Annotated in this window: 58 protein-coding genes, 2 pseudogenes and 4 riboswitches (2 of these 64 only partly in view); of the genes and pseudogenes, 21 read left to right on the top strand and 39 right to left on the bottom strand. The window is 43.8% G+C overall.

Annotated elements, in window-relative coordinates; all coding sequences use genetic code 11:
- Window positions 1–309, bottom strand: partial view of a cytochrome ubiquinol oxidase subunit I gene (gene cydA / locus M1D94_RS01225; RefSeq protein ID WP_003243795.1) — the 5' end (the start) only. Its footprint begins 1,098 nt before the window's first position; 309 of the gene's 1,407 nt are visible here — the first part of the coding sequence; the start codon lies at window positions 307–309; the stop codon falls past the left edge of the window.
- A gap of 553 nt (window positions 310–862) precedes the next feature.
- Between cydA and cimH the strand changes: the two genes are divergently transcribed.
- From cimH to M1D94_RS01210, 3 genes are all read left to right on the top strand, one after another.
- Window positions 863–2,215 (top strand): citrate/malate transporter CimH, encoded by a 1,353-nt coding sequence (cimH, locus tag M1D94_RS01220; protein WP_015714950.1) that lies wholly within the window; start codon window positions 863–865, stop codon window positions 2,213–2,215.
- Between the two features lie 121 nt (window positions 2,216–2,336).
- Complete coding sequence (locus M1D94_RS01215; RefSeq protein WP_163138424.1) at window positions 2,337–4,025, top strand: M56 family metallopeptidase; 1,689 nt, start codon at window positions 2,337–2,339, stop codon at window positions 4,023–4,025.
- Between the two features lie 57 nt (window positions 4,026–4,082).
- Window positions 4,083–4,283, top strand: a complete 201-nt coding sequence (locus tag M1D94_RS01210; RefSeq protein WP_072175337.1) for a hypothetical protein — start codon at window positions 4,083–4,085, stop codon at window positions 4,281–4,283.
- A gap of 13 nt (window positions 4,284–4,296) precedes the next feature.
- Here the strand turns inward: M1D94_RS01210 and M1D94_RS01205 are convergent, their stop codons facing one another.
- From M1D94_RS01205 to M1D94_RS01195, 3 genes are all read right to left on the bottom strand, one after another.
- Window positions 4,297–5,136: a polysaccharide deacetylase family protein gene (locus M1D94_RS01205; RefSeq protein ID WP_041850354.1), complete on the bottom strand. Its 840-nt coding sequence runs from the start codon at window positions 5,134–5,136 to the stop codon at window positions 4,297–4,299.
- A gap of 107 nt (window positions 5,137–5,243) precedes the next feature.
- Window positions 5,244–6,341, bottom strand: coding sequence for a maltodextrin ABC transporter ATP-binding protein MsmX (gene msmX / locus M1D94_RS01200; protein ID WP_003242648.1), 1,098 nt, complete (start codon window positions 6,339–6,341; stop codon window positions 5,244–5,246).
- Between the two features lie 120 nt (window positions 6,342–6,461).
- A complete protein-coding gene (locus M1D94_RS01195) occupies window positions 6,462–7,355 on the bottom strand; it encodes a PucR family transcriptional regulator (protein ID WP_046161010.1) in 894 nt (297 codons plus the stop codon).
- A 183-nt stretch (window positions 7,356–7,538) separates the two neighbouring features.
- On the opposite strand from M1D94_RS01195, the gene M1D94_RS01190 reads away from it, so the two are divergent.
- Complete coding sequence (locus M1D94_RS01190; RefSeq protein WP_021480972.1) at window positions 7,539–8,996, top strand: aldehyde dehydrogenase family protein; 1,458 nt, start codon at window positions 7,539–7,541, stop codon at window positions 8,994–8,996.
- Between the two features lie 41 nt (window positions 8,997–9,037).
- Here M1D94_RS01190 and M1D94_RS01185 read toward each other — a convergent pair whose 3' ends face one another.
- Window positions 9,038–9,874 (bottom strand): YitT family protein, encoded by an 837-nt coding sequence (locus M1D94_RS01185; RefSeq protein ID WP_003242615.1) that lies wholly within the window; start codon window positions 9,872–9,874, stop codon window positions 9,038–9,040.
- A gap of 76 nt (window positions 9,875–9,950) precedes the next feature.
- Window positions 9,951–10,053: riboswitch (guanidine-I (ykkC/yxkD leader) on the bottom strand.
- A 388-nt stretch (window positions 10,054–10,441) separates the two neighbouring features.
- On the opposite strand from M1D94_RS01185, the gene M1D94_RS01180 reads away from it, so the two are divergent.
- Window positions 10,442–10,984 (top strand): DUF4352 domain-containing protein, encoded by a 543-nt coding sequence (locus tag M1D94_RS01180; protein WP_120028571.1) that lies wholly within the window; start codon window positions 10,442–10,444, stop codon window positions 10,982–10,984.
- Between the two features lie 74 nt (window positions 10,985–11,058).
- Here M1D94_RS01180 and galE read toward each other — a convergent pair whose 3' ends face one another.
- Window positions 11,059–12,078, bottom strand: coding sequence for a UDP-glucose 4-epimerase GalE (galE, locus tag M1D94_RS01175; RefSeq protein ID WP_003244356.1), 1,020 nt, complete (start codon window positions 12,076–12,078; stop codon window positions 11,059–11,061).
- Between the two features lie 228 nt (window positions 12,079–12,306).
- Here galE and M1D94_RS01170 point away from each other — a divergent pair, with 228 nt between their 5' ends.
- The 9 genes from M1D94_RS01170 to M1D94_RS01130 all read left to right on the top strand — a co-directional run bounded on the left by M1D94_RS01170 (window position 12,307) and on the right by M1D94_RS01130 (window position 20,125).
- Window positions 12,307–12,780: a CcdC protein domain-containing protein gene (locus tag M1D94_RS01170; RefSeq protein WP_072173225.1), complete on the top strand. Its 474-nt coding sequence runs from the start codon at window positions 12,307–12,309 to the stop codon at window positions 12,778–12,780.
- Between the two features lie 17 nt (window positions 12,781–12,797).
- Window positions 12,798–14,021: a sensor histidine kinase gene (locus M1D94_RS01165; protein ID WP_120027630.1), complete on the top strand. Its 1,224-nt coding sequence runs from the start codon at window positions 12,798–12,800 to the stop codon at window positions 14,019–14,021.
- Window positions 14,008–14,664 (top strand): two-component system response regulator YxJL, encoded by a 657-nt coding sequence (gene yxjL / locus M1D94_RS01160; RefSeq protein ID WP_277709151.1) that lies wholly within the window; start codon window positions 14,008–14,010, stop codon window positions 14,662–14,664. The genes M1D94_RS01165 and yxjL overlap by 14 nt, the downstream gene beginning before the upstream one ends.
- Before the next feature lie 49 nt (window positions 14,665–14,713).
- Window positions 14,714–15,946: a peptidase T gene (pepT, locus tag M1D94_RS01155; RefSeq protein WP_024571478.1), complete on the top strand. Its 1,233-nt coding sequence runs from the start codon at window positions 14,714–14,716 to the stop codon at window positions 15,944–15,946.
- Between the two features lie 104 nt (window positions 15,947–16,050).
- Window positions 16,051–16,179 carry a hypothetical protein gene (locus M1D94_RS01150; RefSeq protein WP_003227241.1) on the top strand — a complete coding sequence of 43 codons (129 nt, stop codon included), beginning with the start codon at window positions 16,051–16,053 and terminating at the stop codon, window positions 16,177–16,179.
- 289 nt (window positions 16,180–16,468) lie between these two features.
- Window positions 16,469–16,732: a hypothetical protein gene (locus M1D94_RS01145; protein ID WP_072173222.1), complete on the top strand. Its 264-nt coding sequence runs from the start codon at window positions 16,469–16,471 to the stop codon at window positions 16,730–16,732.
- Between the two features lie 128 nt (window positions 16,733–16,860).
- Complete coding sequence (locus M1D94_RS01140; protein WP_232567290.1) at window positions 16,861–17,349, top strand: LURP-one-related/scramblase family protein; 489 nt, start codon at window positions 16,861–16,863, stop codon at window positions 17,347–17,349.
- 65 nt (window positions 17,350–17,414) lie between these two features.
- A riboswitch (SAM riboswitch) is annotated at window positions 17,415–17,521 on the top strand.
- A gap of 81 nt (window positions 17,522–17,602) precedes the next feature.
- The gene (locus tag M1D94_RS01135; protein WP_424934872.1) at window positions 17,603–18,736 is read left to right on the top strand and encodes a 5-methyltetrahydropteroyltriglutamate--homocysteine S-methyltransferase; all 1,134 of its coding nucleotides are present in this window, start codon (window positions 17,603–17,605) and stop codon (window positions 18,734–18,736) included.
- A 68-nt stretch (window positions 18,737–18,804) separates the two neighbouring features.
- A riboswitch (SAM riboswitch) is annotated at window positions 18,805–18,911 on the top strand.
- A 77-nt stretch (window positions 18,912–18,988) separates the two neighbouring features.
- A complete protein-coding gene (locus M1D94_RS01130; RefSeq protein WP_032725091.1) occupies window positions 18,989–20,125 on the top strand; it encodes a 5-methyltetrahydropteroyltriglutamate--homocysteine S-methyltransferase in 1,137 nt (378 codons plus the stop codon).
- A gap of 51 nt (window positions 20,126–20,176) precedes the next feature.
- Here the strand turns inward: M1D94_RS01130 and M1D94_RS01125 are convergent, their stop codons facing one another.
- The 5 genes from M1D94_RS01125 to M1D94_RS01105 form a co-directional block, all read right to left on the bottom strand.
- A complete protein-coding gene (locus M1D94_RS01125; protein WP_014481333.1) occupies window positions 20,177–20,950 on the bottom strand; it encodes a 3-hydroxybutyrate dehydrogenase in 774 nt (257 codons plus the stop codon).
- 16 nt (window positions 20,951–20,966) lie between these two features.
- Window positions 20,967–21,617: a succinyl-CoA--3-ketoacid CoA transferase subunit B gene (locus M1D94_RS01120; protein WP_003243049.1), complete on the bottom strand. Its 651-nt coding sequence runs from the start codon at window positions 21,615–21,617 to the stop codon at window positions 20,967–20,969.
- Complete coding sequence (locus tag M1D94_RS01115) at window positions 21,614–22,330, bottom strand: CoA transferase subunit A (RefSeq protein WP_041850343.1); 717 nt, start codon at window positions 22,328–22,330, stop codon at window positions 21,614–21,616. The genes M1D94_RS01120 and M1D94_RS01115 overlap by 4 nt, the downstream gene beginning before the upstream one ends.
- A gap of 23 nt (window positions 22,331–22,353) precedes the next feature.
- Window positions 22,354–23,772, bottom strand: coding sequence for a GntP family permease (locus tag M1D94_RS01110; protein WP_003243205.1), 1,419 nt, complete (start codon window positions 23,770–23,772; stop codon window positions 22,354–22,356).
- Window positions 23,773–23,925: 153 nt separating this feature from the next.
- Complete coding sequence (locus tag M1D94_RS01105; protein ID WP_120027635.1) at window positions 23,926–24,774, bottom strand: methyltransferase domain-containing protein; 849 nt, start codon at window positions 24,772–24,774, stop codon at window positions 23,926–23,928.
- Window positions 24,775–25,160: 386 nt separating this feature from the next.
- A riboswitch (purine riboswitch) is annotated at window positions 25,161–25,262 on the top strand.
- A gap of 127 nt (window positions 25,263–25,389) precedes the next feature.
- Between M1D94_RS01105 and M1D94_RS01100 the strand changes: the two genes are divergently transcribed.
- Entirely contained in the window at window positions 25,390–26,583 is a 1,194-nt protein-coding gene (locus M1D94_RS01100) for a NupC/NupG family nucleoside CNT transporter (RefSeq protein ID WP_003227216.1), read from the top strand.
- Between the two features lie 40 nt (window positions 26,584–26,623).
- On the opposite strand, the gene M1D94_RS01095 is transcribed toward M1D94_RS01100, so the two are convergent.
- The 3 genes from M1D94_RS01095 to M1D94_RS01085 form a co-directional block, all read right to left on the bottom strand.
- Window positions 26,624–27,295 carry a DUF3298 and DUF4163 domain-containing protein gene (locus M1D94_RS01095; RefSeq protein ID WP_137201115.1) on the bottom strand — a complete coding sequence of 224 codons (672 nt, stop codon included), beginning with the start codon at window positions 27,293–27,295 and terminating at the stop codon, window positions 26,624–26,626.
- A gap of 144 nt (window positions 27,296–27,439) precedes the next feature.
- The gene (locus M1D94_RS01090) at window positions 27,440–27,730 is read right to left on the bottom strand and encodes a hypothetical protein (protein WP_014478421.1); all 291 of its coding nucleotides are present in this window, start codon (window positions 27,728–27,730) and stop codon (window positions 27,440–27,442) included.
- A gap of 49 nt (window positions 27,731–27,779) precedes the next feature.
- Entirely contained in the window at window positions 27,780–29,840 is a 2,061-nt protein-coding gene (locus M1D94_RS01085) for a catalase (protein WP_167568426.1), read from the bottom strand.
- A 200-nt stretch (window positions 29,841–30,040) separates the two neighbouring features.
- Here M1D94_RS01085 and citH point away from each other — a divergent pair, with 200 nt between their 5' ends.
- Window positions 30,041–31,321, top strand: coding sequence for a citrate transporter CitH (gene citH / locus M1D94_RS01080; protein WP_167568425.1), 1,281 nt, complete (start codon window positions 30,041–30,043; stop codon window positions 31,319–31,321).
- A gap of 157 nt (window positions 31,322–31,478) precedes the next feature.
- On the opposite strand, the gene bglS is transcribed toward citH, so the two are convergent.
- The 3 genes from bglS to M1D94_RS01065 all read right to left on the bottom strand — a co-directional run bounded on the left by bglS (window position 31,479) and on the right by M1D94_RS01065 (window position 34,112).
- Window positions 31,479–32,207, bottom strand: coding sequence for a beta-glucanase (gene bglS, locus M1D94_RS01075; RefSeq protein WP_021480986.1), 729 nt, complete (start codon window positions 32,205–32,207; stop codon window positions 31,479–31,481).
- Between the two features lie 295 nt (window positions 32,208–32,502).
- Window positions 32,503–33,336, bottom strand: coding sequence for a transcriptional antiterminator LicT (gene licT / locus M1D94_RS01070; protein ID WP_003242598.1), 834 nt, complete (start codon window positions 33,334–33,336; stop codon window positions 32,503–32,505).
- 95 nt (window positions 33,337–33,431) lie between these two features.
- On the bottom strand, window positions 33,432–34,112 hold the full coding sequence (locus tag M1D94_RS01065) for a hypothetical protein (protein WP_010886641.1): 681 nt from the start codon (window positions 34,110–34,112) through the stop codon (window positions 33,432–33,434).
- Between the two features lie 206 nt (window positions 34,113–34,318).
- Between M1D94_RS01065 and M1D94_RS01060 the strand changes: the two genes are divergently transcribed.
- Window positions 34,319–35,605, top strand: a complete 1,287-nt coding sequence (locus M1D94_RS01060; RefSeq protein WP_080286161.1) for an MFS transporter — start codon at window positions 34,319–34,321, stop codon at window positions 35,603–35,605.
- An 18-nt stretch (window positions 35,606–35,623) separates the two neighbouring features.
- Here the strand turns inward: M1D94_RS01060 and dbpA are convergent, their stop codons facing one another.
- A complete protein-coding gene (gene dbpA, locus M1D94_RS01055; protein WP_032725080.1) occupies window positions 35,624–37,063 on the bottom strand; it encodes an ATP-dependent RNA helicase DbpA in 1,440 nt (479 codons plus the stop codon).
- A gap of 82 nt (window positions 37,064–37,145) precedes the next feature.
- Window positions 37,146–38,294: a rhamnogalacturonan acetylesterase gene (locus tag M1D94_RS01050; RefSeq protein ID WP_282627180.1), complete on the bottom strand. Its 1,149-nt coding sequence runs from the start codon at window positions 38,292–38,294 to the stop codon at window positions 37,146–37,148.
- A gap of 164 nt (window positions 38,295–38,458) precedes the next feature.
- On the opposite strand from M1D94_RS01050, the gene M1D94_RS01045 reads away from it, so the two are divergent.
- Window positions 38,459–38,794 carry a helix-turn-helix transcriptional regulator gene (locus M1D94_RS01045; RefSeq protein ID WP_014478431.1) on the top strand — a complete coding sequence of 112 codons (336 nt, stop codon included), beginning with the start codon at window positions 38,459–38,461 and terminating at the stop codon, window positions 38,792–38,794.
- Window positions 38,795–38,796: 2 nt separating this feature from the next.
- Window positions 38,797–39,318: a DUF2812 domain-containing protein gene (locus M1D94_RS01040; RefSeq protein ID WP_133954180.1), complete on the top strand. Its 522-nt coding sequence runs from the start codon at window positions 38,797–38,799 to the stop codon at window positions 39,316–39,318.
- On the opposite strand, the gene M1D94_RS01035 is transcribed toward M1D94_RS01040, so the two are convergent.
- The 11 genes and pseudogenes from M1D94_RS01035 to M1D94_RS00985 all read right to left on the bottom strand — a co-directional run bounded on the left by M1D94_RS01035 (window position 39,310) and on the right by M1D94_RS00985 (window position 44,814).
- On the bottom strand, window positions 39,310–39,498 hold the full coding sequence (locus tag M1D94_RS01035) for a hypothetical protein (protein ID WP_044052424.1): 189 nt from the start codon (window positions 39,496–39,498) through the stop codon (window positions 39,310–39,312). The genes M1D94_RS01040 and M1D94_RS01035 overlap by 9 nt on opposite strands.
- 30 nt (window positions 39,499–39,528) lie before the next feature.
- The gene (locus M1D94_RS01030; protein ID WP_015714975.1) at window positions 39,529–39,660 is read right to left on the bottom strand and encodes a hypothetical protein; all 132 of its coding nucleotides are present in this window, start codon (window positions 39,658–39,660) and stop codon (window positions 39,529–39,531) included.
- A 17-nt stretch (window positions 39,661–39,677) separates the two neighbouring features.
- Window positions 39,678–40,130 (bottom strand): hypothetical protein, encoded by a 453-nt coding sequence (locus tag M1D94_RS01025; RefSeq protein WP_282627181.1) that lies wholly within the window; start codon window positions 40,128–40,130, stop codon window positions 39,678–39,680.
- Window positions 40,131–40,146: 16 nt separating this feature from the next.
- Window positions 40,147–40,443, bottom strand: a complete 297-nt coding sequence (locus M1D94_RS01020; RefSeq protein WP_282627182.1) for a YxiJ family protein — start codon at window positions 40,441–40,443, stop codon at window positions 40,147–40,149.
- Between the two features lie 37 nt (window positions 40,444–40,480).
- Window positions 40,481–40,967, bottom strand: a pseudogene (locus M1D94_RS01015) (DUF2716 domain-containing protein).
- Entirely contained in the window at window positions 40,964–41,437 is a 474-nt protein-coding gene (locus M1D94_RS01010; protein ID WP_282627224.1) for a hypothetical protein, read from the bottom strand. Before M1D94_RS01010 ends, M1D94_RS01015 begins: the two are co-directional and overlap by 4 nt.
- 72 nt (window positions 41,438–41,509) lie before the next feature.
- Window positions 41,510–41,836 (bottom strand): annotated as a pseudogene (locus M1D94_RS01005) (DNA-binding protein); the annotation flags it as partial.
- A gap of 119 nt (window positions 41,837–41,955) precedes the next feature.
- Window positions 41,956–42,372, bottom strand: coding sequence for a YxiG family protein (locus M1D94_RS01000; protein WP_015714980.1), 417 nt, complete (start codon window positions 42,370–42,372; stop codon window positions 41,956–41,958).
- A 46-nt stretch (window positions 42,373–42,418) separates the two neighbouring features.
- A complete protein-coding gene (locus tag M1D94_RS00995) occupies window positions 42,419–42,712 on the bottom strand; it encodes a DNA-binding protein (protein ID WP_250541114.1) in 294 nt (97 codons plus the stop codon).
- A gap of 354 nt (window positions 42,713–43,066) precedes the next feature.
- Complete coding sequence (locus M1D94_RS00990) at window positions 43,067–44,002, bottom strand: DMT family transporter (protein WP_282627225.1); 936 nt, start codon at window positions 44,000–44,002, stop codon at window positions 43,067–43,069.
- A gap of 68 nt (window positions 44,003–44,070) precedes the next feature.
- Window positions 44,071–44,814, bottom strand: coding sequence for an SDR family NAD(P)-dependent oxidoreductase (locus M1D94_RS00985; RefSeq protein ID WP_144500447.1), 744 nt, complete (start codon window positions 44,812–44,814; stop codon window positions 44,071–44,073).
- Window positions 44,815–44,981: 167 nt separating this feature from the next.
- On the opposite strand from M1D94_RS00985, the gene M1D94_RS00980 reads away from it, so the two are divergent.
- The gene (locus M1D94_RS00980; protein ID WP_282627183.1) at window positions 44,982–45,713 is read left to right on the top strand and encodes a 2OG-Fe dioxygenase family protein; all 732 of its coding nucleotides are present in this window, start codon (window positions 44,982–44,984) and stop codon (window positions 45,711–45,713) included.
- 33 nt (window positions 45,714–45,746) lie between these two features.
- Here the strand turns inward: M1D94_RS00980 and M1D94_RS00975 are convergent, their stop codons facing one another.
- From M1D94_RS00975 to M1D94_RS00945, 7 genes are all read right to left on the bottom strand, one after another.
- Window positions 45,747–46,193: a universal stress protein gene (locus M1D94_RS00975; protein ID WP_003227162.1), complete on the bottom strand. Its 447-nt coding sequence runs from the start codon at window positions 46,191–46,193 to the stop codon at window positions 45,747–45,749.
- 102 nt (window positions 46,194–46,295) lie between these two features.
- The gene (gene bglH / locus M1D94_RS00970) at window positions 46,296–47,705 is read right to left on the bottom strand and encodes an aryl-phospho-beta-d-glucosidase (RefSeq protein ID WP_424934871.1); all 1,410 of its coding nucleotides are present in this window, start codon (window positions 47,703–47,705) and stop codon (window positions 46,296–46,298) included.
- Between the two features lie 21 nt (window positions 47,706–47,726).
- Window positions 47,727–49,556 carry a PTS beta-glucoside transporter subunit IIABC gene (gene bglP / locus M1D94_RS00965; RefSeq protein ID WP_021481003.1) on the bottom strand — a complete coding sequence of 610 codons (1,830 nt, stop codon included), beginning with the start codon at window positions 49,554–49,556 and terminating at the stop codon, window positions 47,727–47,729.
- A gap of 439 nt (window positions 49,557–49,995) precedes the next feature.
- Entirely contained in the window at window positions 49,996–50,355 is a 360-nt protein-coding gene (locus tag M1D94_RS00960; RefSeq protein ID WP_038828921.1) for a hypothetical protein, read from the bottom strand.
- 5 nt (window positions 50,356–50,360) lie between these two features.
- Window positions 50,361–52,025 (bottom strand): T7SS effector LXG polymorphic toxin, encoded by a 1,665-nt coding sequence (locus M1D94_RS00955; RefSeq protein WP_250621644.1) that lies wholly within the window; start codon window positions 52,023–52,025, stop codon window positions 50,361–50,363.
- A gap of 19 nt (window positions 52,026–52,044) precedes the next feature.
- Window positions 52,045–52,314, bottom strand: a complete 270-nt coding sequence (locus M1D94_RS00950) for a YwqI/YxiC family protein (RefSeq protein WP_014481382.1) — start codon at window positions 52,312–52,314, stop codon at window positions 52,045–52,047.
- Between the two features lie 11 nt (window positions 52,315–52,325).
- Window positions 52,326–52,691: a YwqH-like family protein gene (locus M1D94_RS00945; RefSeq protein ID WP_014478447.1), complete on the bottom strand. Its 366-nt coding sequence runs from the start codon at window positions 52,689–52,691 to the stop codon at window positions 52,326–52,328.
- Window positions 52,692–52,999: 308 nt separating this feature from the next.
- Between M1D94_RS00945 and M1D94_RS00940 the strand changes: the two genes are divergently transcribed.
- Window positions 53,000–56,134 carry a DUF3427 domain-containing protein gene (locus tag M1D94_RS00940; protein ID WP_085185382.1) on the top strand — a complete coding sequence of 1,045 codons (3,135 nt, stop codon included), beginning with the start codon at window positions 53,000–53,002 and terminating at the stop codon, window positions 56,132–56,134.
- Here the strand turns inward: M1D94_RS00940 and M1D94_RS00935 are convergent.
- Window positions 56,123–56,512: a (deoxy)nucleoside triphosphate pyrophosphohydrolase gene (locus tag M1D94_RS00935; RefSeq protein WP_014481384.1), complete on the bottom strand. Its 390-nt coding sequence runs from the start codon at window positions 56,510–56,512 to the stop codon at window positions 56,123–56,125. The two genes, M1D94_RS00940 and M1D94_RS00935, sit on opposite strands and share 12 nt — an antisense overlap.
- 204 nt (window positions 56,513–56,716) lie before the next feature.
- Window positions 56,717–57,671: the 3' portion of an AAA domain-containing protein gene (locus M1D94_RS00930; RefSeq protein ID WP_085185380.1), read on the bottom strand. It continues 1,805 nt past the right edge of the window; 955 of the gene's 2,760 nt are visible here — the last part of the coding sequence; the start codon falls outside the window, past its right edge; it ends in the stop codon at window positions 56,717–56,719.

The following is a 57,671-nucleotide window of genomic DNA, read 5'->3' as shown; positions in this document are numbered from 1 at the left end:
AAACGCCAATAATGCTTCAATCGCAAGCGGCGCGCCAAATACATCTCCGACAAAACGGGAGTAATCAGACCAGTTCAGTCCAAACTGGAATTCTTGCAAAATCCCTGTTACAACACCGACTGCGAAATTTATTAAGAATAAGTGTCCCCAAAACTTTGCCATTTTGAGATACAGCTCATTTTTCTTTACAAGATAAAGAGTCTCCATCAACGCAACCATAAACACAAGCCCGATAGACATCGGCACAAACAAGAAGTGAAACAACGTTGTTGATGCAAATTGTATGCGGGCTAATACCAATTCACTCATGCTTTCTCCTCCATTTCCGGTTAAAACTGTAATTTGCTCACTACTTCACAAATAGAACCGAGACTTTGATCAGTAATTCACAAAATAGACGAAAAAAATATTGCTCAATATTTCACAAATGTGTCAAAAAGTCATCCAATATGATGCAAGATTGCCAGACTGACCAAATGACACAATCTCTGACTGGTTCATATTAAGTACTTTACAACGATTCATTTCAAAAATAAAGCCTAAAATACCTAAAAAGTCCCGCCCTATGTGACGGATTTTTGTCTATTTTGTTGCTTATTTATGTCGGCTGCTAGGATAAATGACCCTTTATTATCGTACATCAACACATCGTTCCTTGCGAACAAAATGCTTGCCCCGCACCAGCACTCGTTTCTCAGCACTCCGTCATAAACAGATTTTAGGCAGGATGCCTCTTTTCATTTGAACCGGCAAGTGGAGAAAAGTTGAATAGTAAATTTTTAATATATTAATAATTTCAATTTTTTAGTATACTTAACATAGTGAACAATTTCACTGCATCAAGAATAGGGGAGGTTTTTCAATGGGAGAGCTTCAAACACAAATGCAATTGCAAACGGATACAATTCACGAAGGGGTTCGAAAAGAGAATTGGTTTGCGAAAGCCATGAATATAAAAGTAGGCATCATACCGCTTCCTGTGTATGCCTTGCTGTTTATATTAATCACTGTTTTTGTTATGCATCACGATGTAAAAAGTGACATTTTGACATCCATTGCCGTCATGGCGTTTTTCGGGTTTACCTTTGCCCAAATCGGCAAATCGATACCGATTGTGCGTTCTATTGGCGGCCCGGCCATCCTAGCTACTTTTATTCCGTCCGCTGTCGTGTACTATCACCTGCTGCCTAATGATATCGTCAAATCCACCACAGAATTTACAGAAAACTCAAACTTTCTATATTTGTTTATCGCCGGTATTGTCGTCGGAAGCATTCTCGGCATGAAAAGAGAAACACTCGTAAAAGCATTCATGAAAATTTTTATTCCGCTTATTGTCGGTTCTGTCACAGCCGCTATTGTCGGACTGGCTGTCGGGACATTGCTCGGACTCGGATTTCAGCATACCCTGCTGTACATTGTCATTCCGATTATGGCTGGAGGAGTCGGAGAAGGCGCTATCCCGCTGTCCATCGGATATTCTGACATCATGCCCATTTCTCAAGGGGAAGCGTTTGCACTTGTTCTGCCATCGATTATGCTGGGCAGCTTGTGCGCGATTATTCTAGCGGGATTGCTGAACCGCATCGGAAAGAAAAAACCGGAATGGACAGGCAACGGCAAAGTGGACCGCTCCGAAGAAGAGTCCCCTGCGCTGGAGGAATCTCAAAGCGGACAGCAAATGTTCAACCTTTCTTTATTTGCGTCAGGCGGTATCCTTGCTGTTTCTTTATACTTAGTCGGCATGCTCGCTCACGATTTTTTCGGTTTTCCGGCACCCGTTGCCATGCTGTTACTGGCTGTTCTAATCAAGCTGTTCAGATTGGTGCCTGCCTCAATTGAAAATGGCGCGTTTGGAGTGTCCCGCTTCTTTTCAACAGCTGTGACCTACCCGCTTCTCTTTGCGATTGGGGTATCCATGACTCCGTGGGACAAGCTTGTCGCCGCTTTTAACCTCAGCAATATTATCACGATTCTGTCTGTCGTTGTGACCATGATGGCCGTTGGCTTCTTCACTGGAAAATGGCTGAACATGTATCCGATTGAAACCGCCATAATCAATGCGTGCCATTCTGGGCAAGGCGGCACGGGTGACGTTGCCATTTTAAGCGCCGCTGAAAGGCTTGAGCTAATGCCTTTCGCCCAAGTGTCTACCCGCATCGGGGGCGCGATTACAGTATCCTTAACCTTATTGCTGCTGCACCAGTTTTATTGATCCCCGCAAGCAAGTTCTTCGTCAAACGAAAGAGCTTGCTTTTTTGCATGTCCATATTTTTGCAAGTTCCCGCCTCATGCTATAGTAATAGTTGGAAATACTAGATAGAAAGGAATATGGCATGCCTATGGGAACTCATCTATTTCTCTTTATGCTTCTCGGGCTGGGATTTTATTTGATATCAGCCCTGGCAGCAAAATTCATTCCGGCCGTAGACTTCTGGATTGATATTGTTCTTTGGGTCGGCGCTGCGGTTTACATCTTCTCTCATCTCTCATTCATGGACGGCATAGTCTCGATGGCGACAATGTTCTTCTGCTATTGGACCGCAATGGATCTCATTGTTTCAGAGCGTGCGGAAAAACCTTCGGGAGACTGGCAGGAAATCGAGCTGGCCAGAAACAAAACACGTCTCCTGTCAGACATTACGCTGACCGTCATTGTGTTTGCAGGGGCTGTTATTTTTTTCATCTATGGACCTGACACAAGCCCTCTCAAATATGTGATCCTTCTCGGCATGATCTCCGGCGGAGGGGCACTGGTGAAGCGAACACTGAATGTTTTTAGCGTAAAGGTTTTTTATTCAGCAGCCTTAGAAAAATTGCATATCTGCTCACACTATGAAACCCGTACATACCCGCTTTCCGATTTGAAGGCCATTCAGCTTGAATCAACGGCAGATCTCTTAAAGCTCCATCCGCTTCTGACGATGTATTCATCACGTCTAGATTTAACAACAAGCTTTCAGCAAGTCATTAAACTGTCTCTTCCCGGCGAAACACTGTTTCTGACGGTGAAGGAACCGCAAAAATGGAAAACAATTCTCCAGGAGTACACAGATGCAGAAAACGATGTGGACAATGTAATTTCTGTTTTGCCGTTTTATCATAGAAAAAATGTGAAGCGGCTGCTCGGTAAGCTTTATTTTGCCGCCAGCGTAAAAGGGGTATCCGCTTACGCCTTATTGGTGCTCGCGTTATACGCATTACACGCCTCTCCATGGGTCATGGCTGTTGCCGTAATCCTGTATTGGGTATTCAACATGTATATGTCAGACCGTGTGTTGCGGGCGGCGATGGACGCCAAGCCTTGTCATCATCCGCATGTACAGGCAGCGGCCGATAAGATTTTTCGATCGGCCGGCATTTCCCATGTCCGCATATACGAAACGGAGAGTGATGATTACAACGGAATGGCAGTAGGCATGAATGTCGGGAGGTCAATGGTCATCCTGACAAGCGCCACACTAACACTTCCACAGCGTGTCATTGAAGGCATTCTGGCCCATGAGGCGATTCATATCAAAAAACGTGACGTTCTGTCTTCACAGCTTTTGCGTTTTCTATATCTTGGAGCTGTCGTTGGGATTTTCCTCTTGTTTGAGCAGCATATCACCCATCCCGAGGCCCATAAAATTGTGCTTTGGGCTTTCATTATGGCAATCATTATCCTATTCCAGCTCTATCAATCCTTTTGTTCACAATGGATGGAGGTGCGTGCTGACAATCTTGGCGCATCATTGCTGGAGGGCGGTTACAAACAAATGGCTGAAGCCTTGAGAATCTTGGCGGTTCGGCAGGATGAGGACATACAGAAACAAAGTGCCTACAGCTCTGAAGCAGGTGAAGACGAGCTTCAAATTGATTCTCTCACCCGTGATAAAAGCTGGCTTTTCAGACTGATTGATTTTCAGTTCGCTCCTCATCCCCCTATGTATTGGCGTGTCGGCACTTTATTGTCAAACAAAGGACATGGGGTGCTGAAGCGCTGGCTCAGAGACCGCCTGAAAGAATCGATCACTTTGAAATGAAACCGGTCAGCGTTTCATCCGTATAACAGATATGGTGAAAAAAGGGAGTGACGCGAAGTGATTGTGATCATCTTATTGTTTATATCTATTATTGTTTTTCTTTCAGTCATTCAGCCGCAGCCATCGGATAATAAAAGCCGCCAGCAGGCGGACAGCCGGTATTTCGGTTATTCAGACAACGGCTCACACCATGATGGATGCGGCAGTGACGGAGGTTTCAGCGATTCCGGCTGTGGCGGCGGAGGGGGCGGCGATTAAACGCCGCCTTTTTTTATTTCATTGATTCGATGTACGCACCAAAAGCCGAGCCTGACATGCCTGGGGACACGCGCACACGATGGAGGGCATACATTCCCTGGTCTCTCGAAGCCGCGCCCGGTTCTGTCGTCACGCCCATTTGATAGCCTGTTTTTTCAGCGGCCTTCAGCGTCTCCTCATTGTAGCGCCCTACTGGATAGCTGATGATGGTGGTTTGCTGATGAAACATGTTGTCAAACAGCTTTTTCGAATCAGCCATCTCACTTTGCTGCTGTTGAGGCGTTAATCCGTTCAGCTCAAGGTGGTCAATCGTATGGCTTTCAATCGATATGCCGTGCTGTGCCATTTCCTTCATTTGTTCCTCTGTCAGATGGTGCTTATGTCCGATCGATTTGCCGATCATAAAAATCGTTGCCTTCATCCCATACTTTTTCAGCACCGGATACGCATCTTGATAATTGTCGGTGTACCCGTCATCAAATGTGATCAGCACGCACTTCTCACTAGGTTTTTTATCCTGCGTCAGCATGAGATACGCCTCTTTCGGCGTTAATGTCTGATAGCCGTTATCATGAAGCCACTTCATATGCGCCTCGAATTCTTTTTTTGGCACACGGAGGCTGTTTCCTGAAGAAATGCTGTGGTACATCAAAATCGGCAGCTTTGCCGGTTTCTCTGTTTTGATCCATGCAGATGTATCGTCTTCTTTTTTCTGAACTTGTACTGCCTTTTCTTCCGGTTTCTTTTGTTCCGCTTTTGGCATCGGCTGCTCTGCATTCGCCTCTTGATCAGCGCAAGCCGCAAGCGCCAAACAGCTGCCCAAAAGAAAGATGCTTAAAAACAATCGTTTCATCGTTCTCCTGCTTTCTGTCTATTTCTTCCTCCTTTTTCATCGGTTTGATTCTGAGATTTTCAATAGCAAAAAAACCGGACATGTCTCCATGTCCGGTTTTTTTGATCTTATCGAATTCTCACTTCTGTCTCACTGTCAAAGAAATGGCCTTTGTTCATATCAAATGCGACCGTCAGCTCATCGCCCGATTGAATATCGAGGCGGGCGTCGATCCGCGCAATAAAGTCTTGGTTGTCGATCTGCGAATAAATCATGATTTCAGAACCGAGCAGCTCTGCAACATTGATTTTCGCCTTAATCGAAGAGTTCTTATATGATTCCACGACAATCAATTCATCATGTATATCCTCAGGACGGATGCCGAAGATGACCTCTTTGCCGATGTAGCCTTTTTCACGCAGCACTTTCATTTTTCCTTCCGGGACGGTTAATGCCGCAGAACCGATTTTGATTAAACCATCCGTGAGCTTTCCTTTGAAAAAGTTCATCGCCGGTGATCCGATAAACCCGCCGACAAAGACGTTTTCAGGGAATTCATAAACATCCTTCGGCGTCCCGATCTGCTGAATTTTCCCATCTTTCATGACTACGATCCGTGTCGCCATCGTCAGCGCTTCTGTCTGGTCATGCGTCACATAAATCGTAGTAGTCTGCAGTCTCTGGTGGAGCTTAATGATTTCCGCCCGCATTTGCACCCTCAGCTTCGCATCCAGGTTTGACAAAGGCTCATCCATCAGGAACACCTTTGCATCCCGCACGATTGCCCGGCCCAGCGCAACCCGCTGTCTCTGTCCACCTGACAGCGCTTTCGGTTTACGGTGCAAATATTCCTCCAGCCCGAGAATTTTAGCAGCTTCCTCTACTCTTTTTTTGATTTCAGGCTTCGGCATTTTCCGAAGCTTGAGCCCGAACGCGATATTATCGTAGACCGTCATATGCGGATAGAGCGCGTAGTTCTGAAATACCATCGCGATATCCCTGTCCTTTGGCGCTACATCATTGACCCGTTTTCCTTCAATATAAAAATCGCCTTTCGAAATTTCTTCAAGTCCTGCGACCATTCGCAGCGTCGTTGATTTCCCGCAGCCGGACGGGCCGACGAATACGATAAATTCCTTATCGGCAATATGAAGGTTAAAGTCATCAACCGCCGGTTCCTTTTGATCATAAAATTTATAAATGTGCTCCATCCGCAATTCAGCCATCTAACATCCCCCTTTGTTATTGTAAACGCTTTCTTATATTGAGTGTAACAGCAATTCTCTCTCGCTAAAATGGGCAGCGTTCATAAAATCACCCAGCCATTTTTCGTGCATATTTCCAATTTATTCTGAACTTTCATTTTGCAGACAGATAAAATAGGCAAGAAGTGCGCCTTTGTACGATTTGATATCTATCCCTGACCGCTCAATAAATTTATCAATCCGATATTGCAGGCTGTTGCGATGCAGATGCAGCTTTTTCGCTGTTAATGTGACGTTTGAGTTGTTTTCAATAAACAGCTTAATGGTCTTCCTTAGCTCAGCTTCACTTCCAAATAAAAGCTCAGCTTCTTCAGAGAGCAGCGTTTCCAGTTTTTCTTTTTCTGTTTCTAATAATAGAAAAGGAAAGATCATCTCAAAGGTCACACTCTGCACCTGAGGCAGCCGTTTTTCAGCAAACAGGAAATACGCCTGTTCACGAGCGTAATGTTTTCGCAGACACTCATCCGGCTCGTAAAATCTTCCGGCGTAAAAACGGACACTGAAGTAGAAATCACTTTCAAGAACCTTTGCGAGCGATTCCAGTTCGCCCTTCTCCGCCGCCGCTTCACTTTCCTGCTCGACAATCACACCTCTGTCCTCATGGATCCACACAATCACAAAAGACACCGGCCAAAAATGGCGAACCGCTTCCGTAAAGGACGTCCTTTCTATTTTGCCGAATAAATGAAAGTGAACAAATCTCGTCCGTTTCTTTATATACGCCGGCAATTCCCCTCTGGAAAAAAGGAATGAAAACCACTTGTTTTCCTCAGGTGATTTCATAGACAGTTGATTGCCCTCATCCGCAGGCGTCAAAAATGACTGCAGCACCAATACTTCTTTTTCACTGATCTCTGTTTTCGGAATGGAGATATATCTCTGATTGCTCTCATCAAAAAAACATAGACAGCCTTCCCTTATGCAAAGCTCCTCAGACACAATCGAACCGGGATAAATAGCCAGCAGCGATTTCATAGAGTCTCCTCTCTTATGTAAGGATCTGTATATTCAGTATAAGGCGAAACACACATGTTCTCCACTAAAAAAGAGTATATCCGGTATAGATAGACGAGAAACTGAAAGGGAAACCTCATTCGTTTACATATTGGCTTCAGCGGAAATAGAAGAGGACATGCAGGACCAAAGGAGGGTCATCTTATGAGTTTCGAAACGTTAAACAAAAGTTTTATCAACGGAAAATGGACTGAGGGAGAAAGCGGACGTACGGAGGACATTTTGAATCCGTATGACCAGTCTGTGATCACAACAGCATCTTTGGCAACGGGCAAACAGCTGGAGGATGCGTTTGACATTGCACAGAAAGCCCAAAAAGAGTGGGCCAAGAGCACAACGGAAGACCGAAAAGCCGTCCTGCAAAAAGCGCGCGGCTATTTACAGGAAAACCGTGATGACATCATCATGATGATCGCCCGCGAAACTGGCGGAACGATTATTAAATCAACGATCGAGCTGGAACAAACGATTGCGATTTTAGATGAAGCCATGACGTATACTGGTGAATTAGGCGGCGTCAAAGAGGTGCCATCCGACATTGAAGGGAAAACCAATAAGATTTACCGCCTTCCGCTAGGTGTCATTTCATCGATTTCTCCATTTAATTTTCCAATGAATTTATCTATGAGATCCATTGCGCCCGCAATTGCGCTGGGTAACAGTGTTGTTCACAAGCCTGATATCCAAACTGCTATTTCCGGCGGGACCATCATTGCGAAAGCGTTTGAACACGCCGGTCTTCCTGCCGGTGTCCTTAACGTCATGCTGACGGATGTAAAGGAAATCGGGGACGGCATGCTCACCAATCCAATCCCGAGATTAATCAGCTTTACGGGATCAACAGCAGTCGGGCGCCACATCGGTGAAATCGCCGGTCGCGCCTTCAAACGAATGGCCCTTGAACTCGGCGGCAACAATCCATTTGCCGTTCTTTCAGATGCGGATGTCGATCGTGCTGTGGATGCCGCGATTTTCGGAAAATTTATTCACCAGGGACAAATCTGTATGATTATCAACAGGATCATCGTTCATCAAGATGTGTACGATGAGTTTGTAGAAAAGTTCACCGCCCGTGTCAAACAGCTTCCGTACGGCGATCAAACCGATCCGAAAACCGTTGTCGGCCCGCTGATCAACGAGCGCCAAATCGAGAAAGCGCTAGAGATCATTGAGCAGGCAAAGGCAGACGGCATTGAGCTTGCGGTTGAAGGAAAACGCGTCGGAAACGTGCTGACGCCGTACGTCTTTGTCGGTGCGGACAACAACAGCAAAATTGCCCAAACGGAGCTGTTTGCCCCAATCGCAACCATTATTAAAGCTGGCAGCGACCAGGAAGCGATTGACATGGCAAATGATACTGAATACGGCCTCAGCTCTGCGGTTTTCACTTCTGATTTAGAAAAAGGCGAAAAGTTCGCCCTGCAAATTGACAGCGGCATGACCCATGTCAACGACCAGTCCGTCAATGATTCGCCGAATATTGCCTTTGGCGGCAACAAAGCAAGCGGTGTCGGCCGTTTCGGCAATCCGTGGGTCGTCGAGGAATTTACCGTGACGAAATGGATTTCGATACAGAAGCAATACCGCAAATATCCGTTCTAAATGAAAAAATCCCTCTGTTTCAAGTACAGAGGGATTTTTCTTTATTTAGATATATCCACAAACCCTTCGCCAAACACATCGCGTACGTCATGTACGATCACAAACGCTTTTTTGTCGCAGCTTCTAATGATTTTTTTCAGCATAGACAGCTCCTGTTTGTTAATGACGATATACAAAATCTCTTTTGACTGGCCCGTATAATTTCCCTTCCCTGATAAAATCGTCACGCCCCGATCCATCAAGGTATTTACCTGCTCTGCAATCTCACTCTTATTTTCTGAAATGACCGTAATGGCTTTTTTCGTATTCAAACCTTCAATAATGAAGTCCATCACTTTGGTACCGATATACAGCATCACGATCGTAAACATCATTTTTTCTGCACCAATAATAAAATAAGAGCTGAATACTACGATTAAATCAAAAAACAAGAGTGCATAGCTGATATTCCAGTCTAAATATTTATTAGCAATTCTGGCCAGAATCGCGGAACCAGCCGTCGTCCCGCCGACCCGGATAATCATGCCGATCCCGACTCCGGCAAATACACCTGCGAAAATCGTATTAATGATCAATTCATCAGACGGAATGCTCCACCCATGTGTCAGATGAAGAAAGAGCGAATTTGCCGCAACCGCAATGATCGTATAAACCGTTGTTTTTCCATCAAGAAACTTGTAGCCGATTAAAAGCAAAAACGCATTTAAGATAAAGTTCGTGACACCAGGAGACCATTGAAACAGATAATACAAAATCAGCGTAATCCCAGTGACTCCGCCTTCCCCAAGATCATTGGGAATCGCAAATAAATTAACCGCAAGCGCGAAGAAAAAAGCGCCAATCACAAGCATAAGTACATCCAGCATTCTCTTTTTCATCACGAAAACACTCCTTCTCATTGTTCTGTTCTAGCAAATAAAAAAACCCAGGAGAACGCTCTCGAAAAAGAGCAGAAACTCCTGGGCTTTTATCCCACCGTGTCATAACAGCCAAGCTGCTATGTGTTTTCTCTCGGTCACAGTCCAATTTGCATTGCGGAACCCTAGAAAACCACTGTTTTTATCATATCCTTTTCACTTTCCAATATTAGCATTATAAGGGACGGTTCGAATTGGTTCAAGGGGTATTTGCGGAGATTTCATCAGATAATCTGGAAGAAAATACGATTTATCTATTAAAAAAGAACAGATATAACCGATAAGAAAAAAAGCATATATTTTACAAGCGAATTTAACTATAAATGATAATAATTATAAGAAATTCATAATTTTATATTGACTAAGTGAAATAATATAGGCATTATAGTACATATGTTTCGTACATTTTATTACATAGGAGGAAATATAATGGCAGGAAAACTAGTACCCTGTAAAGCTTGCGGTCAAGAAATTGCAAAGGGTGTAAAAAAATGTCCTAACTGCGGTAAGGATCAACGTAACTTTTTTATGCGACATAAAATCATTACGTTTATTCTCGCAGTTGTTGTCATCATTATTATCGGTAATATGATTGGCGGCGGAGGCGGCTCAGAAGCCACTTCCAAAACATCAAGCAGCAGCAAAGCAGAAACTGAAAAAACATACAATATCGGTGATACCGTAAAAACTGAAAAAACTGAAGTGACAGTTACGAAGGTAGAGGACAGAGATACTGTCGGTACTCAATATGTTGAAAAGAAAGCATCTGATGGTGGTACAATTGTAGCAGTTCAATATACAATTAAAAACGTATCTAAAAAGCCGATTAGCTCTTTTTCAATTCCAACTGTTAAATTAGTTGATGCTGATGGCACTTCTTATGATGCTGATATCGATGCTTCTTCAACCTATGCAACTGAGACAAAAGTTGACAACTCTAAAATATTAAGTGATCTAAATCCTAATATTAAAGTAACAGATGTGAAAGCATTTGAGGTGGACAAGGAAGCTTATGCAAAAGGCACTTGGAAACTAAAATTCAGTAATGATGTTATTGTGAAAATCAAATAACAGCTAACAAGGGTGCCTGTTCAGGCACCCTTGTTCTTTAAAAAAGGCCTTCTCTATTGAGAAGGCCTCCATTCTTATTCCGCACTCTTATACCCATTCACATTAGAAGACTGCCATCTCCAGGAATCAGCACACATTTCCTCAAGGCCGCGTTTCGCTTCCCAGCCTAGTTCCCGCTTGGCTTTCGCAGGATCTGCAAAGCATGTGGCGATGTCTCCCGGACGGCGGTCCGCAAAACGGTATGGAACCTCTTTCCCTGACACTTTTTCAAAGGCTTTGACCATTTCCAGCACGCTGTAGCCTGTGCCTGTTCCAAGGTTGTATGCATCGGCTCCTGTAGAGTTCAATACTTTTTCCAGCGCCTTGACGTGGCCTTCTGCGAGATCAACGACGTGAATATAATCGCGTACGCCTGTCCCGTCTTTTGTCGGATAGTCATTTCCGAATACGCTTAATTGCTCGAGTTTCCCGACTGCTACCTGTGCCACATACGGCATAAGGTTATTTGGGATTCCGTTCGGGTCTTCACCGATCCGTCCGCTTGGATGCGCGCCGAACGGGTTAAAGTAACGAAGCAGCGCAACGCTCCACTCATTGTCGGCTGTATGCAAATCACGCAATATTTGTTCAAGCATGAGCTTCGTCTGCCCATAAGGATTTGTCGCGCCTAATGGAAAGTCTTCCGTAATCGGCGATGTTTCCGGAACGCCGTATACTGTCGCAGATGAACTGAATACGATTTTCTTGACGCCGTATTTCTCCATGGCCTCGCATAAAATAAACGTTCCTGTCAAATTGTTATGATAATATTTGAGGGGAATCGCAACAGATTCGCCGACTGCTTTTAACCCTGCAAAATGAATCACAGCTTCGATTTCATTTTCAGCAAAAACGGAATCTACCGCTTCCCGGTCCAATAAATCCGCTTCGTAGAACGTTAAATCTTTTCCTGTAATCTCCTTGACACGGTTCAGCGCTTCAGCTGAACTGTTGGACAGATTATCAAGAACAACAATCTCGTAGCCGCTGTTCAATAGTTCAACACATGTGTGGCTGCCAATGTACCCGGCACCGCCAGTAACAAGTATTGCCATGATGTAAACCCTCCTAAAAAATGACCTGTTTTCATTATATAGTGTTTAGAACCGGTCCACATCCATTTTTAAGAAGTTTAATCGTTTATTAATAGTTTTTTCATATATTATCAGCATTTTCATACCTTTATGCAGCGCGAACAAGTATAGCTGCTGAAAAATCAATCTGCCGGTTGACGTTTTCCTTTCCCTTTTTCGCTATGCTTAATGCAGAAAGGATTTGATGACATGGCGATGAGCCCATATATTTTTATTGTATTGATTCTTATTATTTTATCGATGTACCGAGAGAAAGCTGTCAGACCCGGGAAGTTGCTGATCATTCCGCTGCTGCTCTTATGGGGCGTATCAGCATCGTTTCAGCCGGCGTATTTTCATTCCGTATTACATGTGGCGATCAGCGGCATTTTATTATTAATCGGGCTGGCCTGCGGGTTTGGCATTGGGAAGATGGTAAATGTGCGGATTCACCCGGAAACCGGAAAGGTCACTTCACGCGGCTCACTTGGGAGTGTTATCCTCATTCTAGTGATACTTTCTTTGCGCATGGCCGCGAGAACATGGCTGCCTGAGAGCAACGAGATGTTTATTGCCATTATTCATTCTATGTTCTTCGTTCCCCTCGGCACCATCACAGCCCGCAACATCATGCTTTACAAAGCATACAGACGGCTGACCGCCGGCAAAGTATCCATTCAATAACCGAAAGAAGGACCAGCATGAACGGACAAACTCCGGCTCGGCACTACTACAAGAAGCTTGTGCCGAGCCTTATTCTCATTTTGAATTGCATACAATTTTTATCTCATCCAACTAAGGCTGATCCCATTTTGTTAGCATTTGTATTTGCGGTATACTTAGCATTCATTTGGATCATTCCCTATGTGGCATCCACCGCTGTTAGTTTGAGCATATTCATCGGGCTTTGGATCCTGACCGTTTTTCTTTGGGCTGTTTCCGGCCAAGAGCAGGGAGCCGCCTTTTTTTTACTCGTATTTTTAATGGTTTATGCAGCCATAAAGCTTCCTGCACGGCTGTCTTTGATCCTTACAGTGTGCCTAATTGGGGGCAATGCTTTCTTTTTGTATTCTGTTTTTGACAGCAGCTGGGACGATATCATCAGCAACATCTCGATCATGATCGGACTCTACGTCTTCTTCTCCTCCATGCGTTTCAGACGAGAAGCGAGAAAGGAGGCTGAACGGAATCATGCTGAATTGGCAAAAATGCATGTGCAGCTGGAGCATGCTCATAAAGAACTCCAGAAAGCGCATGCAGAGCTGCAGGAGGCTTCTGTTCTTTCATTAAGGTACGCGGTCCTTGAGGAACGTACAAGAATCGCCCGCGACATTCATGACAGTATCGGTCACGAGCTGACTTCTGTGATTGTTCAGCTTCAATCTCTTCCCTATATCCTCAAAAGCAGCAAGGAGGATTCAGAAAAAGTCATTCAAAATGTACTGAGTGTCGCCAGGGAATGTCTTCAAGAAGTACGGTCTGTCGTTCACCAAATGGGCCGTAGTGAATCGATGGTGGGGCTTACCGCTTTGCGGGGGCTCATTCATCAAGTGGAGGAACGGAGCGGCTTGCACGTTTCTTTAGATACTGCCGGACTGTCAGAAGAGTCTTGGCCTCCAAACGTGAGCGAAACGATCTACCGCATCTTGCAGGAAGCGCTGACCAATATCATTCGTCACGCTGACGCTTCTCATGCGGCGGCCGTCATTTCTAACGACAAGTCCCATCTCTATGTCACAATCACCGACGACGGACAATTCACCGGCAGCCTTACTTATGGATTTGGCCTGACAGGAATGAAAGAGCGCGCAGAAAAAGCAGGCGGTTCCCTTACTTTCAGTGCCGTACAGCCGAGCGGCCTGAAAATTGAGCTGTCATTGCCGCTCATGACAACGAATAAGGAGCAAAAAGATGAACAAAGATAACATACGCGTCGCGCTTGCCGATGATCAGCCGCTTGTGCGTGAAGGTTTCCGCTACGTCATCAACGCACAGACGGATATGACGGTTTCTGGTGAGGCCGGCGACGGTTGCGATATTATAGCACTCGCAAAACAAACAAAACCCGATGTCATCCTCATGGATGTCCAGATGCCGCATTGCTCAGGCATCGAAGCGGCGAAAGACATTATGTCCGCACTTCCAGATACAAAGATAGTCATTTTAACCACCTTTGACACGGAGGAATACGTATTTGAAGGCATCCGTGCGGGCGCAGTCGGCTATCTGCTGAAGGATACACTTCCTGAAGAGTTGATAGATGCGATTCGCGCTGCGGCCAGAGGCGAGGCGATTTTCCGTACAGTCACAGCTGCTAAAATTATCAGTGAGACATTTCGGGCGAAGCAACAGCCCCATCCAGAAGAACTGGCAGAGCCGTTCACCAAAAGAGAGCTTGAGGTTCTTCAGCAAATGGCCTTCGGACTGAGAAATGAGGATATTGCTGAAAAGCTTTTCGTCAGTGAAAGCACTGTGAAAACCCACGTGCACCGCATCCTGCAAAAATGCAATGCCCAAGACCGGACACAGGCAGTCGTATTTGCCATTCGAAACGGTATTGTGCAATAGAAATCTCTCATCCCGCCATGCTAAAATAAGACAAAGGAGATGATTGGAAATGAAAGAAGAAATCATTGAACGGTTTACTACATATGTAAAAGTCGACACACAGTCCGATGAATCCGTTGACACTTGTCCTTCCACACCCGGCCAATTGACATTAGGAAACATGCTCGTTGATGAATTGAAGTCCATCGGCATGCAGGATGCAGCCATTGATGAAAACGGCTATGTCATGGCAACTCTTCCCTCCAATACTGAAAAAGACGTGCCGACAATCGGCTTTCTCGCTCACGTCGACACCGCTACAGACTTTACCGGCAAAAACGTGAATCCGCAAATCATCGAAAGCTATGATGGAAAAGACATCGTTCTCAACAAACAGCTGCAGGTCACCCTGTCACCTGATCAATTCCCTGAGCTGTCCGGCTATAAGGGCCATACACTCATCACCACAGACGGCACCACCCTTCTCGGCGCAGACAATAAGGCCGGTATCGCTGAAATCATGACAGCCATGGATTACCTCATCAAACACCCTGAAATCAAGCACGGCACAATCAGAGTCGCCTTTACGCCTGATGAAGAAATCGGAAGAGGGCCGCACAAATTTGATGTGAAACGGTTCAATGCATCCTTTGCCTACACGGTTGACGGCGGGCCGCTCGGCGAGCTTGAATACGAAAGCTTCAATGCCGCTGCCGCAAAAATTACGATTAAAGGCAACAACGTACATCCCGGAACAGCTAAAGGGAAAATGATCAACTCTGCGAAAATCGCGATGAAGCTGAACAGCCTGCTGCCGGCAGACGAAGCGCCTGAATATACGGAAGGCTATGAAGGCTTCTATCACCTGCTGTCGATTCAAGGAGACGTAGAGGAAACAAAGCTCCACTACATTATTAGAGACTTTGACAAAGAGAATTTCCAAAACAGAAAAGAAACAATGAAGCGTGCCGTTGAAGAACTTCAAAACGAATACGGGCAAGACCGGATTCTGCTGGATATGAACGACCAATACTACAACATGAGAGAGAAAATTGAACCTGTCATCGAAATCGTCAACATTGCCAAGCAAGCAATGGAAAACCTCGGCATTGAACCGAAGATTTCCCCCATCCGCGGCGGCACCGACGGATCGCAGCTGTCCTACATGGGGCTTCCGACGCCAAACATCTTTACAGGCGGGGAAAACTTCCACGGCAAATTTGAATACATCTCAGTTGATAATATGGTCAAAGCCGTAAATGTCATCGTGGAGATTGCAAAGCAGTTTGAAGCGCAAGCATAATGCCAAAAGCCAGTCCAAAAAAGGACTGGCTTTTTTGTGTGAAAATGAAACATTTTAAACGCGTCCTCCGTAAAACAAGTATCAACAAATGAGGAGGAAAAACAATGACAAAACATGCAATCGCTGCAAAGAGTCTCTTGAAAAAATGGATCATTTCCAGGCCGCTTAACATGCAAAAGAAATCCAGCCCATTTCAAAAAATTAGAAAAATGTTCAAACGCTTCTTCAAATAAAACATTCAAATCCCCTAAATACAATCCGTATTCACCCGTACCGCCCAAATGCTCCGTAATTTGGGTTTTTTGTGTTCAATTCCGCAAAATAGGGTATAAACCAAACAAGCAAGAATACAGCACCCAAAAACAGGCAATTCGAATTACTCAAACTTAGGTTAAAAGTTATATAAAGGAATTTATTTTATCGTCGATAGTAACTATAGAACCAATCATCAACAAGAGCAAACAGCGTGATTCAAGACTATTTTCAGGTCATCAGGTTATACTGTTTTAGAGGGACAGTTTCTTGTTATTTATTGATTTAGAATTTTTTGAATACTTTTTGACTTTTTATCCGTACAATAGAGAGTACCAAAACTTTTTTTGGGAGGTATGTAATATGATCCTATTTATTATCATCGCATTATGCGGCTATCTTCTTTTTTCTTTCAGCAAGGACAATCGCCGCAAACCGCAAAAGACAAGCCCTCTGCCAGCAGCCGCACCTCATCACAACAACCTAATCGACCTTGACGCCATCCGCCAAAAACGCCGGATGCATCTTTCCTAATTCTATATTTCAAATGAAAAGGCTGCTGAATCACGCAGCCTTTTAAAATTGTTTTGATTTAGAGCCTGAAACCTTTTCGCCACCTATCCGTAATTTCATACAAGGCAAACCCAAAGGAGACTTCAGCAATGATCGAGTTATTTATGAAACAAAAAATGTTCTCATTTAAAGATGCATTTCACATTTATGACCGGGATGAACAAGAAACATTCAAGGTGGAGGGGCGTTTTTTCTCGTTAGGAGACTCATTACAAATGACAGACTCATCTGGGAAAACGCTCGTTTCCATAGAACAAAAACTAATGTCTTTATTGCCGCGCTATGAGATTTCAATTGGCGGGAAAACAGTTTGTGAGGTAACGAAGAAAGTAACGTTTTTCAAACCGAAATTTGTGATTTCCGGGCTTAACTGGGAAATCGATGGTGATTTATGGAGGGATGAATTCCAGCTGACGGACGGGGAAAATGTCCGGATGTCAGTGAGCAAAAAGTGGCTCAGCTGGGGTGATTCCTATCACTTGCAGATTGCAAACGAGGAAGATGTTCTGATTTGCACTGCCATCGCTATCGTGCTTGATATGGTTTTATATAACGATGAAGATGAAAGTATTCTCTAAAAAGCATTGACAATTGATCCAAAAGTAATAATATTAAGATAATTGAAATCTGAATATGAAGTTGTACCTTATCAAGAGAGGTGGAGGGACTGGCCCTATGATACCCGGCAACCGCTGTTTCAAACAGAATGGTGCTAAATCCTTAAGAACATTGCGTTCTTGCAGATGAGGCGGAGATTTGATCATTCAAGCTCTTCCTTCACAAAGGAAGAGCTTTTTACATGCTCAATATTTCAGAAAAGAGGCGAATAACATGGCTCAACAAACGAATGTTGCAGGACAAAAAACAGAAAAACAACGCAAAGCACCTTTCCGCGCCGATCATGTCGGCAGTTTGCTTCGTTCCGTTCCGGTAAAGCAAGCCCGGCAAAAAAAAGCGGCTGGTGAGATGACAGCAGAACAGCTTCGTGATATCGAAAATCAAGAGATCATCCGCATCGTGGAAAAACAAAAAGAAATCGGTCTCGATGTAGTAACAGACGGGGAATTCCGGCGTTCTTGGTGGCATTATGACTTCCTGGAAGGGCTTGACGGTGTGGAACCGTTCATCCCGGCTGAGGGGATTCAGTTCCATAACACAAAAACGAAAGCGCGCAGCATCAAAGTGACGGGAAAACTCGATTTTACGAGCCACCCAGCGCTTGCTGATTATCAATTTTTACATGAGATTGCCGGTAACGCGACGCCAAAATTGACCATTCCCAGCCCAAATATGCTGTTTTTTGGCGAAAAGGCGGATAAAGGGATTTATGACGATCAAGAGGAATATTTTCATGACCTGGCTCAAGCATACAAAAAAGCAATCAAAGCCTTCTATGATGCTGGCTGCCGTTATCTCCAGCTCGATGATACGTCATGGTCTCTCTTCTTTGAGGAAAAAGGCAGAGAGGTTGTCCGGGCGCTCGGCGGCGATCCAGAAACATTGCCATCCATATTTGCCAAAACAATTAATGATGCCGTCGCAGACCGGCCTGACGATTTAACGATCACAATGCACATTTGCCGCGGCAACTTCCGCTCAACCTGGGCGGCATCAGGAGGGTACGACGCTGTAGCGGAAACGATTTTGGACGGCTTAAACCTTGACGGCCTTTTCTTGGAATACGATGATGACCGCTCCGGAAACTTTGATCCGCTCCGTTTTGTGAAGCGCAAGGATCTGCAAATTGTGCTCGGCTTGATCACATCGAAATACGGCGAGCTTGAAAATCCTGAAGATGTGAAACGCCGTATCAATGAAGCCGCGCGTTTTGTCAGCTTGGACCAGCTATGCCTGAGCCCGCAGTGCGGTTTCGCCTCTACAGAAGAAGGCAACCTTCTGACAGAGGAGCAGCAATGGGCAAAGCTTCGCCATGTCATCGACATTGCCAACGATGTGTGGAGATAATCTATCATTGACAGAAATAGAAAATGTGTGAATAATAGATACTATCAGAAAATTTCATAAAAAGGTTTTCCTTATCAAGAGAGGTGGAGGGACTGGCCCTGCGATACCCGGCAACCGCTGTTTAACAGAATGGTGCTAAATCCTTTAGAGCAATGATTGCTCTTGAAGATAAGGTTGAGATTGTCACGCAAGCTCTTCCTTATCCAAAGGAAGAGCTTTTTTACATTTGAATGGAAAGAAGGAATGGACAACATGTCACAACAAACAACACCCGCAGAACAAAAATCACTTCAAAGAAAAAAACCGCCGTTTCGCGCGGATCAAGTCGGAAGCCTGCTAAGATCTGAGCCCGTCAAAAAAGCGCGGCTGCAAAAAGCGGCCGGCGATATTACGGCTGAGCAGCTTCGCCAGATCGAAAACGATGAAATTATCCGCATTGTGGAAAAACAGAGGGAAATCGGCCTGAACGTCGTGACAGACGGTGAATTCCGCAGAGCATGGTGGCACTTTGATTTCCTGGAAAACTTAGATGGCGTTGAGCCGTTTACTCCTGAGCAAGGCATTCAATTCCATAACGTACAGACAAAAGCACGCGGCATTAAAGTCACAGGCGATATCGACTTTTCAACACACCCAATGCTTGAAGATTACTCATTTCTCCATAGCATTGCCGGTGACGCGACGCCAAAGATGACCATTCCAAGCCCGAATATGCTGTTTTTCCGCGGGAAATTGGAAAAAGGTGCATACAAAAACGACTATCACCTTTTCCAGCATGATGTATCCAAAGCATATAAAAAAGCGATTCAAGCGTTTTATGACAGAGGCTGCCGCTACCTCCAGCTTGATGATACAGCGTGGGCCGTTTTCTTATCAGAAAAAGGCTTAAAACAAATCGAAGCGTTCGGAACAACGCCTGATGAGCTTCGCCAGCTGTTTGCGAAATCGATTAACGACGCGATAGCAGACCGCCCGGATGACTTGACGGTAACCATGCATATTTGCCGCGGCAACTTCCAGTCCACTTGGACAGCGGAAGGCGGCTATGACGCAGCAGCCGAAACCATTTTTGACGGCTTGAATCTTGACGGACTTTTCTTAGAGTATGATGATTCACGCTCAGGCGGATTTGAGCCGCTCCGTTACGTAAAACGGTCTGATCTTCAGCTTGTTCTTGGCTTAGTGACATCTAAATTCGGTGAGCTTGAAAATCCGGATGACGTGAAACGCCGTATCGAAGAAGCGTCCCGTTATGTAAGCTTAGACCAGCTTTGCCTCAGCCCTCAATGCGGATTTGCTTCAACTGAGGAAGGCAACAAGCTGACTGAAGAACAGCAATGGGCGAAGCTCCGCCATGTGGTTGAGATCGCTAATGATGTTTGGAAATAAGAAAAGAAAAAACACACTTGATTCCCTAGCGGAGCAAGTGTGTTTTTTATGTCATTGTGCGGTGTAGCCCCCATCAAGGACGACAGCCTGCCCAGTGACGCCCTTCGCCTTCTCGCTTGCCAAAAACACGGCATAATCCGCAATTTCCTTGACGGAAAGCAGTCGCTTTTGCGGCACAAGCGGAAAAATGACTTGTTCAAGTACAGAGTCGTAAGGGACATTTCTAGTTTTTGATAGATCGCTAAGCTGATTGCGTACAAGCTGGGTATCGACATAACCCGGACAGAGCGCATTGACTGTTATGCCGTGGGGCGCGCCTTCCAGCGCCCCTACTTTTGTGAGTCCAATGACGCCGTGCTTGGCGCTATTATAAGCGGATTTCCCTGCAAAGCCGACTAATCCATTAACAGACGCGATATTAATGATTCTGCCAAACTGCTGTTTTTTCATGATCGGAAAAACATGCTTCATTGCAATAAAGGGGGCCGTCAGCATGACCTTGATCAGCTGTTCAAAGGTGTCTGTCGGAAACTCTTCAATCGGAGCGACGTGCTGAATACCGGCATTGTTCACCAGAATATCCAAGCGGCCGTATTGTTTTTGGATGACGTTCACCGTATCAGCAACTTGCGCTTCCTTTGTCACATCATACGGAATGGCCGCCGCGTCAAAGCCTTCTTCTGCAAGTTTGGAGGCTGCTTTTTCACATGCTTCCGGACGGAGGTCTGAAACGATGACGCTGGCACCTTCCCGGGCGAATTCTCTTGCCATTTCGAATCCGATTCCGCCGGCAGCCCCTGTCACCAAGGCGACTTGTTTTCTCATGTCAAACACCTTCCCATTAAGAATTGAGTACAGACTGGCTTACAGCGAAATCAGCTTCTGTTTTTTCATAAACCTCTTCAATTGTGACACCATCCTGAAGCTCCGTCAGTGTCATGCGGCCGTTCACAAAATCAAATACAGCCAAATCCGTAATCAGCCTGTGCACGACTTTCTGGCCTGTCAGCGGAAGGGAGCATGTTTTTTTCACCTTTGATTCACCATGCTTATTGACGTGCTCCATGATGACAACGATCCGTTTCGCCCCGTTGACGAGATCCATAGCGCCGCCCATCCCTTTTACCATTTTGCCCGGGATCATCCAATTGGCCAAATCACCCTGCTCCGAAACCTCCATTCCACCAAGAATAGCCAAATCGATATGCCCGCCTCTTATCATCGCGAATGACTCAGCGCTGTCAAAATAAGAGGCGCCCGTCACTTCAGTGATCGTTTCCTTTCCCGCATTGATCAAATCCGCGTCTTCCGTTCCTTCCAGAGGATAGGGGCCAATTCCGAGCAAGCCGTTTTCCGACTGAAGCATGACGTGAACGCCGTCGGGTATCTCATTTGCGACAAGCGTCGGCATTCCAATCCCGAGATTCACATTCATGCCGTCCTTGATTTCTTGTACAGCCCGTTTGACCATTCGTTTTCTCGCTTCCTTCACTTGGCCTCACCCTTTCCCGATGCTTGCTGAACTGTTCGTTTTTCAATCCGTTTTTCTTGGCTCGCGCCAAGCACGACATGCTGTACGTAAATTCCCGGCGTATGGATGTGATCTGGATCGAGCTCTCCTGCTTCCACGATTTCTTCCGCCTCGGCAATCGTGATCTTGCCTGCCATGGCGGCAATGGGATTGAAATTTCTCGCCGTTTTCCTAAAAACCAAATTGCCCATGGTGTCCGCTTTCCACGCTTTGACGATCGCCACATCGCCGGTAATGCCTCGCTCCAGCACATAAGTCCGGCCGCCGAATGTTTTATGTTCTTTTCCCTCGGCTATGGAGGTGCCGACGCCTGTCGCCGTATAAAATCCCGGTATGCCTGCACCGCCTGCACGAATTCTCTCAGCGAGCGTTCCTTGGGGAACAAGCTCGACCTCAAGCTCTCCGCTTAAAAACTGCCGCTCAAAAATTTTATTTTCACCGACATAGGAAGCAATCATTTTCTTGATTTGCTTGTTAGCCAGAAGCAAACCAAGCCCCCAGTCATCGACTCCGCAGTTATTGCTGACAACGGTTAAATCCTTTACTCCCTGATCTCTTATAGACAAAATGAGCTGTTCAGGGATGCCGCACAGCCCAAACCCTCCCGCGATCAGCATATCCCCATCATGAATCAGTTTCGCAGCTTCCTTGCTTGATGACAGCACTTTTCCCATATTGATGCTCCTTTCGTTTTCTTCTACACTAGACCAGTCAGGCTGTAAATCGCGATTACAGCAAATACGGCAGCCGTTTTAATGAGCGTGATCGCAAAAATATCGCGATAGGATTGCCGGTGTGTCAAACCCGTCACGGCCAGAAGCGTGATAACAGCGCCATTATGCGGCAGTGTGTCCATCCCGCCTGATGCCATTGAAATGACCCGATGCATCACCTCTGGCGGAATATTGTAAGCCTGAATCGCCTGTAAGTATTGTTCTGACATCGCGCTTAACGCAATGCCCATTCCTCCTGAAGCCGAGCCGGTGATTCCCGCCAGCGCAGTTGTCGTAACGGCGCCATTTACAAGCGGATCGGTAAAAGTATGTGAAATTCCGCTGCTCAGCTTATGAAACCCCGGCAGCGCGGCGATAATGCCGCCGAACCCGTACTCGGCACCCGTATTCATAGATGCCAGCAAGGCGCCGCCAATTCCTTCATTCAGCCCTTCCTTCAATTGGGCAAACACACTTCTCCAATCAAATAAAATCGTTGTGATGATGCCAATCACTAAAGCAATCTCCACCGACCAAATAGCAGCCGCTGAAGAAATATCAAGCCTGCCGAACTCCTTTAATCCTATGGAAGAAAAATCAAATCCATTCGGATACCACTTTGGCAGGTAAATGGTGAAATATTTATTCACTGCACCGACGAGAATAAGCGGGACAAAGGCAAGCGCGTGCCGAATCGGGCTTTTGTCCGGTTCAGCCGCGGACTCAATCGATTCAGGAGCAGGAGCATTCTGCGAATCAAAACCGCCATAACCTTCGCCAGATGCCTGCGCTTTCTTCCGCCTTGATTCCAAATAGAGCATCCCAGCTGCCAGCACAATCACTGCGCCCATCAAGCCCAGCCAAGGGGCGGCATAAATGTCTGTTTTGAAAAACGACGTCGGGATGACATTTTGGATTTGCGGCGTTCCCGGAAGTGCGTCCATCGTAAACGTAAAAGCCCCTAAAGCAATCGTTCCCGGGATGAGGCGTTTTGGTATGTTTGCTTCTTGGAACATGTTTTTCGCAAAAGGATATACGGCAAATACGACAACAAACAGGCTGACGCCGCTGTACGTCAAGACAGCGCCCATCAGCACAATGGCAAGTATCGCTCTTTTTGCCCCGACAAGCCGGACAATTGTTTTCGCGATTGATGCCGCAAGCCCGGCCATTTCAACGACCTTTCCAAAAATGGCACCGAGCAAAAACACTGGGAAATACAGCTTAATAAAACCCGCCATCTTCTCCATAAAAATTGATGAAAAAAAAGGAAGCACATGGCTTGGATCTGTCAGCAGCACCGCGAATAACGCGCAAATCGGCGCAAACAATATGACAGAAAATCCCCGATACGCCGTAAACATCAGCAAACCTAACGCCAATAGAATGATGATCAGTTCCACACACACATCCCCCATTTCCGCGAACTAGAAAGCGTTTACAAAAACCTGTCCGCATCGGCTGTTTCCGTCCCCTTTCCATATGTACGAGAAGCGTGGGCCAACTATTCCGATTAAAAAAGGAAAGCTCCTTTTTTCGGAGCTTTCCTCTGCCATTCATTTCATTCCTACTAGGATATCAACATCAATCGTAATATCGACTGATTTCATCTCTTTCAGCAGGCTGACTCGATCTTTCAGCGCCGACCAGGCAAGCGGCGTCATCTTGAGAAGCCAGTGGATCGCCTGCTGGTCAAGCGTTTTAACATAGCGCAGCCTGACAGGACGGCTGTATGCTGCATTTGCTGTAAAACGCTCAACAGCTGCCGCATTGGAATACGTGCGCCTTGGTGAATCAGCATATAAAAATTGCCTTAATTCTATTAAATAGTCGCTTCGCGGCACTACTTTTACGAGCATGCCATCATTCTTCAGCAGTCTATGAAACTCTGCATAATTGGACGGGGAAAAAATAGACAGCACAACATCAAATTGGCGATCATGAAAAGGAGCACGCGCCACATCGGCAACCGCCCACATCTGATCTTTGAATGCCTTAGAAGCTTTTAAGATCCCATCCTTCGAAAGATCGATGCCGGTTCCTATCGCTTCTTTCCCTAAATAATCAAACCCGCAAAGCGCGTTCAAATGGGAACCCTCACCGCAACCGCTGTCCAGGATGGTAAATGCCTCTTGACCGGATTTGGGATGGCTGATGAGTTCTGCAATCGTATCATGGAGCGGCTCAAAAAAACCATATTCTCCAATCAGCCTGCTTCTCGCTTCAAAAAGCTCGGCACCGTAACTGGTTTTGACCGGCTTTGTCAGGAAGTTCACGTAGCCGTGCCGAGATAAATCAAATGTATGCCGCCGTTCTGTACAAATCAAGCTTTTTCCTGATGCCGCATCCATGGAAGAACCGCAGAGCGGACATCGAAACAAGCTGAAATCAACTGTTTGCTTCATGATAAAAAACACCTCATTCATTCATTTTTAGATAAATGAAAAAGGCATAGACAAATAAACCTAGGCCTATCTCAAAAATTGGCCAGGTCTGGCAGTTTGTCTACACCTGTCATTATCTATAACGAATGAATTGGATAATCATGAAAAAAACTCCCTTTCTGCTGTATGGGTTTCCCCGTTTCCATCATACAACAAATATCCAGGAGCTGGAACCTTATAGTGAAGAAAAATCAGTACTGACATGCTGGTATCCCGCCAACATCATATCAGCATAGCAATCCAGCATGTTTTTCCTTTATTTTCTCATTTTAGAATATAAATTTTATTATTGTGAAAATAGTTAAAAAGGTTGATTTTCAAAAAGTGAAAGGATAAAATACTGCTATCATCTTAGAAAAAGACATTCTTGTATATGATCAGTAATATGGTCTGATTGTTTCTACCTAGTAACCGTAAAAAACTAGACTACAAGAAAGTTTGAATAAATTTGAACGAGTTGAAAAGGACAAGTTCTTTTCTGTTTGCTCTTATTTTTCACACTTTCTGCACTTCCAGAATTTGTGAAGGATAAGAGCTTTTTTTGTTTCCATAATAACCCTCATAGGAGTTGCTATCATGTACTTTTTACTAAACCTTGTCGGTCTCATTGTGATTATGGCAGTTGTATTCCTATGTTCTCCGCAGAAAAAGAAAATCAAGTGGCGCCCGATCATTACGTTAATTGTTCTGGAATTGCTGATTACTTGGTTTATGCTGGGAACAAAAGTCGGAAGCTGGGCTATCGGGAAAATCGGTGATTTCTTCACTTGGCTGATTGCTTGCGCCAGTGACGGTATCGCGTTTGCCTTTCCGTCAGTGATGGCGAATGAAACAGTAGACTTTTTCTTTAGTGCGCTTCTTCCAATTATCTTTATCGTCACATTCTTTGATATTTTAACGTATTTCGGCATTTTGCCTTGGCTGATTGATAAAATCGGATGGGTGATTTCAAAGGCTTCCCGCTTGCCGAAATTAGAAAGCTTTTTCTCTATTCAAATGATGTTTCTTGGAAATACCGAAGCACTTGCGGTTATCCGCCAGCAGCTAACGGTTTTAAGCAACAACCGCCTGCTCACATTCGGCTTAATGAGCATGAGTAGCATCAGCGGCTCCATTATCGGATCTTATCTTTCAATGGTGCCTGCGACATACGTGTTTACAGCCATTCCTTTGAACTGCTTAAACGCGCTGATTATCGCAAACCTGCTGAATCCTGTTCACGTGCCGGAGGATGAAGATATCATCTATACACCGCCTAAAGAAGAGAAGAAAGACTTTTTCTCTACGATTTCTAACAGTATGCTTGTCGGCATGAACATGGTGATCGTTATTTTGGCAATGGTGATTGGATATGTCGCATTAACGTCAGCAGTTAATGGCATTCTTGGCGTTTTCGTACACGGCCTGACCATCCAGACGATTTTTGCTTATCTGTTCAGTCCGTTCGCATTCCTGCTTGGACTGCCAGTGCACGATGCGATGTATGTTGCTCAGCTGATGGGCATGAAATTAGCAACAAACGAGTTTGTTGCGATGCTTGACTTGAAAAACAATCTCAAATCCCTTCCGCCTCACACCGTTGCGGTGGCGACGACATTCCTGACGTCCTTTGCAAACTTCAGTACTGTCGGCATGATTTACGGCACGTACAATTCGATCCTTGACGGAGAAAAGTCAACGGTCATCGGGAGAAACGTGTGGAAACTGCTCGTCAGCGGAATTGCGGTATCTTTATTAAGTGCTGCGATTGTCGGCCTGTTTGTGTGGTAGAAACATTGAGCCATATCCCTTTCGGATATGGCTCTTTTCATTATTGATAAATAGAGGCTGGCACCTGCACATCCCGGATTCCCGCTGCATAAGGCCCCAAGTCATACTGGCCGAAGACGATGGCGATCCCGTTTGCCGTAAAGTAAAACATTGTGTCTTTGTTTAGGGTTATATCCTCTTTCTTTACATCAGGGAAAAACAGCTCATCGTGTTTTTTGATATAGCTATATAGGTAATCTCTCGTTTTGCTGACTTTTGTTTTGGTGTTCAGAATCTGATCCAGCGTCACCCGCTTTTGTGCTTTCAAGTCATAGTTGAAGGACTGGACAGACGTTAAACCGTGGGCGCCCCCTGAATAGATATAATTGAGTGTTTGAATGCTGAGCTTGCCTGCCGCATTGTATTTGACGCTGAAGGATGTTTGATATTCCGTTTTAAAGCCCTGCTGTTCGCCTGCTTTTTTGTTTTTCAGATATTCCTGATACGATTGTTCAATGAAGGCTTTCAGCTCTTGATTGATTTTCTTTTCAAACGCGGCATTCCCGATGTGATGCACTTGTGGATACGTTAACTCCTTGATCTTTTTGTACGTATGGGTGCTGACAGTCGGTGTTTTCGCTTGAACTGCTTTTAAAGATGGGGCCGCATATGCAAATACGGAAAAAAGCAAGACTGCAATCCCCGCGGCTTTCATCATTTTATTCCATTTCATACAATCTCCTCCTTTGATGTCGTTGTTTATCATTCCCTTATTTAAGCAATACACACTTTTATAGACTGATTAAATCGAAAGAAGTTTCTAGGTCTAACAGCATGATTTTTCCAATAAAAAAAGAGACACAGGATGTCTCTTTTTTTACTGTTTGCGCCCAGAAATCGCTTCATGAACGGCCTGTGCCAAATCTGTATTTCCGAACATCTCTAATACCGCAATGACAGTCTGGTCCGGAATGTGCTCTGCTTCGTGTTTTGGCACGACCAGATCGTCCATGGTTTTTTTCAAGCTTTCATTCAGCTTTTGCTGCGGATACGCTTTGGCGTACAGCTCCATCGGATCAAGATCATGGTTCACGCACCACTGGGCAAACACCAAAATCATCATATTTTCATCGCGTTCGTAAGCTTCAGCGAGCTGTTTTTCGTTCATTTGTCATGCTCCTTATGAAAAGTATCTTCCTTAAAGATACAGGAGCCGATCAAATTCGTCTATCCCAATGGCGATGAGCAGCAACAGCATCGATAAATGCCTTGCTGAAAGCGGTGTAGTCAGGTTCTTCTTCAGCCGTTACGATGCCTGGTCCCTCTGTTGTCCCGACAGAGGATTGAAGAAGGTCAATTCCTTCATTTGCCGCACCGATCGCCTTGTAGTGATTGTAAGCTTCTCTGATAAACGCCATCGCTTGTTTGTTGTCTTTTAACTCCAGCCCTCCTGCGGCATAGACGGCATCATACAGAACAGAATCAACCGTCAGGAACGTGCCGCTGGCCTCAAGCTGCTGTCCGCTGCCGCTTGTCATATACCCCAGATTTTGGCTGATGATATCCACTGTGATTCCTTCTTGCTTTAAGGCTTCCAGCACTGTTTGCAGCTCTTTTTCATGAAATCCGTTTCCGGCGAGTACAGCGACTTTTCTTGTTGACGCGGTTTTCACTGTACGGGCTTGGCTTAACGCAGGCGAAGTAAGAATTTCTTTAGATGCTTTACGCTTCGCGGGCGCCGCCACGCCTACTCCTTTGGCGATTTCTTCTGCTAAATCTGCATCGACATTGCTGAAAACATCAACGACCTGCCGCTGTACGTCCTTGCTTTTGACCTTCCCGACCTCGAAGCAGAAAGCAGAAATGATGTGCTGTTTCTCCACAGGAGACATGCTGTTCCAGAAAAGCTTCGCCTGTGAGTAATAATCGTTGAAGCTGTCGCTTCGCTGGCGGATTTTTTTGCCCTCGACTTTTTCCTGATAGTGGACGTAGCCGCCTTCTTCAGCTGTCGCAGGCGACGGATCATTGTTTTGCAGTGAGTTTTTATGATAAGCAACAGGCCCCTTATTGATCGTCATCCGATGATAACCGTCATATTGATTGTTATGGAATGGACATACCGGCCGGTTAATCGGAAGCTCATGGAAGTTCGGACCGCCAAGACGAATCAGCTGTGTATCCGTATAAGAGAAAAGCCGCCCCTGCAATAGCGGGTCATTTGTAAAATCGATGCCCGGCACGACATTTCCCGGGTGGAATGCGACCTGTTCTGTTTCCGCAAACACATTATCCTGGTTGCGGTTCAGCGTCATTTTCCCAATGATCTTCACCGGCACAAGCTCTTCCGGCCACAGCTTAGTCGGATCAAGAATATCAAAATCAAACTTGAATTCATCTTCCTCATCAATCATCTGCACGCCGAGCTCGTATTCAACCTTGCCGCCGTTTTCAATTGTTTCCCACAGGTCACGGCGATGGAAATCCGGATCTTTCCCGGCAATTTTCTGCGCTTCATCCCATACGAGAGAATGCACGCCGAGCACCGGCTTCCAATGAAATTTCACGAAACGTGCCTTTCCTTGTTCATTGACAAAACGGAACGTGTGAACGCCGAAGCCTTCCATCATTCTGTAGCTGCGCGGGATGCCTCTGTCTGACATCGTCCACATCACCATGTGAGCCGACTCAGGGTTATTGGCGACAAAATCCCAAAACGTATCGTGAGCAGTCGCGGCCTGAGGCATTTCATTGTGTGGCTCAGGCTTAAACGCGTGAACCAAATCCGGGAATTTGATCGCATCCTGAATGAAAAACACCGGAATGTTATTTCCCACAAGGTCATAGTTTCCTTCTTCAGTATAAAATTTTGTCGCAAAGCCTCTGGCATCCCGCACCGTGTCTGCGGAGCCTTTAGAACCCGCGACCGTAGAAAAACGGACAAATACCGGTGTCTTCACCGAAGGGTCCTGAAGAAATTTGGCCCGTGTATATTCCGTCATTGGTTCGTAAACCTGAAAAAAGCCATGCACGCCATACCCGCGCGCATGCACAACGCGCTCCGGAATCCTCTCATGGTCAAAGTGCGTCATTTTCTCCCGAAAGTGAAAATCCTCCATCAGCGTCGGACCGCGAACCCCGGCTTTTAACGAATGCTCATCCTCTGACACTCGCAAGCCTTGGTTTGTCGTCATTTTCTTCCCGCTGTTATCGGTCCTGTACTGCTCAAGCTGCTCGTCCTTTGAGTGTTCATTTACACGTTTGTTTTGGTCATCACTCATGTCTGCTCCCCCTTTTTAAAACGAAACATTCTACAGCACATTTACCCGTGGCGTTCTTCATATAAACTGCTAATCCGCTCATTAGGATTTTTGGTCTACATATAAATATGCGGTCATACACATTTGAAATAAGCCTTCTTCACAGAAAGAAAGGATGGAAGCGCTTACTAAAAAAGCTGTTGAATAGGGGAGGTCATATCATGCTTGCCATACTCGGTTTTGTGATGATGATTGTCTTTATGTACCTTATTATGTCTAACCGGCTTTCCGCTCTTATTGCTTTGATTGTCGTTCCTATTGTGTTCGCCCTGATCAGCGGATTTGGCAAAGATCTCGGCGAGATGATGATTCAGGGCGTTACAGACCTCGCCCCTACCGGTATCATGCTGTTATTCGCCATCCTGTATTTCGGCGTTATGATTGACTCAGGCCTGTTTGATCCTCTCATTGCCAAAATCTTATCGTTTGTCAAAGGAGATCCGTTAAAAATCGCCGTAGGCACAGCGGTTCTGACAATGACCATTTCGCTGGACGGAGATGGGACAACAACCTATATGATTACCATTGCAGCGATGCTGCCTCTCTACAAACGGCTCGGCATGAACCGTTTGGTGTTAGCGGGAATAGCGATGCTCGGTTCGGGGGTTATGAATATTATCCCGTGGGGCGGGCCGACTGCGAGGGTTTTGGCTTCCTTAAAATTGGACACGTCAGAGGTCTTCACGCCCCTGATTCCCGCTATGATCGCCGGCATTCTCTGGGTGATCGCCGTTGCTTATATCCTCGGAAAGAAAGAGCGGAAGCGGCTCGGCGTCATTTCGATTGATAACGCACCGTCTTCCGATCCGGAGGCCGCACCGCTCAAGCGTCCCGCTCTTCAATGGTTTAACCTGCTGCTGACTGTCGCTCTGATGGCCGCACTGATCACCAGCCTGCTGCCGCTCCCTGTTCTTTTTATGACTGCGTTCGCCGTCGCCTTGATGGTCAACTATCCAAATGTCAAAGAGCAGCAGAAACGAATCTCGGCGCATGCGGGTAATGCGTTAAACGTTGTCTCAATGGTGTTTGCTGCGGGCATATTCACAGGCATTCTCTCCGGCACAAAAATGGTCGATGCCATGGCGCATTCTCTCGTTTCACTCATCCCTGATGCCATGGGCCCGCACCTGCCGTTGATCACTGCGATCGTCAGCATGCCATTCACCTTTTTCATGTCGAATGACGCCTTTTACTTCGGTGTCCTTCCCATCATCGCCGAAGCCGCTTCCGCTTACGGAATAGACGCCGCTGAAATCGGAAGGGCCTCCTTGCTGGGGCAGCCTGTGCATCTGCTCAGCCCGCTTGTGCCTTCCACCTATCTTTTGGTTGGAATGGCAGGCGTCAGCTTTGGCGACCATCAAAAATTCACTATTAAATGGGCCGTGGGAACAACGATTGTGATGACGATTGCCGCACTTTTGATTGGGATTATTTCTTTCTAAATGTATGAACTTGATCGTAGCATTGAGTGAGTACGTGATTTACAGAGGGGAGAAGATCAAATAGGATATTATGAGTGAATAGAAGATTCATGCCAACAACTTCTCATTACAATCATAAGAGCCTGCTATATTGCAGCAGGCTCTTTCACATTTGGCATTATTTTTTTGTATAGCGCACCCAGTCATAATGAGCGTATAGCGGATTTACACCATTGTAGGAGCCAAGCCATTCATCGACACCCGTGCCATTCCACAAGTTCATCATGATCTTTCCAGGTGTTGTCGGAATTTGGTTTGTTGCAGTATGTTTTAATTGCCCATCGACATACCATTTAATAGAGTTTGGCTGCCAATCGAATGCATACGTATGATAGGCATTGGCTGCATCAAACCCGAGATCCACAATCTTCTCATGGTTTCCTGCACCATTTGTATAATAGTTAAATTGAACCTTTGTTGTATCTTTTCCTAAAAATTCGATATCAATCTCATCCCAAGGAGTTCCATCTGTTGGACCTGTGTAAGTGAAGAACGATGAAACGATCCCTGTGTTTTTAGCTGGTTTCATTCTGACTTCATAAAGTCCATAGCCATATGTTTGAACAGAACGGTTTTCCCCGCAGTCAAACTTGTTATAAGATGGGCTTGTTAGCGCTAAACGCATTTCACCCAATGACGTCACTGATACGTTATTAGCCCGCCACGTGCAGTTGAACATATTTCCATTCGAATAACCATCTGCTTTTTGCCAAAAACCGGAGTTATAGCCGTTAAAAGGGTCAAAAAACGATCCACCTGTTTGAGCTGAGGCAGTAGAAGTGACTGCAAACAAACTCATAAACAATCCAGTGACAAGAAGCAGCAACACTCGTTTCAGATAAGGCATATTTGCATTCCCCTTTCATTGAAAGCGTTTTCTATGTTGATCTTACATGATTCTTTTAAAAGGGAACATCGGTCAAAATAATGATAATATCGAATCTTACTGACTTGAATCCTGTAACTATCATCATCTTTCCTCTGAAAAAAATAAAAACCTAAATTACCATCAGCACAGACAGAGATGATCCGCACTCATTGCAATTTAGGTTTTGCCTGCTTTATCAGTAACAATCCTACCATTTTCATATGTGAATGTAAGAAAAAGTGAACACAAGGAAACACAAATGTCAGCGCTCTCATTATGCTTGTTTAACTACCCTTTCTATGTGAATGGTTAAATACAGCAGCTCGTCACTTGTGAGCTTGTGCTCATACTCCCGCTCAATGTAGGTTTGGATTTTCTTCGTGCACTCATACGCGCGATGATACTTTTCTTTCACTGTATCCAGCAAAAAATCGTCCTGGCTTTCCATGTGAGTGCCGTTAAATAGACGCTGCGCGAAAAACTTTAAGTGGGTGACGAACCGATAATAGTGAAGCGATTCTTCGTTGAATTCAATCTTAAAATGGTATTTTACAATACTCAAAATCTCTTGCATGACTTTTGTAATGTTGATAATATTGGGCATCTCTTCATTCAGCTCGGCATTTACAATATGCAGAGCAATAAAGCCTGCTTCATCCTCTGGCAGAGACACACCAGTCTTGTTTTTTACCATAACCAACGCTTCTTTGCCGATCGCAAATTCGTCTTTGTAGAGCCGTTTTGTTTCCCACAGCAAGGCGTTTTTGATATCAAGCCCTTTCTGGTTGCGCTGGATGGCAAAGTTAATATGGTCGGTCAGCGACACATAGATGCTGTCGTTGAGCTTTTTGCCGAGCTGTAATTTTGCGTAGCTGATAATCTCTTCGGATACTTCCATACACTCGATCGGTATATCATACAAAAGGGTTTTGAACTTTTCTGATACATCCTTGTTATCGAGCGTGAACACTTTCTCAATGCGGGCTTCATCGACATCATCGCCGGACTTTTTCTGAAACGCGAGCCCCCTGCCCATGACGACCAATTCTTTCCCCTGTTCATTGACCACGCTGATCACATTATTGTTGATCACCTTCGCAATTTTCATGGCATGTCCCTCCAAATCTACTAAGAACAGACTATATCTTGATTGTACATTCTTTTTGTACTAGGTCAATATCATCAGGGAAAGACGGAAGCTGGTCAGTACAATTCACTCCGTACCTGCTGCCCGGGCTGTTTTTGAAGCAGCGCCTCCAGATGGCGTTCAAATGATGCCTTGTCAGCTTTCTGCTTTTTGACAATGCTGTTCATGATTTTAATGCTTTCAGCACTGTATTGTGTATATTGTTTTTTCAGCTGATCCAGCTGCTGTCTTGTCTTCTTCGCGTTTTTCGGTGTGACTTGGTTGATGAGTTTGATCATACTGTCTGCGGTCTCAAAAAAACCGGCTCTATTTTCTGTCAGCTGCTGAATTTCGATGCGGCTCATATCTTGATTACGCGTTTTTTGAAGCAAGGCAACCGCCTCGCTGTTTTGTTTTTTGAGCGATTTGTTCTCAAGCTTAATCGATTCGAGATTCTCCTTCGCAATGTCTGCTTCTTCTTCAGTCATGCTGATTCGCACGAAGTATTCTGGATTGCCGATTCCATAATCAAATGCTTCGCTCACTTGTATCATGGAACTGAACACAATGGCCAGCTGCCTGTCGCTTGCGAGGGCTTGGAAATCCTGCTTTTTCTTACTGCTCATCGGTTTGGCTGCGGTTTGTTTTACTGTCTTTTGATCACAGTCTGCGAACATCTGAGCCTCACCTTCACTTTCGCATGCGCTCATCACAAGAACTGTGACCAGCAGGCTTATACACAAGCCTATTCGCCTCATGCTCTGTCTCCTCTCTGCTGAATCCCTTCTGGAAAATACCATAAAATATAGTTAAATGGTACCAGATGCACCTAACCCCAGCAATAAATCAAAAGTATGATTTGAAGCGAAAAAACATAAATATTTTGTAAAAATTGACGTGCATTCCATTCTTTTCAGGCCCATTTCTCGTACAATAGAAGTATCGTTACCGGAGAGGGGCTCTGATGATGAAACGTTTTACGAAACAAGAAAACAGCTGGGTGTTATATGACTGGGCAAATTCAGCTTACTCAATTGTCGTGACCACCGCGGTATTTCCGTTATTTTATAAATCAGCAGCTGCGGAAAGCGGTGTCAGCGCCGCTCAATCGACTGCCTATCTGGGCTATACCATTGCGATTTCAACGTTTATTCTTGCGATGCTCGGCCCTATTTTAGGCACAATCGCCGACTATGAAGGGTGCAAGAAAAAGTTCTTCGGTTTCTTTGTGTCAGCCGGTGTCGCCAGCACCGCGATGCTCGCCTTTATCCCTAGTGAACATTGGCTGCTATTGTTGCTGTTTTATACGATATCGGCTATCGGTTTTTCCGGCGCCAATGTGTTTTATGATGCCTTTCTCGTTGACGTCACGACTGAGAAGCGGATGAATCTCGTCTCGGCACGGGGTTTTGGCTTAGGATACATTGGAAGCACGATTCCATTTATCATCAGCATTGCTGTCATCCTGCTCGCACAAGCAGAGACGATTCCGATGTCCGTATCTGCTGCAAGCCAGCTGTCCTTTTTCATAACGGCTGCCTGGTGGGGGCTGTTCACCATCCCAATGATTAAACATGTCCATCAACGCTATTACATCAAAAGAGAACCTCATATTGTCATCAACAGCTTTAAGCGGCTCGGCCAGACGATGAAACAGATCAGGCAATACCGGGCACTTTTCCTCTTTTTGCTCGCTTATTTCTTTTATATCGACGGAGTCGGCACGATTATTACGATGTCGACCTCCTATGGATCAGATTTAGGGATCGGTTCCTCAAGCCTCCTGATCATCCTATTTGTCACCCAGGTGGTCGCTGCACCGTTTTCGATTGTATACGGAAAACTGGCAGAACGCTTCACGGGGAAGACCATGCTGTACGTCGGGATCGTCATTTATATGATCGTTTGCGTGTATGCCTATTTTATGAAGACAACGCTTGATTTCTGGATACTGGCTATGCTTGTCGCCACCTCGCAGGGCGGTATTCAAGCCCTAAGCCGTTCCTATTTCGCCAAGCTTGTGCCAAAGCGCCACGCTAATGAATTCTTCGGTTTTTACAACATTTTTGGAAAATTCGCCTCAATTATGGGGCCGCTGCTCATTGCCGTTACCGCCCAGCTGACTGGGAAATCCTCGACTGCCGTGTTCAGCCTAATCATTTTGTTTGTGATTGGTATTGTGATTCTTGCCTTTGTTCCTGAGGAAACCAGCACAGATGTCAGCCAGCAGCAAAATGACCTGCCCCTTTAACTGGGAGCAGGTCATTCATCATTTATTCGCTTTATTCACCTTCAGCTGTTTCCCTTTGACGGTTGTGTTCTTCATCACTTTGAGAACATGAGGGCCTTTACCATTTAAAATCTCAACGTATGAGGCGTTATCCATGATCGTGATAATGCCGATGTCGTCAGCTGACACACCGTCAATTTTGGCAATCGTTCCTACAAAATCAACGGCTCTGATTTTCTTTTTCTTTCCGCCGTTAAAATACAGCTTCATAATGTCTTTATTCAGCTCTTCGCTTTTGTCCTTTTTGCTTTCCGGACGGTCATTCAGTTTAGCTAGAAATTCTGGTTTCTTCCTTGCCACTTCCTCTTGAGAAGGTGCTTCTATTTTTTGGATTTCAAATCCGATATATTCTTCAATGTCGGCTAAAAACCGTTTTTCGAAGGCCGTGACAAACGAAATGGCCTTTCCTTTGTTCCCTGCGCGTCCCGTTCGGCCCGTGCGGTGGACATAGCTTTCTTTTTCAAGCGGCAGATCATAGTTGATGACAAGGGAGATATTTTCAATATCAATCCCGCGCGCGGCGACATCCGTCGCCACTAAGTAACGGTACTCGCCACGTTTAAATTCATTCATGACGTCGAATCGGTCTTCCTGAATCATTCCGCCGTGAATTTTATCGCATGGATATCCCAAGTCATCCAATTCATCGGTCAGCTGATTGACGTGCTCCTTCGTTCGGCAGAAAATGATGCAGCTGTCGGGATTCTCCGTCATCAGCACATCTTTCAGCAATGAAAACTTATTCTCTTCTCTTACTTGAATCACCGCATGTTCAATATTTCTTGTGGTTAGGCCGGCCGCTTTGACCTCGATATGCTCGGGGTTTTGCATATATTGACGGCTCAGCTTCTCGATATCCTGCGGAAGCGTCGCTGAAAACAGCATCGTCGTGCGCTCAGTCGGCAGATGCTTGATAATCGCCTCCACCTGCTCAATGAAGCCCATATTCAGCATCTCATCCGCTTCATCAATGACCAAATAAGAGAGACGATCCAACGGAAGCGTGCCTTTTTCGATATGATCCAGAACACGTCCCGGCGTGCCGACAACAATGTGGCTTTTTTGTTTAAGCTCAGCTTTTTGTTTATCGAAGGAAGACTTTCCAAATACGGCTGTCGCTTTGATCCGTTTAAATCGTCCGATGTTCGTGATATCTTCCTTTACTTGCACCGCAAGCTCACGGGTTGGAGTTAAAATAAGCGCCTGCGGCTTGTTTTCATCCCAATCCGCCAGCTCACAGAGAGGAATCCCGAACGAAGCCGTTTTCCCGCTTCCCGTCTGTGATTTGACGACAAGATCCTTTCGTTCAAGGGCAGCGGGGATCACGCTCTGCTGCACCTTGGTCGGTTCTGTATATCCTAGTCCTTCCAGTGCTCGTAAAATGTCATGACTGATTTGATAGTTTTTAAAATGACTCATGTATAAACTCCTGTCTCTTGCAGATGTTCTCATTATACTCTAATTGACGAAGGCGTATGTGTTTTGTCGAAAAAATGACGTGTTAAAAGCCATCGATTCCCTGGCGTTTTAGCTCTTGAACAGCCAATCGCGCCAGTGCGTCGGCCCCCGTGCGGTTCGGGTGCAGCGTATCTCCATCCATATAAAGCCCAAGTGTTTTTTCCGGACCGATCGATGTAAAGTATGCCGAGCTGAGGACATTTAAGTCAATGAGGTGTGTTTTTTCCTCTTCGGCCAAAGCTAAAATAGAAGCCCTGTACCATCTGTTTACAGACGAATGGATGCCCTCAGAAGTAAAATCGGTCGCCCGGCCCTGGGGTGTTGATAGAATGACGTCCGCTCCTTTCGCTTTCACCTGACGAATCATATCACGCATCACCTCTTTAAACTCCGCTTCAGATTCATTATGCTTCGGATTTGTGTCATTAATGCCAAGCTGCAACATAAAATAATCTCCGGGTTTAATATACTTCAGAATCGCCTCAAGCTGTCCATCATTTCTGAACCCTCTCGCGATCTGCCCGCCAGACGCCATGTTTCTCACTTGAAAGGTGTGTTTATCGATATAGTAAGGCAGCATCTGCCCCCAGCCCGCCTGCTTGCTGCTGTTGAGCGGATAATAATTGCACACCGTCGAGTCGCCGCCGACATAAATGGTTCGGTTCGTCACCGGCTGATCAGACAATTTCTTTATTTTCAAGGCGCTAAGCGTAAAAGCGGTGCCAGCTTTCCCCTCTGTCACCAGCAGATTCAGCTGCCCGTCGGTGACAGGAATTTGGAACGTATCCTCCGCGCCATCCCCTGTCATATTAATAACCTGAAACACGCCCTCCGCCGCCACACTGGCCCTTGCCGTATTACCAAGCGTCGCCTTCACCTCATAAAGGCCATTCGGGAGATCCACATTAAACGTGTTATTGCTTTTCGTCCCATACGCTAAAAACTGAACCGCATCCCTCTTCACACCAGTCCCGGATGCCGCCACATCCCTCATATTCTCCGGTGTTTGAAAACCGTAGCCCTTTGACCGGTCATACCGATCAGACGCCCTGACACCAATATAACCAGGCTCCACCGAACCGCTTCCAAAGTCAAATTGATACACCTTCGGCTCCACTGCCTTCACACTCTCAATCCCGCCAAAACACAACATCAACATCATTACAAAAGCCGCTGCCATCCATTTTTTCATCAAGACTCCCCCTCTATGAAAACGCATACATTAATGCATACTCGGTGATTGTTTCTTTATGATGACTGAAGGGAGAAAAAAATTGCGTTGACAAACAAAAAGGAAGATTTTATTATATCAATAAGTGATATATCATTAGTTGATATAAGAAATGAGGTGACCGCTTGCCAAAGCAGCGTCCGCAGGAAATGGATCAGCTTACCGATCCAGCCTATTATATTGTCTTAACCTTGCTGGAACCAAAACACGGATATTCGATCATGCAGGAGATTGAGGACATGACCGATGACTCCTTTACGATCGGCCCGGCTACCTTATATACATTGTTAAAGAAATTACTGCAAGAAGAAATCATTAAGCTTGTCAACAATGACAACCCACGCCGCAAAGTGTACCAAACCACCTTGCACGGCCAAGAACTACTCAAAAAAGAAATTCAGCGCAGAAAAGTGATGGCTGAACACGGTCAACGTGCTTTTCAACAATTGAAAGGGGATTAGTCATGAAACAGAAAAAATTTATGATGTCTGAAGGATTGGCCTTTTCAGAAGAAAAGGATATGAAGAGACTAAGTGATATGGCCAGCAAAGGCTGGGTACTCGATTCTTTTGCGTTTATGGGGTATAAGCTTAGAAAAACTGAGCCGCGGAAATTGATCTACAGTATTGATTATCATGATGTTGAGGAAGAAAGCTTGGCGGAATACACCGTGATGTTTGAAGCGGCCGGATGGGAACATGTTTGCTCTTCACAAGGTATGCATATCTTTTCGGCTGAGCCCGGAACTTCGCCGATATACAGTGATCAATCCACCATGAGAGAGAAATATAAAAGAAGCGAAAAAGACGTTCGAAACGTAACCTGCACCTTGAGCTTCCTGACTCTCTTGTCAATTGCACTCCATTATGTAACCGGATTATCAAATTGGGTGCCTTTGGCTTTCCTGGTTGTGACTTTTCCATTTCTCATGACATATGCGGCAACAAAAGCAAGAACGCTTGGAAAGTGGGGAAAATCAGTGTGACTTCTTGTCACACTTGATCACATCCCATCCTCCGCAATAGAAACTCATCTGGTCTTCTTGATCATACACATAATAACGGAGCCTTTCCCATTGATCGTCAGTCGGTTCAATCTCCAACTCAACCGCATCGATGGATTCAAGGTCATCCAGCTTTGATGCACTAATGTCTTCAAACCGCAAATGAATGTCACAGGTTTGAGCTGATCGTTTTCATTCAAACACAGGAATTTGAATATAACGATCATCTTCTTTCATATAGAACGAAAACTCGTTTAATGTAAATGGACCTGTATCCTCATCAGAAAGATGCTTTTTCAATTTCTCGTATTGTGTGATATTCAAATGGATTCCCCCTATTTTTAGTTACCGCCAACCATATAGATGTCTACAGCATCGTATTCAAACCACATGATCCGTTCACCTGAGTCCGTTAGGCATTGGAGCTTCCCTTCTGAAAAATAGCTTTTATCCGGTTGAGGATCAGTGATCAGAAAAACATCATAATTGATGGAAGCTAGCAGAAAGAGAAAATCTGCAATATCCCGGTCTGCTTCATGTACTACGCATTGGAAATGAAATTGCCTTTTCGCCAGCTTCGTCACCTTGTAAGCATAGCCTTTGACAAACTCTGACAGGTCTTCTATAAATGAACCAGTCGTTATCACCTGTATCATGATTCGCTCACAGGTAAGCCCTTGCCAAAAACGATAAAACGACTCTGCATCTTTAAGTTCGCATGACGTAACGATTTGGTCAGGTTTAAGATCAACCATGTCCAAATTGCCGATACTGCTTATAGAGGTTTTTTCCATAAAACCTTCCCCCTTATCAGTTGGATAGCGCAACGCAAATCTCTTGTCTGACTTGCTCATACAAGAGAATGTGATGATACAGTTCGTTATTGTTTTTGATCATTGCCGGTGGTATTTCAGGATACAGCTCAAAAAAGCTTTTCTCCAACGAATGCCGCTGATGCCAGGGCATCCTTTTATTCGCCAGGACATAATCCAAACTGCCGGCAACAAGCATAAAAAACTCATGTATTTCCGCTTCAAAGCCGTACATTTCATCAGGGTACGGCTTGCCCTCAAGCTCTCGCTGCCTCTTTCTCAGCTTTTGAAGCACGCTGATCCTCTCCCTCCGCACATGTTAAATAACAAACTCATTTATCTTGAAACAGAATAGGCGGATCATTATCTATTGCCTCACAGCTCCTCACCAAATACAGTGACTGTACATTTCCACGGGTCTCCCAAAAGTCCCCAGGAGAAGTCCTGATGAAAAAAGAAATAATAGTCTCCATTTGGAAATACGGGAACAGGCCATTCGCCAAATTCATCCTGAGGCATTGTCTGATGAGGGCTAAAGATATATCCGACATGCTGCCAGTCTAATGCGTACATCACATCGTGTTTTCCAGTACATGATTGAAATGCTTTTAAAATCGAAGTCTCTAAATCATTCAGCACTCTGACCACATCATCATTACTGGCTTTACCGCTCATCCCGCTTGAGATATCAAACACTCGATATGGATCAGGCGGGATGATGTGATGACATCTGCTTCCGGGTTTCCATTTTATGAGCTTGTTCACTTCTGACCAGATGCGGTCTTGTTTTGTCTGACTTAAAGCGCGCCAATTCATCATGATCTCATCCCTACACCATATTGGATATCCTGCTTATAAACACCAGAAGAGGCCACTGCGTAAACAGCGTTACTCGTCAGTTTCAGCTGTTGAACGTCTAGGGCTTCACCGTTCGAGTCACAGCATGTTATCTCTTCCATCTCTTGACTCACATCGGCAGAAATCAAATAAAGAGACGACTCAAGCTCTTCACTGTAACAATTGAACGTCCCAACCAAAAAACCTTCTTCAGATATCGCAAGCTGATAAAATGCTTCTGAGTTCGGCTCTTTATCCGACAGAATCCATACCCGTCTCACGACCGTGTCGTCAAACGCGGCAATGACTGCATCTCCGTAATACAGCATATAAATCAAGCCGTTTTTTTCTGCAAGTCCATAACAATCATCTACAGCCGGCGCATCCATTTCTTCGAGCTTTCTATCAATGTGTATTTCCTTCTGCTGACCATCTAACGTAAAACACCACACACTATGGCCGTTGGGATTTTCATCATCATAAATGCCTTCATCATTTAAACCGACCCAAAGGTTTTGTTTCTCATCCAAAAGGCAGCAGGAAACCCCTGAAGGCAAGGGAAAAGCACTTTTCACCCTTCCCTCTTCTGAAAAAACCTTTACCTTCGGCTCATACGATTCGTAATAAACGAAGACATAGCCATCTGCACATTGTTGGAAGAGCTGAATATCGCTATATGCAATCTGCTCTTTCACTCTAAAATCCCGAACATCACCGGAAGGATCATAGATTGAAATGGTCACATCACCTTTCACACCTTTTCCAATGTAGACACGCCCCAGTGGATCAGCATGGAAAAAACAATCTTGGGTGTCCATGTTGATGATTTTATTCATTTTTAATCTTTTCATTTGTTATGCTCCCAGGTTAGAAATGAAGTGATAATTAAGCATTTATTAGCTATTAGTAACGGACAGCCTAGTTTCATTAATCGTTTTGGGATAAATCTACTTTCCAATTCAGCCTTAAATCATTTAGTGTTTAATTGATATGCATAAAACGATTGATCATCAAAGCGAACTGTTTCAGCTTCTATAGCAATCAGCATTCTGTTCATGTCAATAAGAAAGTTAGCATTTGATTGATACTCCGGAATTATAGAATTTGATAGATTCCCGATTCCTTCTGGATGATAACTCATCTCAAATACTTGCCAATTGTATTCTTCCGGATCTATTTTTTCCAATCTCATGTCGCCAACATCTGCACTATAATAAGCGGATGCCACATTTTGAAATAATATTTTATGGGTATATTCAGCTTCACTTTCAAAAACCTTTATATTAAGTGAGAGCTCTTTTTTAAACACATTAAAATCTAAATAAAGGACACTGCACCCCTCATCAATGTAATCAACCCATTCACTAATTGTTTTGTACATTGTCATCTCCTGCCTCTTTTTTAATCAATAACACCTTACCACCAAACACAAATTACTCCATATATTGTTTGATCCAATCATTCAAATCATCTGTTGAATGTAAATAAGTTTCAGGAGAATCTTTCAAATCAATCCCACTTAGAAGGATTAACATATCCCAGCCTCTATCGTCTTCTACTTCGGGGTCATCCGTATAAACATAAGTGCCCGCCCAATCTGACACTTCTTCTCTTGTTGTTTGTCCATTTAAGACACTTTTGATTTTATTTATGCATTCTAGTAGTTTTGGCTCGGTCAAATTGATCACCACGCACTCAATCTTCGTTTGGTATACCGATAATTCTATTTATTTTATTAAAGCCTGCTAAGCAATCAGATGATCAACAGACAATTCGGTAAAGATCCTCTACCGAATGAATTCTATTATTCGCTTTGAAGATCCAAACAAATTATCAAATAATTGTTTTATATTTTTTTCAAGCCAATCATAGTCATTAAGAGTTGATATTTCATCAAAATAGTACATTCACTTTTCCTTTTACTAATTGAGAAAGCTTTTTTTTCGCACCAAGAATTTGAAATAACTGTATTATTGATTTAACATGTTAGCTTCATTGGAATAGGATTACAATATTTTTCTAGAATGTTTATGTTATTTTAAGAATCAAAAAAGGCCGCATAGGCCTTTTTACATTTTCCATTATTGCATTTGTTCAATATCCGTACCCTCAGCTGTCACATTCGCCTTCCCCTGCCTCCTGACAAGCGTCAAGGCCATGCCCGCAAAGATCAGCACGATGCCAAGCGTTTGATAGAGGTCAGGGCGGAAGCCTGTGAAGACGGTATCGAGCACGATCGCGACAGCGGGGTCGAGAAATACAATGATTGAAATAAATTTCGTTGATAAAAATCGCAAACTGTCAAAAAACAACAAATATACAATACCCGTATGGATGATGCCGGTAGATACCACCATAATCCAGTTTCCCTGAGATAGGTCAGCAAAAGCACCAAAGTGAATAAACGGAATCAGGATGATAACCCCTAAACCCGTCTGCAAGAAGGTGGTCGTGTAAGGACTGAGATTGTGAATGCCTTTTCCCAATAAAGTGGTGAACGCATAAAACAGTGCGGCGAGAACTGCCCATATGATCCCTGATCCCATCAGCTGTGTCAATGAAGTGCTGCCGTTAATCCCGGAAATCAGCGCAGTTCCCAGAAAGCAGATGATAATGGAGCTGACGGAGATCACATTTAATTTCTCTCTGTAGAAGAAGCTCCCCAGAAGAAGAACAAGCACCGGCGCTAGATGATAAACGGAGATGGCAATTGTAACGGACGTTTCTTCAAAAGACTTAAATAAAAACACCCAGTTGAATACAAGAAAGAAACCGCACGCCAATGTTTGCAGCACGTCTCTCTTGCTCCATAATTCAGTTTTATACTGGCCGGACGCCAGCCAGCAAAGGCCTAAAAACAGCGTCGCGCAAAGGCAGCGGACAAAGACCAATTCAAATGACGGCAGATTGGTATGCTCTGAGAAAAAGCCGATAGAGCCGAAAATCACCATGGAGATGACCATTTTGATTACGGCTGTTGATTTTTGTTTTGGTGTGATTGAGAGATCTTGCTGCATCAAGCGTATTCTACCTCCAATTATGTATAGGGAAAAGCACCCCAACTGCAAGGTGCTTTTCCTTTTTTTTATAGTTTCTTGCCGGCCGTCCAGCCGCCGTCTATGACAAAGTTTGAACCTGTAATAAAGTGCGCCTCATCAGAAGCCAAATACTTCATACAGGAAACGATATCACTCGGCTGCCCCCACGTATGAAGGGCATGGTTATCCTTGATCAGCTGAACCATTTCATCGTCTTGAAAATACTCTTCCGTTAATTCTGTTTGGATCACGCCCGGTGAAATGCTATTCACCCTGATCCCCTTTGATCCGAATTCCATAGCGAGCTGCTTCGTCAGTCCGATGACCGCATGCTTGGAAGACACATAGGCAGCCCGCGCAGGCTCTGCCATCAGCCCGGACACAGAGGCGATGTTGATTATACAGCCTTGTTTCCCCAGCTTTGACCACAGCCTTGCCGCGTCCCGAGAAAGAATAAAGGCGGCCGTGAGGTTAATGTCTATGACCTTTTTGAATGATTCTGCCGATAATTCAAGAACAGGTGTGATTTCCCTTATCCCTGCTGCATTGATTAAGATGTCCGGAATCAATTGGCTTTGTTCAAGCTTTGTCATCAAAGATTCCGCCTGCCGGACATCAGACAAGTCTGCTTTTTCCATGTGAAACTCACCGTTTACTATAAATTCTGACATTTTATTCGTTTGAATATCCACTCCAACGACTCGAAAGCCTTCTGTTAGAAATTGCTTTACCGCCGCAAAGCCGATTCCGCTATTTGCCCCAGTTATCATTATATTCTTTTTCTTCATCATTTTACATTCTGCCTTTTTTCATTTTGGTAATTTGTAATAATCTCAATATTATTATTTGACAATATATTACAAATAATTTAGCATTGCACTACATCCTCTATTTTCCACATTTTCTATCATACAGGAAATTACTAAAAAAATCATCTACTTTTTAAGGAGAGATTCATATGGTTCAAGTTTCAAACGTACAAAAAGAGTTGACATCCGATATTTCTAAATATGCTTCTTTTTTAAAGGAAAACGGCTATTCGTATATCCCAGCAGATTTCTATCAGCAGAAAACAAAGGACGCTGCAGTCCGCGAACTACAGCTTACATATGATGATTTGAAAGCTGATCCTAAAGGAGGCGGCCGTTACAGAGCGCATTCCCGCTACATTTTGGCTCCTCACTCCGACACTCTTGAATTAGATCCGGATAATGGATATTTCCAATCAAAAGAATATAATTATGATGATGGCGGTATCGTCAGACAATTTGAAAAAATATCAGATGAGTTTCTACAGCATCCTGTAACGCGGCACATGATACATTCAAATGTAGAAATGGCTCGCCAAACCGATTTTGTAGATTGGGAGAAAGAAGTGATCGTCGGGCTTCACCAAGTCAGATATCAAGTGACACCTGACGCGCCTTCATACAGCTCACCCATTTGGCTGCATCGTGACGATGAACCGCTTGTTTTCGTCCATCTATTTCAGCTGAGCGAAGATGCTATCGGAGGAGATAACTTAATTGCTCCGTCTGTTAAGCAAATTGATAAAGTGCTGCGGCTGACAGACCCGCTTGAGACACTTGCTCTCGGGCAAAAGGTCTTTCATGCGGTTACACCGGTCGGCACTGCCAATAGAGATGGTGCGCATCGAGATATATTATTAGTTACATTTTCTAACAGATAAAAAAAAGCGCCCTTGGGCGCTTTTTTTACAAATCTATCGAACAATCAAAACCGGGCATGTTGATAATTGAGACACTTTATGGCTGACGCTTCCAAGCATCATTTCTTTCAGGCCGCTGATCCCCCGGCTGCCAACTACAATCAGGCTGACGCCTTTCTCTTTTGCGTGATTTAGTATCTCATGCGCCGGCTCGCCATTCGCGTAAATGGTTTCAGCTTGAACGCCTTTTTCGGCTGCTTTTTCTTTTGCATTCTCAAGGATTTTCAGGCCCTCTTTTTTAACCTCGTTCCTGATTTCATCAATAAAGTGTTCAGGCACATAGACAATTCCCGTCAGAGAAGAAGTCGTGACGACGGCTTCTCTCCCCACATGAAGAATGCTTAGTTCCGCTTGCTGCTCTTTTGCCAAATGCACTGCGGCATCAAGCGCTTTTGCACTCATGTCTGATCCGTCAATCGCAACTAACATTTTGTTAAACATGCTCTTCCCGCCTTTCGGACTGTGGGTGGTTCATCTTTCTCTTTTATTGTCCGCCTGCATTTCGTTATTGTCAATTGAAGCGCATGAGTTTTCAAAAATTTGTCAGAGACTCTCTCCGTTTGTGGCGATAACCTGCTGATACCAGTTGAAGCTTTTTTTCTTGATGCGGTTAAATGTTCCATTTCCTTCATTGTCCCTGTCCACATAAATGAAACCGTAGCGTTTTTTCATTTCCGCAGTAGATGCGCTGACAAGGTCAATTGGCCCCCATGATGTGTATCCGATTAATTCAACACCGTCCGCAATGGCTTCGCGCGTTTCAATTAAATGATCACGCAGATAGTTGATTCTGTAATCGTCCTGAATCGTGCCGTCCTCTTCAACCTTGTCTACAGCGCCAAGGCCGTTTTCAACGATGAACAGCGGCTTCTGATAACGGTCGTATAAGGTGTTGAGCGTGATGCGCAAGCCTTTCGGATCAATTTGCCAGCCCCATTCTGATGATTTGAGGTAAGGGTTTTTGACTCCGCCCAGCAGGTTGCCCCCTGATTTTGCAAGCTCTTCCGGATCTGTGCTCGCCGCCATCGACATGTAGTAGCTGAATCCAATATAATCCACAGTATGTTCTTTCATGAGCTCTTCATCGCCTTCAGCCATTTCAATTTCAATATTGTTTTCTGCCAGATAGCGTTTCATATATCCCGGGTATGCGCCTCTTGCCTGAACATCTGAGAAGAAAAGTGTTTTGCGCTCATTCTCTATTGCCGCGAAGACATCCTCCGGCTTAGAAGTCATCGGATAGGTTGTCGTTGCCGCTATCATACAGCCGATTTTCGAATCAGGAATGATGTCGTGGCCCGCTTTGACAGCAAGAGCACTGGCCACAAATTGGTGGTGTGCCGCCTGGTACATCGCGTTTAATTTGTTTTCTCCTTCTTCAAAGACAAGACCGCCTCCGGTAAACGGCGCATGGAGCACCACGTTAATTTCATTGAACGTCATCCAATACTTCACTTTGTGTTGATAGCGTTTAAAAACCGTTTTGGCATAGCGTTCATAAAACTCTATGACTTTGCGATTCTTCCAGCCGCCATAATTTTTCACTAAACCGAGCGGCATTTCATAATGAGAGATGGTTACGACAGGCTCAATATGATGCTTTAACAGCTCATCAAACAGATCATCATAAAATCTGAGACCGTCTTCATTGGGCTCCTCTTCATCGCCATTCGGAAAAATTCTCGTCCACGCAATCGATGTGCGGAACGCCTTAAATCCCATTTCTGCAAATAAGGCGATATCCTCTTTATAACGATGATAAAAGTCAATCCCGTTGTGATACAGATTCAAGGAAGTCATTGATTCATCAAATGGAGACATGATCCCGTTCGGCGATACGTCAGCTGTCGAAAGCCCCTTACCACCCTCGTTATAAGCACCCTCCACTTGGTTGGCAGCAACTGCGCCGCCCCATAAAAATCCTTCTGGAAATCGTTTTGCATTTGAACTCATATTGATCACCCCATCAGTTTTTTAAGATAAAGCAAGCAGCGCTTCTTTTGGCTGCACTTTACCGATCTCTTTCACCGGCGAAAACGAATATTGGTCTGTGTTGGTCACAATCACCGGGGTAATGACGTCATATCCCGCGGCTTTGATTTGCTCCAGATCAAAGGACACGAGCGGATCTCCCGGTGCGACCTTGTCGCCTTCTTTGACGTGAGCCGTGAACCATTGTCCCTCCAGCTTTACCGTGTCCAATCCAATGTGTATGAGTATTTCAGCTCCCTGATCACTCGTAATGCCAATTGCGTGTTTTGTTTTAAAAACGGTGGTAACGCTTCCACGAACAGGCGACACAACTTCTCCTTCTTCAGGCTCAATGGCAAATCCTTTTCCCATGATCCCGGCAGAAAAAACTCCATCTTTGACTTCACTTAAGGCTTTCACTTCTCCCTTAATCGGGCTGTGAATGATCTCTCTGCTGCCCTCATGCACTGCCGGCTGCTGGCTGCCGTCAGAAGGCACATCCTCGAATCCAAGCAAATACGCAGCTGCTGTTCCCGCCGCAAACGCAATCACAAGGCCGATCATCGCGTAAATAAACGTTGGGCCGATAAAGACAGGGATGCTCGGCAGACCTGCATTCCCCCCGACGATATAGGAAGCAACACCCGTCATGCCGTAAAACGCGCCACCGGCTGCACCGCCAATCAAAGCGGCCGCAAACGGCTTTTTCAATCGCATATTCACGCCGTACATCGCAGGTTCTGTGATCCCCATCAGCGCCGTGATGCTTGTGGTAAGCGCGAGTGATTTAAATTTTTTGTTTCTAGAGCGAAGGAAGACGGCAAATGATGCTCCCGCCTGCCCCATATTCGCCAAAAACATAGCCGGCAGTAAATAATCGTGGCCGTTTTGAGCGATGTTGTTGATCATGATCGGCACAAAGGCATAGTGCATGCCCGTCATAATGATTAAAGAGAATGTACCCGCCAGCAAAATCATTGCCACAAGCCCTGCATGATCAAACAAATAATTGACCCCAGAAGACAAGTATTCTCCTAAAATAGCGCCAAGCGGACCGACTGTAATCAATGTCAGCGGCACGACAATCAATAGCGTGAATGTCGGAACCACAATCAATTTGAGAGATGCGTGTGTAAAACGGTCAATCCATTTTTCCACGTATGAAGCAATCCAAATCGACAGCAAAATCGGGATGACCGTTGACGAATAAGTGGCAGCGGTTACAGGAAGCCCGATAAAGGAAATCGGTTTCCCCGCACCGAGCAGGGCTGTCAAATCCGGATGCAGGATCGCCGCCGCAATGGCAGCCGCTACGTACGGATTGCTTCCGAATTTTCTCGCCGCACTCATCGCTAGCAGGAGCGGCAGGAAGTAGAACGCGCCGTCACCGACAGCCGTTAAAATGACATGAACCTGGCTCTTCTCCGCCATCCAGCCAAACGTAACTGCCAGCGCAACAAGCCCTTTGATCATCCCCGCTCCCGCAATCGCAGGCAAAATCGGGGTAAACACACCAGAAATCACATCAAAGACCGCACTCAGCACATTCTTTTTCTGAGAGGATGAACCAGCGCTCTTTTCATCACTGAGATTGCTGTGCCGCACAATCGCCTGATACACCTTCGGCACATCGTTTCCGATAATGATTTGAAACTGCTCGCCGCTGATATTGGTGCCCATCACTCCAGGCAGCTGCTCCAGCTGACTGCGATCCGCCTTCGCGTTGTCATGAAGATTAAAACGCAGCCTCGTCATGCAGTGGATCACGCGCTGAACGTTTTCTTCACCGCCTACGAGTTGTAATATGTCCTTCGATAATTTATCATAATCCATGTGTATACCTCCTTTTTATGGGGGGACTGCTGGATGAAAGGTGGCCGCCTTTCACCAGCTTTTTTTGTATCAAATGCCGCATCACCTCCTAAAAGAGAATAAAAAAAACCTAAATGACACAGATTGCGAGAGTCTCCTCCTGCACCTGCACCATTTAGGTTTTGCCTGCTTTCACAGTAACAATCCTGACGGGTCGCTGTATTTGTTTGTAGGTATACTTTAGCACTAGATTTGCGGGATGTCAACGCTTTCATTTCCCTCTATTACAATATGTCGATAAATTTATTTTTCAAGAATGAGAACTTCCAACCATTATTTTGAGAATAATAACAAATAGATTTAACATAAACCTTTAGGCTTGGAAATATTATAGTTTTCCGTTTTCTCAAATCAAATTATATCAAACTTCAAAAAGAAGCTGGCTTCCCAGCTTCTAGATTTAATCGTATTCAATAACAACAGTTTTGTTTTTTGCATTTTCAAGAAATTGTATAATCTCTTGAACTAATTCTACTAATTCTTTTTTAAAACCGTCTGAAACAACTAGTTTGCTTACATCAAAACTTTTCATTTGGTTTATTGCTAATTGTACGTCTTCTATTACCCAAGGTGAGTCATCATACCAGCCTTCTTGATAAAAGTATTCTTTAATAATTCCCTCTTTCTCTAGATTGTTATCTAATAAAGCTTTTAATAAAGTTTCAAAGTATCCATTCCACATGATGAGCTTGTTTTCTCCATCAGATAAGGCAAGTTCAGGTTCACCTTCAAATCCATCATAAAACTTTGTATTTAACAACTCGATCAATCCTTCCAATGACCTTTTTCTAAAATTCTTAATTGGTCTTTAGTAGCTGTCCCAGCTTTTCTTTCCCTAATAGCTTCAAACCATTTATGTCCTTCAATCCACTCGTTTTCTCCGATTTTAAAGAACCTTTGTGGTTGTTGTCCACCATTTCCCGGAACAGTTTTTTGTACAACCCACGTATTCCCTTGGTTTTTGGGCGCCCCAGGCGTACTTGTGTGCCATCTGACCTCATATTTGTATGTTCCATCGTTCCATTTATAAGTTATTTGTTCATAATCAGTTTTCGATTGAGCTTTTACTTTTGCTGCATCAGGGATTCTAATTGGAGCCCTCTTGGAATATTCTTTAGCTATTTTTATTTGTTCATCAGCTGTCATTTCTGAAAATTTAACTTTACTTGCTGATTTAGAGTTTTTCTTCTCTGCTTTAGCAACTTTCTCTGCCGTTCTCTCCTTTTTCTCAACTTTCGAAACTTCATCAGTGGCTTTTTCTGCTTTCTTAGACACTTTAGCTAGTTTATTTCCCCGTCGAATCCATTTGATCACTTTAGCAGGCGGCGTTATATTAACACCAGCTTTGAATCGATCTAGAAGTGAGAGTTTTTCATGTGTATGAGGGTCAAATCCTAATGCTGCTCGTTCCCAATCGTCTGCACTAAATAACTCCAAACCCATTTCTAAGTATCTCTCTATATCACTTTCATTGTCATCTGGTTCTAGAGATTCATCAACACACTCTATCTTGACAATTATATTTCCATCTATGTAGGCACAGTAAGTTATTCCATCAATAGTTTTATAAATTTTCTGTAGTTTTTTTATATCCTCTTCACTATATACTTTCTTGGTGACTTTTTGATTCTTTATCATTTGTTCTAGGCGATTATGGGCAGTCAGCGAATCAACTTCAGTACCTTCTTTCTCTCCTATTTTCTTCAACATCATCTCCATCGGAGAATCATCCGCCTGCTGCTTCATTTGCGGGTTAATCGCGCCGAAGGTTTGGTTGATGTTTTCTTCTTCCTGTGATTTCAGGATGGAGCCGCTTTTGTAGCCTGTGATTTCAATTTTCGGACCGGTGTACATGGTTTCGAGCTGGTCAATGTATTTTTTCATCGTTTGAAAATCTGATTTTGCGGCTTCTAGTGCTTGGGTTTGCTGGCCGTCAAATTGAAAGAGCTTATGCAGGGTGTCTGAAATCAGTCGCTCAGCCTGTTCTGTTTCCATTCGGAAAAAGGTATCATTGACTGTCGGCAGGCTGACGATGTGGCCGATGGCTGATGTCTGGCGATTGACTGCGTCTGTGAGCTGCTCTGTCACTTCTCGTGCGTGCTTGACCCCGTGTCTCGCATCGTGTGAGAGAAAAGCCTCTGCAATCATGCCATGGGAGTCAGATTCTACAGAGGAAATCGCATGCTGTGTTTGTTTCAGCACTTTTTTGTATTCGTCGATAAACATGCCAAAGAAAAGGAGAAAAGGCTTGTGGCACTCCTCGTAAAAGGTCCGGATGGCATCTCCGCCTTTTCCTTTCAGCGCATCCTTCATGCCTGCCAGATGCTCAACGCTTTTTTCCAGCTTCTCCAGCTGTTGTTTTTGCTTGTCCAGTTTCTCAATCGTATGCTGAATGCCCTCGTGAAGAGCGTGGACATCTAATGTTTTCAATCCCTTGTCCTCCCGCGCTTTATTTCATGGAAGATGATATGTTTTCATCCGTTTCCTTCATGGCGTTTACCGCGCTTTCCGTTTGTGCGATATGCTTAGCCAGAACAGACGCATATGCTTCAGTGAGCTCTTTGATGTCCTCATTTAATTGCTCGATGGACTTCACAACATTCAAATGGTTTCTGCCTGATAGATGACCGGGCAAGGAGGATTTGAGTTCAGCTGAATTCTTGAGCTGAGAAAGCCCTTGCTTCACTGTGCCATACACCATTTTAATTTCCTGTGCCATTTGTGCTCACCTCACTTTTTATGTTTTTCCTTCTCTATTTCATGCTCTATCCTCGTAATTTGGCGTCTTATGGAATAGACATCGCCCTCTAATGAGTGGATTTTTCCTTCTATGCTTTCGATGATTCCGCTGACTTGATCGCTTTTGATTTGCTGATATGCTTTGTTCATTCCTTCACGAATATCTTCAAACCGCTGAGCATGTGTTCCTCTCCATGCCTCCCGGTTAAGATGAGGCCGGTGAATGAGATGCTGGGCCTCAGAGAAATCGTGTTTGATTTGCCTAATTTCGTGCAGCACTCGTTTTAATTGATGGATCTGTTCCTGCTTTTCATGTAAGTCGGCTTTTACCGAATGTAACAACATTTCACTATGCATGCCGCAACACCTCGTGTTTCTATCAAACTGTGTCAATTCTTTACAATACAGACTATTTTCATATTACATGATGGGTCATATTGGATAAATAGGTAAAAGGATTTGTCTTACACAGAATATAAATAAGTATATTTATCTATTATCCTTTTCATTCGACTTTCTTGCGAATAAAATCCTGCTTACACAGGACTTTAAGATCGGGTACAATCGTCCTCATTTGATTCGCGATGCCATTTACAAATATCTGTTACCTATAGTCAATAATAATGATAAAATTAGGATATCTATCTAAATATGGAGAGAGAAAAATGAAAAAAAACAGTGGTTTTCATGAAGAATTGCAAGAAAAGCACAAGCTTTATCCAGTAGAACATCGTTTTCAGCCTGTTTTACCGAAAGAATATTCAGAAATTTTAACTTTACATATAGCAAAACAATTTGGCGAAAAAATCAAAACGCTTGTTCATCACGGACAATATAATCAGGCGGTTGAATTAACCCAAAAAATATCTTCTGATCTTGGTAATGATACTGCCTTTGCAATACCACTTTCTTCAGTTCTTTATCATGTAGGTGACCTGGATCTTCCTGTGTCAGAGCACTTTTCGCTATCACGGTTGAATCTACTCGGAAACTATAGAGCGGATGATAATTTTTTTAAAGCATTAAAGAATGAAATGTTAACTGCTGATCGTGTGGATTTTATGGTCAGTTTTACAAGATGGTCTGGCGTCCAACTTCTTATTCCACCATTACAAGAGCTTAATAAGCGTAATGTGCCAGTACGTATTATCACATCAACATATATGGGAATTACTGAACCTAAAGCCCTTAAACAGCTCATGAAATTTCAAAATGTCGACTTGAGAATTGTAAATGATTACAGTCAATCGTTTCATACAAAAGCTTACTTATTTGAACGTCTTTCAGGGCAACATAGTGTCATTATTGGATCATCAAATCTCTCGCAATCCGCTCTGACCACTGGGTATGAGCTAAATGCAAGAATACCAGATACAAAATATCTTCCAATTTTTCAACAAACAAAAGATGTCTTTAATAAAGTATGGGTCGAAAAAACACAACCGGTCGATGACCAGTTCTTAAAAGCTTATGAAGAATTTCAAGCAGCTAATCACAAAATGAGCGCGTCTCTCGTCTCTCAAAACTCTCTTTACCAAACAAAAATACAACCTAATGCCATGCAAGAAATAGCGCTTAAAAACCTCAAGAAAACGAGAGAACAAGGTGAGGAAAGGGCTGTTATTATCGCTGCAACTGGTACAGGGAAAACATATCTTGCAGCATTTGATTTTTCCGAATATCAACCAAAAAAATATCTTTTTATTGCTCATCGTGAGGAGTTACTAACTAAAGCCATTGAAACATTTGAAAAAGTCACAAATGACCATGATAACTTTGGATTGTTAACTGGATCGAAAAAAGAATGGAATAAAAGGTTTTTATTTAGCACAGTTCAAACCTTGTATAAAGAAGAAACATTAAAACGGTTTGCACCAGATGAATTTGATTACATTGCCATTGATGAATTTCATCATGCAGAAGCCTCTACCTATCAATCAGTGTTGAATTACTTTAAACCTGGATTCTTATTAGGTTTAACTGCAACTCCAGAACGTTTAGACGGTAAAGATGTACTTGAAATCTGCAATCATAATGTTGTCTATGAAATCCGCCTTCGAGATGCGTTAGAAGCTGAATTGCTTGCCCCATTTCATTATTTTGGTATTCCGGACCATACTGTTGATTACGATAAAGTGAAAATAACAAACGGGGTCTACGATGAACGTTCATTGGTTAATCATTTGAAAAATCATGAGCGGGTCGATTATGTAATAAAGATGATAAATATGTACGGTTTCGACGGAGAAAGAATGTGTGGATTGGGCTTCTGTACTAACGTTGAACATGCCCAATATATGAGCCAAGAATTTAATCAATTAGGATTCCATACAACTTATTTAACAGGGCAAGATTCCTCAGCACAACGTCAGAAAGTGATTAGAGAACTTGAAGATCCGCATCATAGTTTAGAACTGATTTTTACAGTAGATATTTTTAATGAAGGCATTGATATACCAAAATTAAACTTACTGCTTTTTTTGAGACCGACTGAATCACCAACCATATTTATTCAACAGTTAGGAAGAGGATTAAGAAAGACTGATGATAAAGAGTTTGTAACGGTACTTGATTTTATAGGAAACTATCAAAAATCGTTTGTTATACCGCTAGCCCTTTCCGGACAAACTAGCCAAAAATCCTTTGATAAAGATTCATTACGAGTTGCGGTTACCCATGAGTTTGCAGACTTACCAGGTGGATCTTATGTAGATCTTGCATCTGTAACGAAGAAAGAGATTTTACACAAAATTGATAGTATTAAATTAAATTCAGCTGCCATGCTAAAAACATTATATTATCAATTTAAACGAGATATTGGGCGTTCTCCAGAGCTACTTGATTTTCTTTATTCAGATCAAGCTCCAGGTCTTACCTTTTTTATAAAAAAATATAAGTCTTGGGTCGAAACGAAAAGAAAAATGGATGACCTTCATTCTTTAGATAAAGAAGTATTAAATGATTCGCTAGTTTTAAGAATGGTATCCTGGTTAGAGCAACAGTTTCCGATTAAGTGGCCCTATGATTTATTATTGTTACAATGTGGATTTAATATACAGAGAATCACTGTAGAGGATGTTAAAAAGTCTTTAGAAGATACATTTCATTTAAAAATCAAAAATACTAATATACACGACAACTTGATTAAACGATCTATGGAGCGTTTATCCACACCACATAAGAAACAACAATGGAGTTTTGGTACAGTGGAGGAAAATACGTTCATACTACAATTAAATATTTTTGAACGTTTATGCCATCCTCGGTTTGGTCCTTATATTAAGGAGCGTATCCAGTATGGTTTAACCGAATTTAGACGCATGAATAATTTAGAAGCACTTTTATCTAGTGAACTACAACTCACCTTGTATCAAACATATACTAGAAATGAACTCATACATTTATTTCAATCAACTGATCAAGAGGGAACGTGGCGAGAAGGTGTAAGGAGAGTTAACAATAACTACTTAATTTTTATTACATTAAATAAATCTAAAAAAGTTGAGGACCATTTGTTATATAAAGATTACTTTATAGATCCCCATCATTTTCACTGGCAAAGTCAAAATCAAACATCACATGATTCTCCTGTAGGTCAGAATTTTATTAACCATAGACAAAAAGAATATAAAATACATCTTTTCGTGCGTAAATTTAGCGAAATGCATGACATCACCTTACCTTTTATTTATCTAGGTAAAGTTGATTACGTATCAAGCAATGGGGACAAACCTATGAATGTAATATGGAAGCTCCATCAGCCTGTCCCAGAAAACTTGTATGTTGATTTAATTAACTAGTGCATTTACGGTTGGAAGATCAGCAGGTGCCCATTCAAGTGACTCAAGTTCACTCACGGGCACCCATCTGAGTTCCGCATGTTCTTTGGCAACAGGTTCATCCTCTACAATTTTCGCTTGAATAGAAATCAAATTAACAATGACTTTTTCATATTCGTGATGAATGTCAGCAATTATTTCACCTGCTTCAATTTTACAACCAAGCTCCTCATGAATTTCTCTTACAAGAGCTTCTCGTGCATTCTCACCCTCTTCAAGTTTCCCTCCTGGGAATTCCCATAGATTGGCCAAAGACATGATTGGCGAACGAAGTGCACATAATATCATATCTTTATCGTTTTTAATCACTGCTGCAGCTACTTTGATTGTTTTTTTCACTTTATTTCTTCCTTCCTTGCATTTCTTCTTAAATTCAACGCTATATTTAATATTAAATAGTGATCTGACCTTGCACTTTTAGTAAAACTTTATCATACTGAAAAGATTCTATGACAAACAACATAACTTTTTTTGACTATATAGAGTTATTATCACCCACTAAAAAACTACTTAAGTAAAATAACTTATTCTAATGGTAGAGTTTTAATCATTTTTTAACTTATTTGTTCCTAAAATAGAATTTAGCAGTCCCTTTATTTTTTCTGCCTCGCCACTCTCATTTGTCCTTAATCTAATAAAAGGTATTCCTGATTTCCTCAGAATAGAATCTTTTAATTCATCCCTTCTTTTCTGGTCATTTGAATAATGATAAGCAGTACCGTCTACCTCTATTACTCCAGCAGGTGCATTCCCCATTTTGTAATAAAGCATAAAATCAAATCGAGCTACTGTTTTAACAAACTTTTGCTCCTCTTCATTTAAATGAGAGGTGTCATTAAATAAATCCTTTAAACGATACTCCCTTCTAAACTCAATTTTTTTATAGGTCTCTTCTTTAAGAATATCTCTGAGCAAACTAGCAATAATCCTTTCAGATTTATACTTTGAGTCACTCTCTCGTAGTTTATTTTCTCGTTGCACTAAAACTTCGGAGAATTCTTTATATAGTAAATCGAACACAGAAATGACCTGACTTTCATGATATAAACTAGCTTCCGTATAATATTCCATATAACGTATTAACTCGGAGATTTCTTTGTTACTTCTCTTGAAAATATCGACAGCAGATACTAAAACAAAACGTTTTTTTGCTCTCGATATAGCGACATTAATTAAAGTAGCACTATCAACAAATTCAATATCCTTTTTACCGCCCTTATCATCAAGTACTGTGGAGAAAATAATTCCATCACATTCTCTTCCCTGAAACTTATGTACAGTATCTTTAATAATTTCTTCTCTCATATAACGATTAGCAGCTTTTATCTGGGCTCTATAAGGAGCAATGAATCCAATATCATCAAAATCACGTGGGAAAACCTTATCTCTAATCGTTGCCTCTTCAAGAGAATCTAATTCACGAACATTGTGTCGCCCGCCTTGGAATCTCATATGATTTCCTTTAACGGTTTTTATTAAAATAATTGAAAAATCTTCT

The organism is Bacillus sp. JZ109, from assembly GCF_053903135.1.
This window is presented reverse-complemented; position numbering and strand designations above follow the sequence as displayed.

What these genes read in the sequence shown, in the direction of transcription:
- M1D94_RS01025 (WP_282627181.1), bottom strand. Translation starts at nt 40,130, where the DNA reads ATGGAAAAAACCTCTATAAGCAGTATCGGCAATTTGGACATGGTTGAT.
- M1D94_RS01150 (WP_003227241.1), top strand. Translation starts at nt 16,051, where the DNA reads ATGACAAAACATGCAATCGCTGCAAAGAGTCTCTTGAAAAAATGGATC.
- bglH (WP_424934871.1), bottom strand. Translation starts at nt 47,705, where the DNA reads ATGAGTTCAAATGCAAAACGATTTCCAGAAGGATTTTTATGGGGCGGC.
- M1D94_RS01095 (WP_137201115.1), bottom strand. Translation starts at nt 27,295, where the DNA reads ATGAAATGGAATAAAATGATGAAAGCCGCGGGGATTGCAGTCTTGCTT.
- M1D94_RS01125 (WP_014481333.1), bottom strand. Translation starts at nt 20,950, where the DNA reads ATGAGAAAACAAGTCGCCTTGGTGACAGGGGCTGCCGGCGGAATCGGA.
- M1D94_RS01180 (WP_120028571.1), top strand. Translation starts at nt 10,442, where the DNA reads ATGCGACATAAAATCATTACGTTTATTCTCGCAGTTGTTGTCATCATT.
- M1D94_RS00940 (WP_085185382.1), top strand. Translation starts at nt 53,000, where the DNA reads ATGAAAAAAAACAGTGGTTTTCATGAAGAATTGCAAGAAAAGCACAAG.
- M1D94_RS01170 (WP_072173225.1), top strand. Translation starts at nt 12,307, where the DNA reads ATGGCGATGAGCCCATATATTTTTATTGTATTGATTCTTATTATTTTA.
- M1D94_RS01065 (WP_010886641.1), bottom strand. Translation starts at nt 34,112, where the DNA reads ATGAGGCGAATAGGCTTGTGTATAAGCCTGCTGGTCACAGTTCTTGTG.
- M1D94_RS00945 (WP_014478447.1), bottom strand. Translation starts at nt 52,691, where the DNA reads ATGCATAGTGAAATGTTGTTACATTCGGTAAAAGCCGACTTACATGAA.
- M1D94_RS01100 (WP_003227216.1), top strand. Translation starts at nt 25,390, where the DNA reads ATGTACTTTTTACTAAACCTTGTCGGTCTCATTGTGATTATGGCAGTT.
- M1D94_RS01085 (WP_167568426.1), bottom strand. Translation starts at nt 29,840, where the DNA reads ATGAGTGATGACCAAAACAAACGTGTAAATGAACACTCAAAGGACGAG.
- M1D94_RS01090 (WP_014478421.1), bottom strand. Translation starts at nt 27,730, where the DNA reads ATGAACGAAAAACAGCTCGCTGAAGCTTACGAACGCGATGAAAATATG.
- pepT (WP_024571478.1), top strand. Translation starts at nt 14,714, where the DNA reads ATGAAAGAAGAAATCATTGAACGGTTTACTACATATGTAAAAGTCGAC.
- M1D94_RS00950 (WP_014481382.1), bottom strand. Translation starts at nt 52,314, where the DNA reads ATGGCACAGGAAATTAAAATGGTGTATGGCACAGTGAAGCAAGGGCTT.
- licT (WP_003242598.1), bottom strand. Translation starts at nt 33,336, where the DNA reads ATGAAAATTGCGAAGGTGATCAACAATAATGTGATCAGCGTGGTCAAT.
- M1D94_RS01140 (WP_232567290.1), top strand. Translation starts at nt 16,861, where the DNA reads ATGATCGAGTTATTTATGAAACAAAAAATGTTCTCATTTAAAGATGCA.
- M1D94_RS01130 (WP_032725091.1), top strand. Translation starts at nt 18,989, where the DNA reads ATGTCACAACAAACAACACCCGCAGAACAAAAATCACTTCAAAGAAAA.
- galE (WP_003244356.1), bottom strand. Translation starts at nt 12,078, where the DNA reads ATGGCAATACTTGTTACTGGCGGTGCCGGGTACATTGGCAGCCACACA.
- M1D94_RS01185 (WP_003242615.1), bottom strand. Translation starts at nt 9,874, where the DNA reads ATGAAAAAGAGAATGCTGGATGTACTTATGCTTGTGATTGGCGCTTTT.
- M1D94_RS01050 (WP_282627180.1), bottom strand. Translation starts at nt 38,294, where the DNA reads ATGAAAAAATGGATGGCAGCGGCTTTTGTAATGATGTTGATGTTGTGT.
- M1D94_RS01115 (WP_041850343.1), bottom strand. Translation starts at nt 22,330, where the DNA reads ATGGGAAAAGTGCTGTCATCAAGCAAGGAAGCTGCGAAACTGATTCAT.
- bglP (WP_021481003.1), bottom strand. Translation starts at nt 49,556, where the DNA reads ATGGATTATGATAAATTATCGAAGGACATATTACAACTCGTAGGCGGT.
- dbpA (WP_032725080.1), bottom strand. Translation starts at nt 37,063, where the DNA reads ATGAGTCATTTTAAAAACTATCAAATCAGTCATGACATTTTACGAGCA.
- M1D94_RS01195 (WP_046161010.1), bottom strand. Translation starts at nt 7,355, where the DNA reads ATGAAATCGCTGCTGGCTATTTATCCCGGTTCGATTGTGTCTGAGGAG.
- cimH (WP_015714950.1), top strand. Translation starts at nt 863, where the DNA reads ATGGGAGAGCTTCAAACACAAATGCAATTGCAAACGGATACAATTCAC.
- M1D94_RS01165 (WP_120027630.1), top strand. Translation starts at nt 12,798, where the DNA reads ATGAACGGACAAACTCCGGCTCGGCACTACTACAAGAAGCTTGTGCCG.
- M1D94_RS01060 (WP_080286161.1), top strand. Translation starts at nt 34,319, where the DNA reads ATGATGAAACGTTTTACGAAACAAGAAAACAGCTGGGTGTTATATGAC.
- M1D94_RS01000 (WP_015714980.1), bottom strand. Translation starts at nt 42,372, where the DNA reads ATGACAATGTACAAAACAATTAGTGAATGGGTTGATTACATTGATGAG.
- M1D94_RS00980 (WP_282627183.1), top strand. Translation starts at nt 44,982, where the DNA reads ATGGTTCAAGTTTCAAACGTACAAAAAGAGTTGACATCCGATATTTCT.
- M1D94_RS00975 (WP_003227162.1), bottom strand. Translation starts at nt 46,193, where the DNA reads ATGTTTAACAAAATGTTAGTTGCGATTGACGGATCAGACATGAGTGCA.
- M1D94_RS01190 (WP_021480972.1), top strand. Translation starts at nt 7,539, where the DNA reads ATGAGTTTCGAAACGTTAAACAAAAGTTTTATCAACGGAAAATGGACT.
- bglS (WP_021480986.1), bottom strand. Translation starts at nt 32,207, where the DNA reads ATGCCTTATCTGAAACGAGTGTTGCTGCTTCTTGTCACTGGATTGTTT.
- msmX (WP_003242648.1), bottom strand. Translation starts at nt 6,341, where the DNA reads ATGGCTGAATTGCGGATGGAGCACATTTATAAATTTTATGATCAAAAG.
- M1D94_RS01135 (WP_424934872.1), top strand. Translation starts at nt 17,603, where the DNA reads ATGGCTCAACAAACGAATGTTGCAGGACAAAAAACAGAAAAACAACGC.
- M1D94_RS01205 (WP_041850354.1), bottom strand. Translation starts at nt 5,136, where the DNA reads ATGAAACGATTGTTTTTAAGCATCTTTCTTTTGGGCAGCTGTTTGGCG.
- yxjL (WP_277709151.1), top strand. Translation starts at nt 14,008, where the DNA reads ATGAACAAAGATAACATACGCGTCGCGCTTGCCGATGATCAGCCGCTT.
- M1D94_RS01105 (WP_120027635.1), bottom strand. Translation starts at nt 24,774, where the DNA reads ATGAAGCAAACAGTTGATTTCAGCTTGTTTCGATGTCCGCTCTGCGGT.
- M1D94_RS00990 (WP_282627225.1), bottom strand. Translation starts at nt 44,002, where the DNA reads ATGCAGCAAGATCTCTCAATCACACCAAAACAAAAATCAACAGCCGTA.
- M1D94_RS00985 (WP_144500447.1), bottom strand. Translation starts at nt 44,814, where the DNA reads ATGATGAAGAAAAAGAATATAATGATAACTGGGGCAAATAGCGGAATC.
- M1D94_RS01040 (WP_133954180.1), top strand. Translation starts at nt 38,797, where the DNA reads ATGAAACAGAAAAAATTTATGATGTCTGAAGGATTGGCCTTTTCAGAA.
- M1D94_RS01215 (WP_163138424.1), top strand. Translation starts at nt 2,337, where the DNA reads ATGCCTATGGGAACTCATCTATTTCTCTTTATGCTTCTCGGGCTGGGA.
- citH (WP_167568425.1), top strand. Translation starts at nt 30,041, where the DNA reads ATGCTTGCCATACTCGGTTTTGTGATGATGATTGTCTTTATGTACCTT.